Here is a 56,143-nt window from a genome sequence, read left to right as displayed (position 1 = left end):
GCCGTCGAGGTGCTCACCGCACTCACCGAGGTCCACGGTCAGCTGCTCGTCCACGAGGCCGGCGGCACCTGTGCCGGATCGGACCCCATGTGCCACCCCCTGCGTGAGTTCCACGTCGGGTTGCGAGACGTGGCCGTCGGCGAGATCGCACTCCCCTCCCCGCTGCCACCGACCCAGGTGTGGGTGTCGCCCGAGCGACACGAGCTGTGGCACGAGGCCGAGATCGTGCTGGGCGTGGCCGCCGGACGCGGATCGGGGTTCAGCCTGGAGGCGCCCGACGGGATCCGGTTCGTCGCGCAGCCGTTCGCCGAGCCCGCGCCCGCCCGCTAGGTTGGAACCGCCCGTGACGCGAAGACGTCGGGTCGGGGTAGGAGAAGTCGATGTCGTCTGTACGGGGCAAGGTCGTGCTCATCACCGGTGGCGCTCGCGGTATCGGGTGTGAGACCGCTCGAGCGCTGGTCGGAAAGGGCGCGAAGGTCGTCATCACCGACCTCGACGAGGGACCCCTCGGCCTGATCGGTGACGAGCTGGGTTCGTCGGCTGTCACCGTCGTCGCCGATGTCACCGACCTCGCGGCCATGGAACGCGCCGTCGCAACGGGCATCGAGGCCTTCGGCGGGATCGACATGGTGCTCGCCAACGCCGGCATCGCCAGCTACGGGTCGGTGCTGAACACCGATCCGATCGCGTTCCGCAGGGTCGTCGACATCAACATCACCGGCGTCTTCCACACCGTGCGCGCCGCGCTGCCCTCGGTCATCGACCGCAAGGGCTACATCCTCGTGGTGTCGTCGCTCGCCGCGTTCACCCCCGCGCCCGGCCTCGCCGCCTACAACGCGAGCAAGGCCGGCGCCGAGAACTTCGCCAGTGCACTGCGCCTCGAGGTGAAGCATCTCGGTGTCGACGTGGGTTCGGCGCACATGTCGTGGATCGACACCCCGCTGGTGCAGGACGCCAAGAAGGACCTCTCCGCGTTCGCCGAGATGCTCGATGCGCTGCCCGGTCCGCTGAGCAAGACCACCACCGTCGACAAGTGCGTCGACGCCTTCGTCGCCGGACTCGAGAAGCGCAAGCGCCGCGTGTTCGTGCCCGGCTGGGTGGGTGCCATCGGGTGGCTGCGCAACGTGATCACCTCGCCGATCGGCGAGAAGTCCTCGCTCGCACAGGCTCCCACCGTCATCCCCAAGATGGATGCCGAGGTCGCCGCCCTCGGGCGCTCCACCAGCGCGCGCAACATCGACAGCGGCGCGGTGGTCGAGAGCGATCACTGATCGCCGCAGGAGGTCAGTCTCGGGTCGTCGCGGAGCGGCGTGACAGCACGACTGCGGCAGCTGCACAGACGGCGGTCGTGACCACGGCGCTGATGATCCCGGTGTTCGTCGCCGCGGAGTAGCTCAAGCCACCGAAGCCGTCGAGCCCGTCGGAGTCGGTCAGCGGTGTGTACGCGGTCCACCCGACGCTGGCGCCGGTGGTGCGCGTCAGCAGTGGCAGCGCCACCAGGGCGCCGATCACGACGGCGCCGTCGGGTGGGGTGGCCCCGCGAACCGACGCCGTGAGCACCCACCCGGCCACCGCGGGGACCACGAATCCGCCGGCGATTACCGGTATCGCGGCGGACAGATCGCCGTCGAGGAACTGCGTCGCGGTGAGGAAGGTCAGCAAGACCACTCCCACCACCACGAGTCGCGATGACCCGGTCGACGCGGACTCCCGTGACAACGCGAACGCCACGGCCGCGCCGAATGCGACGAGCGCGGCGAGGACGACGGCCATCGTCATACCGTTCGCGGTCGTGCCGTCGGCGCCGTGGGCGGCCACGACCGCGACGGCCGCGAGCCAGATCAGGCCACGCCGACCCGGTGTGAGCACCGCGATCGCCACGGCGCCGGCGGCGAGGACGTAGCCGCCGAGGAACGTGTGCAGGCCTGTCGAATCACTCACCGCGGAACTGATCCAGCGCAGGAACCACCAGAAGACCAGGGCCCCGCCCACGGTGGCCGCAGCCGCGATGCCCACCGACGGCACCGGCGGACGTTCCACGGGCTCGGCGAATCGTCGTCGGAGCGTGACGGCGAGAACCACCGAGGCGACGACGACGAGGCCCGCGCCGATCACGAGCACCGCGTCGCCGGCGAACCGTGTGTACGACCCGTCGGACGGGAGGTAGTCCGCGTATCGGCGGGGCGTGGACGGTTCGCGAAGGCGGATGCGGGCGAGTGCGGGCACCGCGTAGCCGCCGACGACGAAGCCCGCGACGATGGCGGCGAGAGCGGCCCTGACACCGATCGTCGACGCGAGTGCGACCGCGCCGCCGAGCGCCGCGCCCGCTCCCGCGGTCACGATCGCGGGTGGGGTGTCGAGCAGTGCGGCGACGACGAGAACCGTTGCGCCCGCGCCCATACCGGCGAGGGCGATGCCGACGCGCCCCGGCACGACGGCGACCACCAACGCCAGGAGCCCGCCGAGCGCGATGGCGGTCGGACTCGAGTCGTACGGGAACCCCGGCAGAGATGCCGAGAAGCCGAACACGTCACCTCTCGCGGTCGGCGCCGTGAGGACCGCGCCCGCGACGACGCCGATGACGGCGACGCACGCGATCCCGAGCCGGTTCATCCGGTGATCAGCTCGCGACCATCTCGGCGCTGATGTCCCAGAGGCGTTCGGCGAGAGCCATGTCGGTGCTCTGTCGGCTGGAGGTCGCCGGCTTACGCTTGGCGAAATAGCCGCCGGGTTCCCAGTCCGAGCCCGGTGTCGAGGTGGCCAGCCACACGAGGGTGTCGGCGCCCTTGCTCGGCGAGATCGTGACGAGGTTCTTGATGACGGGCGTGTGGTAGGCGAATCGCATCAGGTGGGTGGTGTCACGGGCGAAGTTCGTGCCGACGATCCCGGGATGGAACGAGGCCGCTGCGATCCCGCGGGCGCCGTACCGCTTCTGCAGTTCACGGGTGAACAGGATGTTCGCCAATTTGGCGTCACCGTAGGCCTTCTCGGGCGAGTAGTTCTTCTCGTTCTGGAGGTCATCGAGATCCAGCCGACCCCACTGTTTGGCCGCGACGCTGGCCGACTGGATCACGCGGGCGTCGCTCTCGGCCAGACGGTCGGCGAGGAGTTCGGTCAGCAGGAACTGCGCGAGATGGTTCACCTGGAAGGTCTTCTCGAACCCATCGACGGTGACTTCGCGGTCGCCCATGATGCCGCCGGCGTTGTTAACGAGCACGTCGATCCGCGGATGGTTCTCCAGCAGGGTCGTCGCGAGCGCGCGGACCTGGGCCAGTTCGGCGAAGTCAGCGACGTGGTGGGGTACGCCCAGCTCCCGAGCCACCGCGGCGGTCTTCTCGGGGGATCGGCCGACCAGTACGACATCGTGGTCGGGAGCGAGCGCACGCGCTGCTGCGGCCCCGATCCCGTCGCTGGCGCCGGTGATGACGATCGTCTCGCGTGGTGTCATGGCGCCCATCGTGTCAGGCGCCCTCGGCGGTTCAGACCCCGGACAACGGCGTCGAGAACACGCAGGGCGCTATCGGAGCGCTCGGGTCGAGTGCCCGCATGACGTAACTCAGTGCGCGGCGGTCGTAGACGATCGCGAGGTGGTCGGTGTAGTTCTGCGAGCACGAGTCCTGCAGCAGGATGTTGGTGACGTTCGGTCCGCGGAGGAATGCGGTGGTGTACGGGGTCACCACCTCGTCGTATCGCGTCTCGATCACGGTGTAGCGGATGCCGGGCACGGTGTCGCCGCCGGCGTTGAGGCGCCGCAGGAAATCCGATCCGGCGATCTGCTGGCGGATCGCCGCGCCGAGTCCGAGTCGGAGCGCCTCGGGCACACCGGGAATCGAGGCGAGGCCGAGAACCGTGGTGCCGTGGCTGGACGGCGCGAGCCCCACGAGGTTGTCGATGGTGGAGCGGCCGCCGAGGTACTTGGCGTAGTACCGCGCCATCATGCCGCCTTGGGAATGCCCGACGATGTCGACCTTCGGTGCGCCGGTGGAGGCCCGCACGCGATCGACAAATCGCGCGAGCTGCGCAGCGGACTCCTCGATGGGGCCGGTCCCGCCGACCTTCGCAGCACCGGGGAACCCGAGGTAGTTCGATGCGGGCTGCTGGCCGAAGGTGAACGCATAGACGCAGTAGCCGGCGTTCTTCAGCAGTGGTGAGAGCGCCTGCCAGTCGATGGTCATGTTGAACAGCGTCCCGTGGGCCAGCACCACCGGACGGGGGTGCGCACGGCTCGGACGGCAGGTGAAGTCATTCGAGCCCGGGGGAGCGGAGTCCGGCCGCGCGAGGGCGGTCGCGGTGGCGGCGTTCAGTGAATACTGCACGGGCAGTGGGGCTGCGGCCGCCGGTGAGCCCAAGGAAACGGTGATCGCCGCGGCGGCGACCATCGTGATCAGTACCCTCATGGCCCGCGTGTCGATCATTCGCTCAACGTACGACCGGCTGAGGTCGGATGTCCTCGTTTTGCGACGAATGCTCGGCGAGAACGCGGTGCCGACTCCGATCACCACTCCGCCTGATCAGGCCGGGGGTCGCCCGCGCGCCGCGCGATCAGCGTCAGTGCTGCGCCGCACGCGACGACGGCGATGATCATGGGAACCGCGGTCTCCGTGGCCGCCGACAACGTGCTCGGGCCGAAGTACCCGCTGGCGTCGAAGCTCTCGGGGCCTTCGCTGCCGACATAACCGAACGCGATGAAGTGGCTGCGCGGTGAGAGGATCCAGAGAGCCGGACCGGCCAGCGCGATGGCAAGGGTGCCTGCCGCGGGTGTTCGCCCCGAGCGCAGGAGTGCACCGACGGTGAAGGCAACTGCTCCGGGTGCGATGAACAGGGTGGTGAACGAGTACACCGCGTCCATCGCCGAGCCGTAGACGAGGTACGTCGCCGCGCACACCGCGAGCACGACGATGCCGACGATGGGCCGCCCGACGCGGCGTCCGACCAGTGCACCGGCGATCGCCACGGCCACGGCGACGATGAGCCACGCGCGGTGGTCGGGAACCCAACTGGTGTCCCCCGCGCGCGACGCCGTCCAGGCGGCGAACGCGGCGAGCGCCGACCCACCCGGTCCGCCCAGGATCACCGCGACCGCGAGAATGATCGCCACCTGGATGAACCCGAGGTACCACTCGTGAGTCGACTCGTCGTCGCTGACGGTCGCGGTGTTCCACCCGATGACCGCGACCGCCATCGCGGCCACCGCCACTCCCAGAACCGCTGCGCGGCCGTCGATCCGGGGCGCCGGCGACGACATACGCGACGGTGAGAGCACCGCTCGCACGTGCGGATTCAGGCCGGCCGCGAGGGTCATCGTGATCAGGAGGAGAGCAACGGTCACCGACTGCACCGAGATGACCTGGGTCGCTTCACCACGGGGGTAGAAGACGAAAGGATTCGTCAGCGGTTGGTGCACAGCGACTCCCACGATCGCACCGAGGGCGGCCGCGGTCGGCAGCCCTCGGATGTGGCTCGCGACATCGGTCGACCACCGCACCGTGCCGCCGAGAACGAGGCCGGCGAGTGCCGAGACGACATACGCCAGGATCAGCGAGTCATCGGGGTCGACGGTCAGAGTGGACCCCAGGACGATCGCTGCCGCGAGCACCACAAGGAGACGGGCCGACGAGGGCATCGGCACCGACGCGACGAGTACCGCGAGCACTGCGCCGAGGGCCTGAGCGGCGGTGGGGCTGTCATAGAGCGACCGCCATCCGTCAGCGAACGAGCCGGTGGTCACCGAGGTGAGGGCGAGGGTGGCACCTGCCGAACCGGCGCCGACTCCCACAGTGAGGGCGACGCCGGTCGATCGTGTCAGCTCCGGCACGGGAAGAGTCCGAGAAAGCGGTCCATCTCGACACTGTGTCATCGGGGATTCGGCGCCGGCGCGGATTGGTAGCTCTGCGTACTACATCGTGGTCAGAACAAACCGGTCAGGCCGACGGCGTTGATTCTCGTGCCGTACGCATGATGACGGCGGCTGCCAGGACGACACCGACGACCATGAGCACACCGACGTAGCCGACGACACCGACCCAGCCGGCCGCGGTGAAGGCCAGGCCACCGAGCGCGCCGGCCACCGAGCTGCCCAGGTAGTAGCCGAAGAGGTACAGCGACGAGGCCTCGGCGCGGTGGTCGCTCGCCCGGGCGCCGACCCAGCTGCTGGCGACCGAATGCGCGCCGAAGAAGCCGGCGGTGAAGAAGAAGATGCCGACCAGGGTGCTCGGCAACGCGTCGGGGACGGTGACGATCAGGCCGGCCACCATCACCGCGATCGAGACCCCGAGGACGCGACCGCGTCCGTGGCGATCCGACATCCGGCCGGCGTAGGTCGAGGAGAACGTGCCCGCGAGGTACATGAGGAAGACCAGGCTGACGATGCTCTGCGGCAACGAGAACGGCGAGTCGAGAAGTCGGTAGGCGAGGAAGTTGTAAACGGTGACGAACCCGCCCATGAGGACGAACGCGAGACCGAACAGACACAGCATGGGGACATCACGCAGGTGACCGGCGAGGTTGCCCACCACGATCCGCGCGGTCACGCGCTGCGGCACGAAGTTCCTCGACGGCGGCACCAGCCGGATGAAGACGATCGCGAAGCCGAGCGACACCAGGCAGGCGATCTCGAGTGCCCATCGCCAATCGACGACATCGGCGGCCAGCCCCGGTACGAGACGGCCGGTGAGACCTCCGATGGTGGTGCCGGAGACGTAGTAGCCCATGGCCTTTCCGAGGGACGGTCCGTCGATCTCCTCGGCGAGATAGGCCATCGCGACCGCCGGGACGCCGGCGCACAACACCCCGACGAGGGCGCGTCCGACGAGAAGGACCTCGATGCTCGGCGACCACGGCAACACCAGACCCAGGATCGATGCCGCGACGGCGGAGATCACCATCACGCGCACGCGGCCGTACCGCTCGGACAGCACGCTGGCCGGGATGATCGTCAGTGCCAGCAACCCGGTGGTGAGCGACACCGTCAGCGCGGAGGTGGTGGGCGAGACCCCGAAGTGGTCGGAGAAGACCGGCAGCATCGCCTGCACGTGGTACATCGCCATGAAGGCGGCCATACCCGCGGCGAACAGCGCCAGCGTTGCCTTGCGGAACTCTCTCGATCCGGCGGGATGGCCGGCGAGGTCCGTCGCGGCCGAGCCGGATACACGCACTGCTGAACTCATGTCGTCTCACATTTCCATCCGGTGCTTCGGAAAGGAAATGAATCATTTCGGGGTTCGTCATGCGTAAAACGCATATACGCTGATCAGCGTGCAGTCGGATTTCGAGTGGTTCGTCGATCTCGCCGAGACCGAGAACGTCAGCGTGGCCGCACAGCGGCTCCACGTGTCGCAGCCGACGTTGTCGCGCGCGCTGGCGCGGCTCGAACGGGAGATCGGCGCCACCCTGTTCGACCGTCGCGGGAAGCGACTCGCCCTGAACGACCGGGGGCGTGTCTACCTCACGCACTGCCGTCGGGCCCGGGCCGAGATGGAGGCCGCACGGCACCAGATCGCCGACATGATCGATCCCGTCGAGGGAACGATCCACCTGTCGTTCCTGCACTCCTTCGGGGTGCGGTTGGTGCCCGAGTGGATCGGAGCGTTCCGGCGCGACGCGCACGTCTCGTTCACGCTGAGCCAGGACGCCGCCGAGACCGTCGTCGGCCGTGTGCTCTCGGGTGAGGCCGATCTGGCCGTCGTCTCACCTCGGCCACGCAGCACCGAGGTCGCGTGGGCGCCGCTGATGCGTCAGCGCCTCGGACTCGCCGTGCCGCTCGATCATCGCTTCGCGACCCGCTCGGAGGTCGCGTTCGACGAGGTCGCCTCGGAGTCGTTCATCGCGATGGCCCCCGGATTCGGTATGCGCCGCATCCTCGACGAACTGTGCGCCGCCAACGACTTCCGCCCCGACATCACCTTCGAATCCAGCGAGCTGGGCACGATGGCCGGTCTCGTCGGCGCCGGCCTCGGCGTGGCGGTGCTCCCCATCGAAGACGGTGCGCAGACACCGGCGACCGTGTCGCTCATCGCGCTGTCGGGATCGCAGACCACCCGCGAGATCGGGCTCATCTGGCAGCGAGATCGTGCGCTGCCGCTACCGGCCGCGCGGTTTCGCGACTTCGTCGTCGAACGGTGCGCCACGGGGTCATGATCGTCGGATGGACGTCTTCCGCACCCCCGACGATCGCTTCGAGAACCTTCCCGGTTGGGATCACGAGCCCCGCTATCTCGAGTGGGAGGGCATGCGGATCCACTACGTGGACGAGGGTGTCGGCGATCCCATCGTGCTTTTCCACGGTGAACCGACGTGGGGTTACCTCTACCGGAAGATGATCGAACCGCTCGTCGACGCCGGGTATCGCGTGATCGCCTACGACCACATCGGTTTCGGACGGTCGGACAAACCCACCGACCGGCACTGGTACACCTACGACCGTCATTCGGCGGTCGCCGACCACGTGCTCGACGAGTTGGGTGTCGAGAACGCGACCGTCGTCGTGCAGGACTGGGGCGGCCCCATCGGTCTGCGCTGGGCGACCGAACACCCCGACCGCGTCGCCCGGCTGGTCATCATGAACACCGGGTTGTTCACCGGGAAGGTCAGCAAGGGGTTCCTCGCCTGGCGTGACTTCGCCGAGCGCACCCCCGACCTCCCGGTCGGCGGCATCATCGCCGGTGCTACCGCCACCGACGTGCCGCCCGAGGTCATTGCCGCCTACGACGCGCCGTTCCCGACGGTCGAGTCGAAAGCCGGTGCCGCGCAGTTCCCGCTGATCGTCCCCGTCGATGCCGCATCTGTCGGCGCGGACGTCCTCACACGGGTCTCGGATGACCTGCGCCGGTGGACGACGCCGGTCCTGCTGGCCTTCTCCGACAGCGACCCGGTGTTTCCCCACCCCCGGTCGGGCCAGGTGTTCACCGACCTCATCCCCACCGCCGGCGAGCAGGTCACCATCACCGGCGCCGCCCACTTCCTCCAGGAGGACCGCGGCGAGAAGATCGCCGAGGAGATCATCGCGTGGATGGGCGGGTCCTGACCTGACCCCGGGTGTCCGCGCTCCGCGGAGCGCGGCCGATACGCTGGGAACGAGCGCGGCGAACGTGCGCTCACCGGTCGGAGGAGGCAACAGATGTCGGTGTCGCTGGCGAAGGGCGGGAATGTCTCGCTGTCGAAGCAGGCCCCAGACCTTCGCGCGGTGAGCGTCGGGCTGGGTTGGGACGTGCGTGCCACCACCGGAGCGGACTTCGACCTCGACGCCAGCGTGCTGGCCGTCGGATCCGACCGGAAGGTGTTGTCGGACAGCTACTTCGTCTTCTACAACAACCTCACGTCACCCGACGGGGCGATCGTGCACACCGGGGACAATCTCACCGGCGAAGGTGACGGCGACGACGAATCGGTCAATGTCGACCTCAAGGCCCTCGATCCGCGGGTGGAGTCGATGATCTTCGCGGTCACCATCCACGACGCGGACAACCGCAGACAGACTTTCGGTCAGGTGGTCAACGCGTTCATCCGCGTCGTCAACATCGACGACGGCGTCGAGCTCGCGCGCTACGACCTCAGTGAGGATGCATCCACCGAGACGGCGATGGTGTTCGGCGAACTGTATCGGCGCAACTCCGAATGGAAGTTCCGAGCCGTGGGGCAGGGCTATGCGAGCGGACTCGCCGGCATCGCGCGTGACTTCGGCGTCGACGTCGATTGACGCGTTCCGCGGAGCGCGGTCATGCGGCGATCGGTGTCGACCTACCGGCGCGCCATTCCCACGCGGCGTACAGGACTTCGAGGGTGTAACCGAGATCGAGACGGCCGCCTTGGTGCGGCTTATAGACGCCTCGTGGCTGGTGAGCGATACCCCAGACGAAATTGCCCAGCTTGCTCAAAACCGAACTCCTTTAACGCGTCTCAAGGTGGCGGCTCAGCTGTCTCACTGGTTTAGCCGGCTCGCGCAGGGCTGATGTATTCGACGCTACCGATACCGGGTCGCACGCGCTCCACCTCTGGAGAACAGGCCGTGTGCGGGACTTATCCCTCTTTCACCCGCGCATAGACGGCCTTCAGGCGTTCGATCGTTGCGGGGTCGAACAAGTGCGCTGTCTCCGACAGGATTTTAGATACGCGGCGTAAGCGATCGTTGTAGGCGCGGGCACAGGCCTTCTGGATGTGTTCGGCCAACTCCACCGCGGGTAGCTCGAGAACGTGATCGGAAAGCACCACGCTGTTCACCCGACCATTACGATCAACAGTCACTTGCACCCCGCCACGCAGCTCGTCCGCTTGCCCGACAGCCGCGTCGATCGCTCTTGCTGCGTCTATTCGGGTCTTCGGCGTCATTTCGGTTCAGGCCTGCCCTGCTCAACCCATTCCAGATAATTCTTACGATTGTTCCTGAAAGTGAAATCCCACAAGTTGCCTTCGTGACGAATTGCCGCGACTCGGGGGGACGCGATCACGCTAAGCAGCATTCGATTGTTCCAAGGTTGTTCGATTGCCGGGCCAACTTCGGTAATCGAATACTCTGCGTCTTTCACCTGGTTGACCCATTTACATTCTAGGTGATGGACATACATGTGGCCAATGAGTCCCACGAACAGAAGGTACGTGTGGGTATTTTCCTTTGCTTTGACAGTGGCGCGATCCGGAAACAAACGAAGGAAATGTTTTTCGGCGACCAGTAGTGCGTCGTCCCGGTAGTAGTCTCCTTCGAGTTCAGGCACGAGATCATCGAATTCGCAAAGGTCGAACCCCAACTCGATCATGGTCACCCATGCCTGAAAGCTCTCATCTTTCTGCGCGGCAACAAAATTTGGCCTACTCCACCACCAGCCTGCCATTTCCATCAACCTCCTATGACGACCGAGAACTTGCCCTGAGAATCAACTTCCAGCTGCCTGAGCTGAGCCATTTGATCCGGATTCAGGGGTTCCTTCAGATAGTAGCGCATAGGCCATTCTTGATTGAGAACCATTTCTTTGTCGACTCCAAACTGTCGGTCAAACGTCGCCTTGTCGACTTGGCCACTTTTGCACTCGACTGCTTGCCTTCCCTCCTCGTTCATGAAATCCCATCGCCGAGCGCCTTCCTCAGTATTCTTCAGCCCGTTCGGCGCTTATCTTTGTGGGTCCCAACCGTTTTCTTTAGTGAGTCCCGCCTCATCCTGGACATAATCCTCGTAGTCTTTGCCCTGCTTTTGGGCATTGCGGAAGGCTTCACGTGTATTCCACCAGCTCTCTTCGTCGCGAGCGGGCAACCCCAGCTTGGCTTTGCCGGCACGGTACGCGTCGTAGTCGGCCTTGCGGAGTGACTGCAGGTCTTCGGCCGTCAGCCTCGCCGCATTTCCGCCCGCTGCCATCGCGGATATGCGGGCGACCGGCAGACCGGCGAGACCTTCCATGGTGGCGGCGATCCGGGCCCCGACCGCGGCAGGCGCGGCGGCGCCCCCGGCCACCGCGAGTGTGGTGCCCTCGAAACCCCGCACGGTGTTGGCGATCGCGGCGCCCACACGACTCAGATTCGCCTCGGCCGCCGCACCGCCGCCCATCGCAGCAAGTCCTCCAGTGACGAGCATGGTGATCCCGCCGATCAACGCGGTTTCGATCACCATCTCCGCGGCTTGGCTGATGATCTCGCTGTGTGCGGCATCGATGTTCGCGGCGTGGGCTTCGCATGTGTCGACCAATGCGCGCGAGGCAGAGGAAATGTCGGCCATGGAGCCGTAGAGCTGGTTGAAGAGGTCGGTCGCGGCGTCGAGGTCGGGTGAATCCTGGGCGTTGATGACCTTCATCTGGTCATAGATCTGCCAGGCGTTGGCGTCGACGTCGGAGGCGAGATCGTGCCAGGCGGTGCGGCTCGACCGCAGCCGGTCCTGGTGGCCGTTCGGCCACAGTTTGCCTTGCACATAGCGCTCGATCAGAGTCCACCATGCGGGCGCACTGGACGGATCGCCCAGCGAGGACGGCAGACCCGTGGCCGGATCCGGGCCCGGTGTGGAATCGGCCGGCACTGAGCCGATGTCAGGGGGTGGCTTCTGAGCGGCGGCGGCGTTGGCGTCGTTGTGGTTCAGCGCGGTCGCACCGAGCATCAGGCCGAGGTTCCGGCAAGCGTCCGCCCAGGTGGCGACCGAGTCGTAGACGCTCTTCGCGGCCGGGTCGTACTGGCTGGAAAACGTGCCGGCGGCTGGATCTGTCCCCGCCATCCCGTGCTGAGCAGCGAGAGCGCCGTGCACTGAATCGAGTTTCTGCTGCGCACTCGTGCCGGTCAGATAGAGCGACTGCGCCGCCGTCATCAACGCCAGAGGGTCAACCGCAACCATGCGTCATCCCTGCCACATGGACAGGTTCGTCGAGATCGCCCGCGAGTAATGGGTGTGCGAGTCATCTACCCCGCGGCGGAACTGTGCGAGCCCCTCATCGACTGTTCGCATTCCCTCGGCCAGCTTCCGGAAGAAGGCCACTTGTGCATCCCGAGCCTCGCCACTCCAGTCAGAACCCAGCGCCATCACCTTGTGCTCGCACTCGGTGATCATGTCGGTGAACGAATCGCGAAAGCGCCCCAGCGTGTCCACGGCCTCTGGCAGCGCGGGTAACTGAACCTCGAAGTCGGCCCCGCCCGCGTTCGCTGTCACGACAAGTCCATGTTGAGCGTGCCGGCGCCCGGTTCAACGAGGCAGCGCTCTCGTCGTCAGTCGAAGTGAACTGCGCCGCAGCGTCGGAGATCTTGCGTGCCATATCCCGCAATGCCTCCACCACCTGGACATAGCCGTCGTCCCACGTCTGCCACAGCTCCTGGTGGGTGGCGGGAGCGATACCTCGCCATTTCGACCCGACCAGCGTCTCCACATCGTCTCGCGCCACGCGATGACGATCGTCGATCTGGTCGGCCACGGACGACAAGTGATTCGCGGTCGCCACCAGCTGTTCTGTGTTCGCATGCATTGCACAGCCCCGTCTGATGTTTCCGTTCGTGTGTACGAGCTCGATTATGAGGCAAACGAAGCGCCGGACGCTACGTGGCCAACCGTCAGCCACCCACCAGCCCGTGACGGTGCGCGAAGGCGATGGCCTGGCCGCGGTCGCGGAGCGAGAGTTTGGCGAAGACGTTGTTGATGTGGGTCTTCACGGTGGACTCGCTGACGTAGAGCGTGGAGGCGATCTCGCGGTTGCTGGACCCGTCGGCCATGTGCACCAGCACTTCTCGCTCCCGCGCGGTGAGGGTGTCGAGTTCGGTGCTCGCGACCGGGGCGGGCTGCGACGCGGCCGAGCGTACCGCGCCGGCGAGAAGTCGCTGTTGCACAGTGCGATCGAGGACGGACTGTCCGGCGGCGGCCGCGCGGATGGCGGCGGCGATCTCGTGGCGGTTCGCGTCCTTGGTGAGGTAGCCACGTGCGCCGGCGTCGAGCGCGCGGAAGATCGATTCGTCGTCGTCGAAGGTGGTGAGCACCACCACAGGCAGATCGGGTGACGATTCGGCGATGATGCGGGTGGCCTCGGCGCCGTCCATCCCGGGCATGCGCAGGTCGGTCAGCACGACGTCGGGCCGGTGCTCGACCACCAGGTCGACCAGCGCGGAACCGTCGGCCGCGGTGCCCACGATCGAGAGGTCGGCCACGAGGTCGAGCATCGCGGCGAGCGCATCCCGGATCGTCGCCTGATCGTCGGCGATCACGACGCGGATGGGCTGCGCGGACTCGGCGGCGGTCATCGGGGCACCTCGATCGTGACGGTCCAGCCCGCATCCGGGTCGGCGGCGGTGCCCGGCCCGGTGGTGAGCGACGCGCCGATCTCCGCGGCACGTTCCCGCATACCGATCAGTCCCATTCCCGATCCTCCGGTGAATTCCTCAGCGTGCGTGGCGCGGTCGTTGACCACACTCACGCGCAGTCTGTCAGGTGCGAACTCGAGCGCCACCGAGATCGGTGCCCCGGAAGCATGGCGACGCGCGTTGGTGAGCGCCTCACCGACGATCCGGGTGAGGTGCGCGACGACGTCGGGTGCGGGCTCCCACGGGTCGCCGTCGGTCGACAAGGTCTCGTCATCCCCGGTCACCAGCGACACCATCGACGCGACGAGACCACGCGACTCCTCGCGCAGGGCGTACACCGCACGTCGTGCCTCGACGAGTCCGTCGGCGACCATGCCCTGCGCGGTTCTCACGGCCTGCCGTCCGTCCTCGGCCCGGCCATCCTCGAGCAGCGCGTCGGCGAGGTTGAGCTGCATGTTCACCCCGGACAGCGAGTGGGCGAGCACGTCGTGGATCTCCCGCGCCACCCGTGCGCGTTCGGCGAGGACCTGCGCCCGACTCTCCGAGGCGATGGCGCGGTCGGTCTGCTCCACCTTCTCCCGCGCCAGCCGCATGGCCTCGCTGCGATCGCGGCGCGTCATGCCGATCAGCACGGCGAGGCCGACCAGCAACGGGTAGTACGAGGTGCCGTCGAACTTCACGGCCATGGCGACGAACGCCGTGGCCGAGGTGACCCCGGCGATCACGATCGCGGGGATCGCGGAGAACCGGAACCCGGCGGTCCCGGCGACGATCGGGGCGAATGCGGTGGCCGCGCTGGTGGGATCGAACGCGAACAACAATCCGGCGACGATGCCGGCTCCCAGGGTGGCGACGAAGCGAACCCGGTCGGTCAATGTCGCGGGGTCGAGGAGTCGCAGCGACATCCCGAACGTCCCCAGGACCATGAGGATCAGTCCGTAGAGCCCGGCGCCGGAGAACCCGAGCGGTGCCACGGTGAACCACGCCCACACCACCACGGCCAGATTGATCAGCGGCATCAGCCGGATCATCGTGGTGTCTGCCAGTCCGGTCCCGACGTACCCCTCGGTCCCCACGAACCCGCTCGAGGGCACCGGCGGCGACAGGCGGGAGAGCTTCGGGGCGCGCATGAGTCCTCACGATGCCACCGACGTGGCGTCGGCGCGTCCACCCGCGGGTGGAGAGATTTGTCCACCCGTCACTCCACTCGCAGGTCGATCCGCTTCACGGCCGTCCGCAGCAGAGTTGTTCTCGAGCGACACACCGGTCGCACCCAGACCAGGGAAACGAAGGAGAACACCATGTCGGACCTCAGCCAGGCAGTCGAGATCAGCGGCGGAATCTTCGCACTCATGATGGCGACCCAGTACGGCACAAGCCATTTCGGGCTCCACAAGATCGCCATGCCCGTCCTGGCCGTCGGCGGCTTCGGCTACGCCTACCTCAAGGACGCACCGACCGACCACAACTCGATCGTCCTGTACCTCATCGGCGCGGCGATCGGCGCGCTGTTCGCCCTGCCGGCCTACGCCTCGACCGCGATGTGGGCCGATCGCTCGACCGGAAAGGTCATGACCCGCTGCGGGATCGCCTTCCTCGGGGTGTGGCTCGTCGCGATGGCCGCACGCATCGGATTCGTCTGGGCCGTCTCCGACGTCGCGTCCTTCCGCACCTGGGTCGGCGAACACATGATGACGCTGCACCTCACCGGTGACGCCATCGCCCCGTTCTTCGTCATCTGGGCACTGGTGATGGTCGTCGGCCGCGTCGTCGCCCTCTCGGCCCGCGCCGCCCGGCTGCGCAGCGAGTTCCGCACCTCCACGACCGCAGATCTCGCCCTTGCCCGCTGATCCACCCCCGACCACCGTCCAGCGAACCCGAAAGGCACCCCCATGCTCACCGACATCGTCATCGCCGTCGCCGTGATCTGCTTCATCCTCTACCGCCAGATGCGCCCGACACCGGTCGGCACGTCGCCCAGGACCGCGATCATCCTCACCGCGGTCGGCGCGTTCGTGGCCGCGAAGTCCCTCGACGGCAGTGCGTTCGACGCACTCGACGTCGTGGTCCTGGGCGTCTCGACCGTCGTGGGACTCGCCATCGCCGTGGTCCGGGCCCACTCGGTGCGCATCTACCGCGATCCCGCCATGGGAACCGCCTACGGACGAGGAACCGTTCTCACCGCGGGACTGTGGCTGATCGGCATCGCCGCGCACGTCGGGATCGATCTGGCGGCCTCGAGCAGCGTGGCCGGATCGACGCTGCTGTTCTACCTCGGATCGGTTCTGCTGGTGCAGAACCTGGTGGTCAGCGCTCGCGCTCGACGAGCGGGCCTCCCCCTCGCCACGACCGACGGGCGGGCGGTCACCGTGGCCCGGTGACCCGGGTCCGATCGAACTGATCGGAGACGAAGGAGGCCGCCGCGCGCACCGCGCGAGCGGCCTCCGGTCCGAACAGGGGGAACATCTGGAACACGTGGGTCTGATCGGGCCAGATCTGCAGTTCGCTCGTCCCGCCGGCGTCGGTGATCCGTCGATGGATGTCGCGGGCGTCGTCGGCCATCACCTCCAGCGAGCCGGCCTGGATGAGGGTGGCGGGCAGATCCATGTCGGGCGTGAGGTCGATGTGCAACCGCGGGTCGTCGGCGGCGACATCCCCGAGGTACATCCGGATCACGTTGGCGCCCAGTCGCGCATCGATCAACGGGTCGCGGTGCCCACCCCGCTGGCGCGCCAGCGAGATCTCGAAGGTCGGGTCCGACAACGGCGAGAACAGCACCATCGCCCGCGGCTGACCGAGCCCGTGGGAGTGATTGTGGGCCAGCAGGTCCAGCGCCATGTGTCCTCCGGCCGAGTCGCCGGCGACCACGATCTGGTTCGGGGAGTACCCGCGGTCGAGCAGCCACCGGTATCCGGCGATCGCGTCGTCACCGGCGGTGGGGAAGCGGTACTCGGGCCCGAGGCGGTAGTCCAGACTGAACGCCGGCATCCCGGTGAGCGTCGACAGCCGCGACACCAGACCCCGGTGCGTGCGCGGTGAACACACCACGAATCCGCTGCCGTGCAGGTAGTAGATGATCGTGCCGCTCGGGCCGACCCCGCGTCCGTGCACCCACTCGCCGCGCACACCGCGGCGCTCGTGCACCGGGCTGATCGTGGTGCCACGGGGGACCGGACTCAACGCCACGATCGTGCGGTTCACGACCGGCCGTGCCCGCCGGATCATCGTCGGGGTCGGGGAGTTCACCGCGTCTGCCGACCGCAGGCCGAAACCCGACACCAACGCGGGCAACGTGCGCTGCATCGACGAGTTCAGGGAGCGGGACCGCCGCGAGCCGCGGGGCGTGTGCCAGGGCTCTGCGGGATCACCGATGTCGTGGGACGCGACCATCAACCGACGATAACCGGAGATGACATCTGTCATTCGAGATCCGTGACATCCGATCCGGGTGCACGACACCCGACGGCGGCATCGTCATCGGCATGAACATCCCACTCGCTCTCCACACCGAGGGACTCACGAAGTCCTTCGGCGGGTCACGGTCGCAGACCGTGCGCGCCGTCAACGGTGTCGATCTGTCCATCCGCCAGGGCGAGGTCGTCGCCTTCCTGGGCCCCAACGGCGCAGGCAAGACCACGACCCTCGACATGATCCTCGGCCTCACGCGGCCCGACTCGGGCACGGTCGAGCTCTTCGGCACCTCGCCCGACGCCGCAACGGCGTCGGGGCGGATCGCCGCGGTGACCCAGACCGGTGGCCTGCTGCCCGATTTCACCGTCGCCGAGACCGTCCGCATCGTCGCCTCGACCTTCGGCGTGAGCGATGTCGACGAGGTGATGGACCGGGCGTCGATCACCGACATCGCCGGCCGCAAGGTGTCGAAATGCTCCGGCGGCGAGCAGCAACGTCTGAAATTCGCCCTCGCGCTGCTCCCCGACCCCGACCTCATCGTGCTCGACGAGCCGACCGCGGGGATGGACGTCGAGTCCCGGCGGGCGTTCTGGGCGACGATGCGCGCCGACGCCGGCCAGGGCCGCACGGTCCTGTTCGCCACGCACTACCTCGAGGAGGCCGACGACTTCGCCGACCGCATCGTGATGATCGCGGGCGGCAGGGTCGTCGCCGACGGCTCCACCGCGGCCATCCGTGCGCAGTCCTCGGGCCGGGTGGTCTCGGCCGTCGTCGACCCGGCGCGGATCGGCTGGATCACCGACAACGCCCCCGCCGTGACATCCAGCGAGGTCCGAGGTGGCCGAATCCACCTGTCCACCAGCGACTCCGACGCTGTCGCGCGCTTCCTCTTCACCGCCACCGACGCCCACGACCTGGAGATCGTCGCCCACGACCTCGAAGACGCCTTCGTCGCCCTCACCGCCCAGAACACCCCGGAGAAGATCAGATGAGCACCTTCACCCCGACCGCCCCCACCACCGCCGGCGGCCCGCTGCGCGGATTCTCACCCACCTATGTCCGACTCGATGTCCGCCGCGTGCTGCGGAACCGGCGGGCGATGATCTTCACCCTCGCCATGCCGACGCTGCTCTACATCGTCTTCGGCGCGACACAGAAGTACGGCGGCGACGACCGCATCGGCCACGCCAACACCGCGGCCTACGTGATGGTGCACATGGCTGTCTACGGCGCGATCCTCGCCACCACGACCAACGCCGCGTCGGTGGCGCTGGAACAGCAGGCCGGGTGGACGCGGACGCTCCGCCTCACTCCGCTGACGTCGTTGGGGTATGTCGTCACCAAGGCGCTCGTCGCCCTCACGATGGCGGCCCTGCCGCTCATCCTGCTGTCGATCGTCGGTGTGTTCACCGGAGCGCGTGCGCCCGTCGCCATCTGGGTCGGCTCGGTGCTGCTGGGGTGGATCGGTGCGTCGGTGTTCGCCGCGTTCGGGATGGCGATGGGCAGTGCCCTCAAATCGGAGGCCGCCATGCAGGTCAGCGGTGGCGTCCTCACCCTGCTGGCCTTCGCGGGCAATCTGTTCGTACCGCTCCAGGGGGCGATGTTGACCTTCTCGATGTTCACCCCGATGTTCGGGATCAACACATTGGCGAACTACCCGATGACCGGGGGCGACACCGTCTACGGCGACCACATCGCGCTGTGGATCAGCCTGCTCAACATCGTGGTGTGGGCGTCGATCTTCACCGCTGCAGCCGTCTGGTTCCACAACCGCAGCACCGATCGCCCATGACATCGGTCGAGCCTAGAGTCGACGCCGTGAGCACCGCCTCCCCACAGACCGACCCCACCGCGCCCCGGCGCGGTGGGGTCGTGCGGCGGATCCGCGGACTCGGGCGCGACGATCTGCGGTGGGCGTTCCCGGCGATCTGGCTGATCTTCCTCGGCTATCCGATCGGCTCGCTGCTCGCCGCCGACGAGACCGCGACCCGTACCGCGATCGGGATGGCCCTCATCGCCGCCTTCGCCGTGACCTACGTCCTGGCCTGCGTCCACGTCATCCCGATGCGCCACGACAGCCCCGACCCCGGGCTCGCGCTGCGGTACTTCGTCGCACTCGCCGCGATCGCGGTGGCGACGGAGCCCATCCTCGCCAACGGCAGTCTGGCCTTCGGCCCCTTCCTCATCGCCATCACCGTGTTCGGGTTGTCGCAACGGTTCGGGTTCGTGGCCACCGGTATCGTGATCGGCCTCGCCGTCGTCGGACCGGAGTTCATCCCCGGCTGGGACTTCGACCCGGGAACCGTCATCGCGCTCGTCGTCTCGGGCGGCGCGATGATCGCGGCCCGCAATCTGCAACTGCGCGAACGGGAACGAGACGCCGCCGAAACCGCGCGTCGCGAGCTCGACGAGCAACTCGCCGTGGTCGCCGAACGTGAACGTGTCGCGCGCGACGTGCACGACATCCTCGGGCACTCGCTGACCGTGATGACCCTGAAATCGGAGTTGGCCGGTCGCCTCGTCGACATCGACCCCGAGCGGGCGAAAGCGGAACTGGCCGAGCTGCACTCGATGTCGCGGCAGGCGTTGGCCGAGGTGCGGGCCACCGTCGGCGGACTGCGCACACCCGACCTGCGCACCGAACTGGCCGCCGCGCGCACCGCGTTGACCGCCGCCGACATCGTCGCCGATCTACCCCAGGCGCCCGCCGACCTCGCCCCCTCGCGCTCGGCGCTGTTCGCCTGGGTGCTGCGGGAGTCGGTCACCAACGTGGTGCGCCACAGCGGCGCGGCCCGGTGCAGTGTCTCGGTCGCCGACGACCGCCTCGAGGTGACCGACGACGGCTGCGGGATCCCCGACCACGCCTTCGGCAACGGTCTGCGGGGACTCACCGAACGGGTCGAGGCCGCCGGCGGCGACCTGCATGTGCGCGCGACCCCCCAGGGGACCGCCGTCGAGGTGGTCCTCGCGTGAGCGCACCGATCCGGCTCCTCCTCGCCGACGATCAGGCGCTGGTGCGCGGTGCCCTCGCGGCGCTGCTCGACCTGGAGCAGGACATCTCCGTGGTGGCGCAGGTGGGCCGGGGTGACGAGGTGGTCGACGCCGCGCGCGCGGCCGATGTCGACGTGTGCCTGCTCGACATCGAGATGCCCGGCGCCGACGGAATCGAGGCCGCCGCGCGCATCAAGGCCGAACTGCCACAGACCCGTTCGTTGATCGTCACGACGTTCGGTCGTCCCGGGTACCTCCGTCGCGCGGTCGAGGCCGGTGCGTCGGGTTTCGTCGTGAAGGACACGCCTGCAGGCGAACTCGCCGATGCGGTACGACGCGTTCATGCAGGCCTGCGGGTGATCGACCCGACGCTGGCCACCGAGAGTCTCACCGACGGTGACAGTCCGCTCACCGCCCGTGAACGTGATGTGTTGCGGGCCGCGCTCGACGGCGCCACGGTGGCGATGATCGCCGGTCAGGTGCACCTCACGCAGGGCACGGTGCGCAACTACCTGTCGAGTGCCATCGGCAAGACCGGCGCATCGACCCGCGGAGAGGCCGCCGCCACCGCCCGGCGCCGCGGCTGGCTGTAGCCCCGCGTTCTCCCACATCACGGTTCATCGGCCCGCGCGGGGACTGTCGGGCTACCCTTTCCGGAGCCGAGCGGGGTAAAAGAGCTGCCTCGACTGGGGGGAGACGATGTCGATCGATGCCGCGCGATCTCTCGACGACCTGCTCGGTCCGTCGGGTCGGGTGCGGTCGGTGTACCAACCGATCCTCGATCTGCAGACCCGTGTCGTGGTGGGATACGAGGCGCTCGCGCGGTTCCCGCGGTCCCCGGAGCTCGGACCCACCGAGATGTTCGCCGCCGCGCGCGACATCGGTGTCCTGGGCGATCTCGACTGGGAGTGCCGTCGCGCCGCCATGGTCGGTGCCCTGCGTGGGGGAGTGCGCGGCCCGCTGCATTTGTTCCTCAACCTCGAACCCAGTGTGCTCGGTACGCCCCCGCCGTGGCGTGTCGACCCGCGGCAGGTCTCCGAGGCCGTGGGCATCGTCCCCACCGTGATCGAGCTGACCGAGCGGGCCCTGCTCACCGATCCGCGATCGGTGTTGTGGGCGGCCGACTGGGCGCGGGAACGGTCGTGCCTCGTCGCGCTCGACGATGTGGGCGTCAACCCCGACTCGGTGGCGATGCTCTCGGTCATCCGCCCCGACATCATCAAGCTGGACCGGGTGATGCTGGGCTCCGATCTCGGCTCCGAACAACGTCGCACCCTACGCGCGGTCTGGGATCACGTGAGCGACAGTGACTGCCGGATCCTGTGCGAGGGAATCGAATCCGAGGCCGACGTCGATCGTGCCCGCGCACTCGGTGCGACCCTGGTGCAGGGCTATCACCTCGGCACGCCCGGTCCGCTGGAGATCACCGCCGACATCCTCGACGCCGCCGGCGGATCGAGCGTCCTGGCCATCGAGCCCGAGGCGCCGTCGGTGATCCCCTCGGTCCCGGCCGACCTGTTGCGACGGCTGCCGACCAGGACGTCGCCGCTGCGTCAGATCGCCGCCCTCGGTTCGGGTTTCGAGGAGGCCGCCGCCCGTGACGGCACCATCGGGCTGATCCTGCTCTCGATCCACCTCCCGGAGCTGTTCACCGCTGCGGCGGCCGGTCGTTTCGCCGAGCTGGCGGGATCGAACACGCTCGTCGGGGTGGTCGGCGCCGGCACCGCCCTCCCCGAGGGCGTCCGCGGCGCCCACATCCAACCGCTGCGTGAACACGTCGCGCTGGCGGTCGTCGACCCCGACGGATCCACCGCGGTGGTCGCCCGCAACCTCGGCGACACCGGACCTGTCGGCGATCGCCGCTACGAGTGGGCCATCACCCACGACGACCGCGAGGTGGCCGGGATCGCCCGCGCCCTGCTGCGTCGTCTCGCGCCGCTCCCGACGACCGACGTCGCGCAGGGCCACCGCATCGCCGCCCACTCCACCTCGCGCGACCACCGCAGTCTGCTGTCGGAGCTCGCGCACACCGCGGCTCGGGCCGTCGCCGGAGCCGACAGCGTGGGGCTGTCGCTGGTGTCGCGGGACCAGGGCCTCACCACCATCGCGGCCAACGACCAGTACCCGGTGCTGCTCGATCAGCTGCAGCAGCTCTACGGGGTGGGGCCCAGCCTCGAACCGAGCGACGACGACACGGTGATCCACATCTCCGACCTGGCCTCCGACCGACGCTGGCCAAAGTACAGCCGCGTGATCAACTCCGCGGCCCCCATCGGGACGGTGCTGTCGTTCCGTCTGTTCACCGGCCTCGACACCTCGGGCTTCATCACGTTCTACGCCCAGGACCCCAACGCCCTCGACACCGATGCGATCGAGGTGGCCCACGAGCTGGCGCGGCACGCCCAGCAGTACTGGATCATGCTGCGCGCGTTGACATCGAGAGACGCACCGACGCCCATCCCGCGGGGTCTGCTGGCGGCGGCGATCGACGACGCGGTCGGCGGACCGGAGTCGTCGCCGAGCGGTCTCGCCGAACCCGACGCCGGTCGCATGGGTCGTGTGCGCGAGGTCTTCGACCGAGCCGTCCGCGAGGGGCGCTCGGTCGCGTCGGTCGCGGCGAGCGGATCGCCGGGGACCCCGGCGACATGACCTCCGAGGTCAGGAGGTGGGTGCGATTTCTGTGGTAGCCGCCTTCCGTGAGAAAATTGTCCGATGATCACGTGCAGGGCGACCCCTTGCCGGGGTCGACGACGCCACGTCCGGTGACGGACTGGCGTGCACCGTTGAAGCAATGGGGCTGCAACGTTAGGTGCGGATACCATGGGCCGGGGTGTATGCGCTGGTCAGAGCCGTGATTAGGTTGTCCTCATAAGGGTTTGCCGAGCGGTGGTGCCGTAATCTGGGAAGCAGTGAGGCGTTCTCGCGTTACGCGATGTAAGGGCGAACAACAATGAAGCAGGCACCCGGCCCTCAGGGCCTTTACCACCCGGTCAACGAGCACGACTCGTGCGGCGTCGCCTTCGTGGTCGACATGCACGGTCGTCGTTCGCGCGACATCGTCGACAAGGCGATCACGGCGTTGGTCAACCTCGAACACCGCGGTGCAGCGGGTGCCGAGCCGAACACCGGCGACGGCGCGGGCATCATGATCCAGGTCCCCGACGCGTTCCTGCGTGCGGTCACCGATTTCGAACTCCCCGCCGAGGGTGAGTACGCGACCGGTATGGCCTTCCTCCCGCAGGGTTCGGGCGACGCCCGTACCGCGTGCGAGTCGGTCGAGAAGATCACCGAGTCCGAGGGCCTCACCGTCCTGGGATGGCGCGAGGTCCCCACCGACGACACCTCCCTGGGTGCGCTCGCCCGCGACGCGATGCCGACCTTCCGTCAGATCTTCGTCGGCGGCGCCTCGGGCGATGAGCTCGAGCGGCGCGCCTTCGTGGTGCGCAAGCGCGTCGAGACCGAACTCGGCAGCAAGGGCGCCGGCCAGGACGGACCCGGTCGCGAGACCGTCTACTTCCCGAGCCTGTCGGGTCGCACCTTCGTCTACAAGGGCATGCTGACCACTCCGCAGCTGCGGGGCTTCTACCTCGACCTGCAGGACGATCGTGTGGAAAGCGCTCTGGGCCTTGTCCACTCGCGTTTCTCCACCAACACGTTCCCGTCGTGGCCGCTGGCGCACCCGTTCCGCCGCATCGCCCACAACGGTGAGATCAACACCGTCACCGGTAACGAGAACTGGATGCGCGCCCGCGAGGCGCTGATCGACACCAGCGTCTTCGGCGACTCGGTGGCCGAGAAGATCTTCCCCGTGTGCACCGAGGGCGCCTCGGACACAGCGCGTTTCGACGAGGTGCTCGAGCTCCTGCACCTCGGTGGCCGTTCGCTGCCGCACTCGGTGCTGATGATGATCCCCGAGGCCTGGGAGCGTCACGAGAGCATGAAGCCCGAGCACCGGGCGTTCTACGAGTACCACTCCACCCTGATGGAGGCCTGGGACGGTCCGGCCTCGGTCTGCTTCACCGACGGCACGGTCATCGGTGCGGTGCTCGACCGTAACGGTCTGCGCCCCAGCCGGATCTGGGTCACCAAGGACGGACTGGTCGTGATGGCGTCGGAGGTCGGCGTCCTCGACATCGATCCCGCCGACGTGGTGCAGAAGCTGCGTCTGCAGCCCGGTCGCATGTTCCTGGTCGACACCGATCAGGGTCGCATCGTCGACGACGCCGAGATCAAGGACGAGCTCGCGTCGCTGCATCCGTACCAGGAGTGGCTCGACAAGGGCTTCCTGCGGCTCGGTGACCTCCCGAACCGTCCGCACACCCACATGCCGCACGATCGGGTGCGCCTGCGCCAGCAGGTGTTCGGCTACACCAGTGAGGAACTCAGCCTCCTGGTCACACCGATGGCGGCCAGCGGTGCCGAGGCGATCGGCTCGATGGGTACCGACACCCCCATCGCCGTGTTGTCACTGCGCCCGCGGACGCTGTTCGACTACTTCCAGCAGCGCTTCGCCCAGGTCACCAACCCGCCGCTCGACGCCATCCGCGAGGAGGTCGTCACCAGCATCGGTGTGACCATCGGCAAGGAGGGTGACCTGCTCAACCCGACGGCCGATTCGTGCCGTCAGATCGCGCTGCCCCAGCCCATCCTCGACAACGACGCGCTGGCCAAGCTCGTCCGCATCAACGACGACGGCAACTACCCCGACTTCCGCAGCGTGCAGATCCGCGGTCTGTACCCCGTCGCCGAGGGCGGCGAGGGACTGCGGCAGGCGCTCGAGGACGTGCGCCGGCAGGTGTCCGAGGCGATCGCCGACGGTGTGCGTCTGATCGTGTTGTCCGACAGGGAGTCCGACGAGAAGCTCGCCCCGATCCCGTCGTTGCTGCTGACCTCGGCGGTGCACCACCATCTCGTGCGTGAGAAGACCCGCACCCAGGTCGGTCTGCTCGTGGAGGCCGGTGACGCCCGCGAGGTGCACCACATGGCGTGCCTCGTCGGATTCGGTGCCGCGGCGATCAACCCGTACATGGCGCTCGAGTCGATCGAGGACATGGTCGAGCGGGGTGTGCTGAAGGACGCCAAGGGCGAACCCCTCGACTTCGCCACCGCGCAGGCCAATTACGTCAAGGCCGCCGGCAAGGGTGTGCTCAAGGTGATGAGCAAGATGGGTATCTCCACCCTCGCCTCGTACACCGGTGCGCAGCTGTTCCAGGTGATCGGTATCGGCCAGGACACGGTCGACGAGTACTTCACCGGACTGCTCAGCCATCTCGACGGTGTCGGTCTCGACCAGATCGCCGCCGACGTGGCGGCACGGCACGCACTGGCGTTCGAGGCCCGCCCCGAGGAGCGCGCCCACCGCGAGCTCGAGGTCGGTGGCGAGTACCAGTGGCGTCGTGAGGGCGAGTATCACCTGTTCAACCCGGACACGGTGTTCAAGCTGCAGCACTCCACCCGCACCGGCCAGTACTCGGTGTTCAAGGAGTACACGAAGCTCGTCGACGACCAGTCGCGCAAGATCGCTTCTCTGCGTGGCCTGTTCGACTTCAACTTCGGTGACCGCGACCCCATCCCGATCGACAAGGTGGAGCCGGCGAGCGAGATCGTCAAGCGCTTCTCGACCGGCGCGATGAGCTACGGCTCCATCTCCGGGGAAGCCCACGAGACGCTGGCCATCGCCATGAACCGCCTCGGTGGTCGTTCGAACTCGGGTGAGGGCGGCGAGAGCGTCGACCGCTTCGATCGCGACGAGAACGGCGACTGGCGACGCAGTGCGATCAAGCAGGTCGCGTCGGGACGTTTCGGTGTCACGTCGCACTACCTGACGAACTGCACCGACATCCAGATCAAGATGGCGCAGGGTGCCAAGCCCGGTGAGGGCGGCCAGCTGCCCCCGCACAAGGTGTACCCGTGGGTCGCCGAGGTCCGTGGCTCCACTCCCGGTGTGGGTCTCATCTCGCCGCCGCCCCACCACGACATCTACTCGATCGAGGATCTCGCCCAGCTGATCCACGACCTGAAGAACGCGAACCCGGCCGCACGTATCCACGTGAAGCTGGTGTCGGAGGTCGGTGTCGGTACCGTCGCCGCGGGTGTCTCGAAGGCACACGCCGACGTGGTCCTCATCTCCGGTCACGACGGCGGCACCGGTGCCACCCCGTTGACGTCGGAGAAGCACGCCGGCGCACCCTGGGAGCTCGGCCTCGCCGAGACCCAGCAGACGTTGCTGCTCAACGGACTCCGCGATCGCATCGTGGTCCAGGTGGACGGTCAGCTCAAGACCGGTCGTGACGTGGTCGTGGCCGCATTGCTCGGCGGCGAGGAGTTCGGTTTCGCCACCGCGCCGCTGGTGGTGTCGGGCTGCATCATGATGCGTGTCTGCCACCTCGACACCTGCCCCGTGGGTGTCGCGACGCAGAACCCGCTGCTGCGTCAGCGGTTCACCGGCAAGCCCGAGTTCGTCGAGAACTTCTTCATGTTCATCGCCGAGGAGGTGCGGGAACTGTTGGCACGCCTGGGCTTCCGCACCCTGCAGGAGGCGGTCGGGCAGGTCAAGGCCCTCGACACCACCAAGGCGCTCGCGCACTGGAAGGGCGCGAAGGCCGGCAAGCTCGACCTCTCGCCGATCCTGGCCGAGGCCGACTCGCCGTTCATGAACCAGGATCTGTACTGCTCGGGGAGCCAGGATCACGCGCTCGACAAGGCGCTCGATCAGCAGCTCATCGCGCAGAGCCGTCCGGCGATCGACAAGGGTGAGCGTGTCTCGTTCACCTCGGAGATCTCGAACGTCAACCGCACGGTCGGCACCATGCTCGGCCACGAGGTGACGAAGGTCTACGGTGCCACCGGACTCCCCGAGGGCACGGTGATCATCGACTTCACCGGGTCGGCGGGCAACAGTTTCGGTGCGTTCCTGCCTAAGGGAATCACGCTGCGGCTCGAGGGCGACGCGAACGACTTCGTCGGCAAGGGCCTCTCGGGTGGACGCATCGTGGTGCATCCCTCGAAGGTCGCGCCGGAGAGCTTTGTCGCCGAGGAGAACATCATCGCGGGCAACGTGATCGGATTCGGCGCCACCGGCGGCGAGATCCTGCTGCGCGGTGTGGTGGGCGAGCGGTTCTGCGTCCGAAACTCCGGTGCCGTCGCGGTGGTCGAGGGCGTCGGTGACCACGGTTGCGAGTACATGACCGGTGGACGGGTCGTCGTGCTCGGCGACACCGGACGCAACTTCGCGGCCGGCATGTCCGGTGGTGTCGCGTACGTCTACGACCCGTTCGGCAAGCTCCCCGACAACCTCAACACCGAGCTCGTGGAGCCCGAGGCACTCGAGGACGAGGACGTGGAGTTCCTCCACGGGATCATCGAGAAGCACCGCAGCGAGACCGATTCCCCGGTGGCCGCAGCCATTCTGGCCGACTGGGACAACACGCAGGGCAAGTTCACGAAGGTGATGCCGCGGGACTACAAGCGAGTTCTCGCGGCCATCGCCGATGCCGAGAAGGCAGGGCGTGACGTGGACGAGGCGATCATGGAGGCAGCTCGTGGGTGATCAAAAGGGTTTCATCAAGTACACCGAGCGGGAGCTCCCGGCACGTCGGCCCGTGGATCTGCGGCTGATGGACTGGAAAGAGGTCTACGCCGAACACGACCACGAGACGCTGCAGCGCCAGGCCAGCCGGTGCATGGACTGCGGTATCCCGTTCTGCCACAACGGCTGCCCGCTGGGCAACCTGATCCCGGAGTGGAACGACCTGGTCTACAAGGGGCAGTGGGAGGACGGCATCGACCGTCTGCACGCCACCAACAACTTCCCGGAGTTCACCGGTCGGTTGTGCCCCGCCCCGTGTGAGGCCTCGTGCGTGCTGGGTATCAACCAGCCCGCCGTCACGATCAAGCAGGTCGAAGTGGAGTTGATCAACAACGCCTTCGACAACGGGTGGGTCAAGCCCGTCATGCCGACCAAGGAGACCGGCAAGACGGTCGCCGTCGTCGGTTCGGGTCCCGCGGGACTCGCTGCGGCGCAGCAGCTCACGCGTGCCGGCCACACCGTCACGGTGCTCGAGCGTGCCGATCGCATCGGCGGACTGCTCCGCTACGGCATCCCCGAGTTCAAGATGGAGAAGCGGCACATCGACCGCCGCGTCGAGCAGATGGAGGCCGAGGGCACCACGTTCCGCACCGGTGTCAACGTGGGTGTCGACCTGTCGGTCGAGGACCTGCGGTCGTCGTACGACGCGGTCGTGCTCGCCAACGGCGCCACCAGCTGGCGTGACCTGCCGATCCCCGGTCGCGAGCTCGAGGGCATCTACCAGGCCATGGAGTTCCTGCCGTGGGCCAACAAGGTGCAGCTCGGCGACGACGTCGTCGGTGAGGACGGTCAGCCGCCCATCACCGCGAAGGGCAAGAAGGTCGTCATCATCGGTGGCGGCGACACCGGCGCCGACTGCCTCGGTACCTCGCTGCGCCAGGGTGCCGAGATCGTGCACCAGTTCGAGATCATGCCGCGCCCGCCCGAGGAGCGCGCCGAGAGCACCCCGTGGCCGACGTACCCGCTGATGTACCGCGTGTCCTCGGCCCACGAGGAGGGCGGCGAGCGCGTGTTCTCGGTCAACACCGAGCAGTTCACCGGCGAGAACGGCAAGGTCACCTCCCTCTCGGCCCACGAGGTCGTGATGAAGGACGGCAAGTTCGAGAAGGTCGAGGGCTCGGATTTCGAGCTCGAATGTGACCTCGTGCTGCTGGCGATGGGCTTCGTCGGACCCGAGCGCGAGGACTTCCTCGACAAGCTCGGCGTCGAGTACAACGGCCGCGGAAATGTGGTGCGCGACGACGACTTCCAGTCGACCGTGCCCGGTGTCTTCGTCGCCGGTGACGCCGGCCGCGGCCAGTCGCTCATCGTGTGGGCCATCGCCGAGGGTCGTTCCGCGGCCGCCGGCGCCGATCGCTACCTCACGCAGGAGACCTTCCTGCCGGCACCGATCGTCCCCACGCAGGCACCGCAACGCTGAGTTCTCTGTTCCACCACAACGCCCCTCGTCCCGCTCGGGACGGGGGGCGTTCGTGTGTCGCGGTGATGTCGCACCGATGAGTTCCCGGGACCGACCGGGTCTGTACAGGCAGACAGCAAGCGATTCACGTCGAGGGCAGCCCGGTGGGGCGGAGAGGACAACCATGCGCGATCTCGTGATCACCCAGAACATCACCGTCGACGGGGTGGTGGAGGCGACCGATGACTGGTTCACCAACGCCGGGTCCGATCCGGAGGCCGATGAGGTGCTGGCGCAGCAGCGTGACGAGTCCGACGGCTTCCTCGTCGGACGCGACACCTTCGTCGGGATGCGCGACTATTGGGGTCCGAAGACCGACGACACCACCGGTGTCACCGCGCACCTCAACCGGGTCGCGAAATACGTGGTGTCGTCCACCATCACCGATCCGCGGTGGACGAACAGCGAGGTGCTGGCGGGGGATCTGCGCCATGGCGTCGAGGACATCAAGGCCCGGTCCGGCGGCGACATCGTCTGTACCGGCAGCATCAGCCTCTGCCACTCGCTCATCGCGCTCGGCCTCGTCGACGAGTTTCGCCTGTTCGTCTACCCGTTCGTGCACGGACGCGGACGTCGGCTGTTCGACCAGGCGCCCCCGACACCGCTCGCGCTCGAGGAAGCGGTGACGTTCCCGTCAGGGATTGTGATGACGCGCTACCGTCCGCAGACGATCAGACCTTCCGCACCATCCACCGGCGCAACAACAGGTTGACGATCAGCATCACCACAGCGATGAACGTGCCCTGCACCCACCAGGTCCACCAGGGAGCCACCCCGCTCGCGCCGACGACCGCCGACACCACGATCAGCAGGCCGAACAGCACGGGCAGGATCTGACCACGCCACCCACGCGAGGTGAAGACGAACCGGCTCTCGGGCAGGGGCGCCTCGACGTGATCGACCGGCCGCATCGGTTCGAGGTCCAGGGGCTCCATTCGTGCAACTGTACTAAGCGGACAGTTGCACGGCGAGGAGCTTGCCGTCGGTGGCGACCTTGCGGGCGTGCTCGTCGAAGTCCGGTGCGGCACAGACGAACAGCGTTCGTCTGTCGGCACCGCCGAGACCGCAGGCGAAGACACCACTGTCGAAGTCGTACTGATCGATCACGCCGCGCCCCTCGGCCACCCGCGCGATGCGCCCACCGAGGGCATCCGCGACGAGCAGGGTACCGTCGGTGTCGAGACAGCAGCCGTCCGGCGCGACGGTGATGCCGCCCATGGCCGATTCGATACTCGTCATGTCGGGGAGATCGCCGAACACCGCCCAATCGCGGCGTTCGCCGAGCGAGCCGTCGTCGGCGATGTCGAACGCGCTGACGCGGTTGCCGAGCGTCTCGTCGACCAGCAGCCGCCCGTCGCCGGTGAGTGCCATCCCGTTGGGGAAGAACAGATCCTCGGCGACCACCCTCGCCGAGCCATCGGTCTCCACCGCGATGAGCTGTGCGCTCGACGGGGTGCCACCGTTCATCAGGTCGAACCCGAAGTTCCCGACGTAGGCGCGCCCGCTCGCGTCGACGAGCATGTCGTTGAGGTGCTCGGTCACGAGGTGTGACAGGTCCGCGTGCACCACGAGTTCCCCGTCGTGCCCGCGTCGGAGGATGGTGTGGTCGCGCATCGAGACGATGAGGAGTTGCCCGTCGGGCAGCCATCCCAGGCCTGAGGGCTGGTGCGGCACCTCGGCTTCCACGCGCACATCAGAGCCGTCGGCGCGGGCCGAGATCACCCGGTGGGTGTAGAAATCCGACACCCACACGCGGTCGTCGTGCCAGCGCGGACATTCGAAATACGTGTAGTTCTCGAGGACGACGGTTGCATCGGTGGCCATACCCGATCCGATCACGACGACGGGTTGCCGCGTGGGGGAATGGCGCCGACGATCGGGGCGACGGTGCGCCGGGCGAAGGCACGGACGGCTGTCGGGTCGGTGAGGTCGACCGCCAGCCCCGGTGCCATCAGGTACGACAGCCCGAGGTGGACCAGTGCGTCGGCCTGCTCGTCGGGGTCACCCGCGGTGATGGTGCCCGCGCGATGGGCGCGCCGCAGGTTGGCGGCGACCGCGGCCCATGCGAGTCGCAGTGGTGACGGATCGCCTCCGGACAAGGCCGCGAGCAACTCGCCGCGACGAGCACGGTCGGCCAACAGAGGGTCGTCGTCGAGAGCGAGGCAGATCGCGAATCCCTCCACCACCTGATCGACCGGGTCGGTCACCACGGCGAACCGGTCGACCATGGAGCCGACCACCTGCCCCACGAAACGCACGAGCGCTGCCTCGAAGACGTGATCGCGACTGTCGAACCGGCGAAAGACGGTGGCGCGACCGACGCCCGCCTCGCGGGCGATCTCCTCGACCGTCGCCTCCCGGGTGCTGCGGCGGCCGAGGACGGCCAGGGCGGCATCGAGGATGCGGTCGTCGGTGGTGTCGGTGTCGGCGGCCGTGGGGGAGGCAGGGCCGAACGCCTGCGCGACGGCGCGGGCGAAGAGGTCTCCCAACGGTGCACCCGGTCGCGTCATGCCAGCGATGATCGCACGACCTCACGCCATATGAGACGATTAGCCCATGGATAGTCTCACCGATCTCGATCCATCCACACCGGTCATCGTGGGGGTGGGTCAGGTGTCCGAGCGGCTCGGGGAACCTGGTTACCTCGCACGGTCCGAGGCCGACCTCGCCGCCGACTCGGTGCGCGCCGCTCTCGACGACACCGGTTGCGCCCGAGACGATGTGGCGAACGCGGTCGACACTCTCGGTGCCATCCGGTCGTTCGAGGTGTCGAGCCCGCTGTCGTCGTCGCAGTTGGGCAGGCCGTCGAACATGGCGGGCGCGATCGCACGTCGGGTCGGTGTCGACGCGCGGCGGCTGATCGCCGAGGTGGTGGGCGGGCAGAGTCCGCAGCACCTGCTCACCGAGCTCGCCGGCGCGATCGCGGAAGGGGACGCCGGCGCCGCCGTGATCGTGGGGGCCGAGGTCATCTCGACGGTGCGGTCGATCACCTCCGATCCCGAGGCGACCCGGCCCGACTGGAACGAACCCGACGACCCGACAGCGGACGGCCGGCTCGAGGACCGCGGTTTCGGTTTGCGTGGCATCACCACCGTCGCCGAGGTCCGGCACGGACTGATGGTGCCCGTGCTGCAGTACTCGGTGATCGAGAACGCTCGCCGGGCGCGGATCGGCCTCGATCGGGCGGAGTACACGCGGTCTATGGCCGAGCTGTTCGCGCCGATGACCACCGTGGCGGCGAAGAATCCCCATTCGGCGTCGCCGGTGGAACGCACTGCCGAGGAGATCGCGTCGGTCGACGAGGCGAACCGACAGGTGACCGACCCGTTCCCCCGACTGATGATCGCGCGCGACCAGGTGAACCAGGCCGCCGCGGTGGTCGTGATGTCGGTCCGCCGCGCCCGCGAACTCGGTATCGCCACCGACCGGTGGGTCTTCCTCCACGGACATGCCGACCTGCGTGAGAAGCGACTGCTCGACCGCCCCGACATCGGGGCCGCCCCGGCGGCCGCCGCCTCGATCTCCTCGGCGCTCGAGGTCGCGGGTATCGGACTCGATGAGGTGTCGTCCATCGACCTCTACAGCTGCTTCCCCGTTGCGGTGTCGGCGGTGTGCGACAAACTCGGCCTCGCTCCGGACGATCCGCGCGGCCTCACCGTCACCGGCGGGCTGCCGTACTTCGGTGGACCCGGCAACAACTACTCCATGCATGCGATCGCCGAGGTCGTCGACCGCTTGCGCGTCGAGCCCGGCTCGTATGGTCTCGTGGGCGCGAACGGCGGTGTGCTGAGCAAGTATTCGACGGGCATCTACTCGACCGATCCGGCTCCGTGGAGATCATCGCAGAGCGCGAGGGTTCAGGCCCGACTCGATGCCGTGCCCGATGTCGCGATCGTCGACCGCGCTGACGGGGTCGCGATCATCGAGACGTTCACCGTGCAGTACGGCAAGCGCGGACCGAAGTCGGCGATCGTGATCGGTCGACTGCTCGATGCCGACGGCGGGAGGGGTCCGCGTTTCATCTCCACGGTCCACCGATCGGACCAGGCGATGATGGCGCACCTGACCGACACCGACCAGCCGATCGGGACGCCGGTGGTGGCGCGGTCGTTCGCCGACGGCAATCGCGTGAGCCTCGACGTCGCGACCATGGATGCGTTGAACCCCGTTCGCGCCCCGGGCTTCCGGGACGACTACACCGGGGTGCTGGTGCGACGTGACGGGCACCTGCTCGAGGTCACGATCAACCGGCCGCAGGCGCGCAACGCCCTCGATGCCGCGACCAACGCCGAACTCGACGAGGTCTTCGACGCCTACCTGGCCGACCCCGACCTCTGGGTCGCGATCCTGACCGGCGCCGGCGACAAGGCGTTCTCGTCGGGCAACGATCTCGCGGCGACGGCGTCGGGCGCGATGTTCTCGGTACCGAAGAACGGTTTCGCCGGCCTCACCAGCCGCCCCGATCTCACCAAGCCCGTGATCGCTGCGGTCAACGGCCACGCGCTCGGCGGCGGGTTCGAGATCGCGCTCGCCTGCCACATGATCGTCGCCGATGAGCGCGCGACGTTCTCGCTGCCCGAGGTGAAGGTGGGGCTCGCGGCCCTGGCCGGGGGACTGGTGCGCTTGCCCCGACTGCTCGGGCGGTCGATCGCGGTGGAGATGATCCTCACCGGTCGCCGTATGCCGGCCGCCGAGGCCCTCGAGCGCGGCGTGGTCTGCCGCGTCGCACCCGAGGGCACCGTGATGGACGCCGCCCGCGAACTCGCGTCGGAGGTGTTGGCGTCGTCACCGACGTCGGTGCGCGCCTCCCTCATCGGCATCGCCGAGACCCAGGGCATCAGCGATCCCGTTGTCGCAGCGTCACATCCGACGACCGCCATGGACGAGCTCATCATCAGCCAGGACACCATCGAAGGCGTGACGGCCTTCGTCGAGAAGCGTTCCCCGGTCTGGCGGGGGCGCTAGGACCCTACGGCGCGATGAAGTAGAAGCTGGCCCCGTAGCCCTGGAGGACCCTGACCGGGTTGTTCGCCGCGTACGGCGCCACCCCGAGCTGGACGAGGCCTGACCCGGTCGCGAAGTCGCGGGTGACCTTCTCCCCGGGCCTGGTGCCGAACACGACGGGGAAGAAGCTCTGTCGGTCGAAGGCCTTGGCACTCGTGAAAGTGGTCCCGATCAGCAACTTGCACTTCGGGTTCTTCGCCCACCCTCGGCCGTTGCCCGTGAACCCGAACGACGTCAGCGTGACGCGGGTGACACCGCGCTTCGGCGAACTGAGCCGAACGTTGAACGCGCCGCGGCAGAAGTCGTGATCACCGAACGCGCCGATGTTGTCGCTGTACTGCGAAATCTTCGGGATGTCCTTCGGCGGCGCGGCGGATGCAGGTACGGCAGCTATGACGCCGCCGGTGAGGGTTGCAGCGGTGACCGCGACGGCGGCGATGAGTGAACGAAAGCGCGTACGCATGGTGATTGGATCTCCCCGAGGATGTGGTCGACGCCCCATCGGCGTCGAGAACGTCGTCAACCTACCGTACGAATGTTTCGCGACAACGCGCCCTGGCCCGGTTGTCCACAGGTCCAGACACACCGATCGCGTGTCTTGGGTCACATTCAGTAGTCACATGAGTAACATGCGTCACACCGGTGCTCGGGACGACGGGTGTCGGATCTATCGGAATCAGGGATGTGATCCTTCGTGAAGCTCACCACGAACATTCATCACGGACGTACTGCCCGACCCACCCACGTCTTCGCGGGACGCCCCGGCGGCCTGTTCTCCCGGCACCGTCTCGCTCGCCGGTGGCCCGAGGACGGCGAGCGCATGGTCACCGCGGCCGACATGCGCGCATTCGGTCTCTGATCGCCTTCGGCCGCAACGACGGCCCAACCGGCGCGAACGACGGCCCAACCGGCGCAAACGACGGCCCAATCGGCGCGAACTAGGGCCCAACTGGCGGGGTGTGCCCGGCCCGGCGGGCAAGGCGCTCGACGTAGAACGCCGTGTCGGCCGGATGCTGGGCGACGACGAGATGATTCGCCGGACTGATCTCCTCGTAGACACCACCGAGGATCTGCGCGTAGCGACGGTGTCGCCATCGCCACCACCGCAACCACAGCCCGGCGGCCGGTAGCGCCGCGAGGACGGTCACCGCCGCGCGCACCGTGCGATCGTCACGCTCCCGCAGGGCGATGAGATCGAGGGAGATGGTGGGGAACGCCGCGTTCTCCACCAGGGTGGCGCGCAACATGTCGGCTCGGCCGAACACCTGACAGATCCAGAACCGCTGCGCCGCGGTGTAACCGGTGGGTGGGGTCGGATAGACCGAGTCATGAGCCGCGGCGCCGAGCAGCTGCGGCAGTCGCAACAGTTCGGCCACCGCCACCGCGCGATGACAGTTGCGCACGCGCAGAGCGGTCGGCAACACCCGCCACGGGAACATCACGAAGGTGCCGTCGATCATGAGGACCCCGGCGGTGCGGTCGGGATGCTCGCGGGCGAAGGCCTCGGCGTACATCGACGACATCGAGTGGGCGGCGATCACGACCGGCTCGTCGATCGCGAGTGCGTCGAGCACACCGGAGATCCTACGGACCTCCCCGTCGAGCGTCGGCCACGTGTCCCGCGAAAGGGCCTCGCTCGCACCGTAACCGGGCCGGTCGAAGCGGATGACCGTGAACGACGACGACAACGCGTCGGCGAGCTGATCGAGGTCGAACCAGTTGCTGCCCAACGCCGCCAACAGCATCACGGGCGGACCGGACCCCTCGGTGACGACGTGCGTGGAGAGACCGTCGATCTCGATCAGGCGCCCGGGCAGATCCTCGCTCACCGGGGTTTGGCCAACGGGAAGGCGAGGGTCTCGCGGATCGTCTTACCGGTCAACAGCATGACCACGCGGTCGATACCGATACCGAGTCCACCGGTGGGCGGCATCGCGTACTCGAGGGCGTCGAGGAAGTCCTCGTCGACCTCCATCGCCTCCCGATCACCGCCGGCCGCCAGAGCGGACTGTGCGGTGAGCCGGGCCCGCTGCTCCACCGGATCGGTGAGTTCGCTGTAGGCCGTGCCCAGTTCGACACCCCAGGCGACGAGATCCCACCGCTGCGCCAGATCAGGGCGATCCGGATGTGCACGGGTCAGGGGCGACACCGACGTGGGGAAATCGACGTAGAACGTCGGCATGGTGGTCCGATCCTCGACGAGGTGCTCGTAGAGCTCCAGCACCAGCTGACCCGCATCCCACTCGGGTCGGTGGAGTATCGCCAGACTGTCACAGATGTCGCGCAGCCGAGCGGCATCGGTGTCGGGGTTGACGGACGCGCCCACGGCGTCGGACACCGCACCGTGCACCGTCCGGATCGACCAGTCGCCGGAGATGTCGATCGCTGTCATCTCGCCGTCGGGACCGGGGCGCAGGGCGACGGCTGCGCCGTGTGCCGCGACGGCGGCGGCCTGGATGAGCGACCGCGTGAGGTGCAGCATCGTCATGTGATCGCCGTGGGCGAGATACGCCTCGAGACTCGTGAACTCGGGGTTGTGGGTGCTGTCGACACCCTCGTTGCGGAAGTTGCGACCGATCTCGAACACCTTCTCGATACCGCCGACGCACAGGCGCTTCAGGTAGAGCTCGGGGGCGATGCGCAGGTAGAGGTCGAGATCGTAGGCGTTGATGTGGGTGCGGAACGGCTCGGCGTTCGCGCCGCCGTGCACCCGCTGCAGGATCGGTGTCTCCACCTCGAGGAAACCCTGCTCGACAAGGTGATCACGTATCGCACGCACGGCGAGACCCCGCGTGCGCAACGCGTCGGCCGCCGACGGGTCGACGGCGAGCTCGACATGCCGGAGCCGCACCCGCGCCTCGGGGTCGGTCAGGCCACTCCACTTGTCGGGCAGCGGGTGCAGACATTTGCCCAGCATCGTCCAGTCGTCGGCGAGCACCGACTCCTCGCCGGACCGACTGCGCCCCCGACGCCCACCCACCGACACCAGGTCGCCGAGATCGACGAACTCGGCGAAGCGGTGCGCGAGGTCGGGGTGCTCGCCGGCGTCGAACAGCACCTGCATCGAGCCCGACGCGTCGCGGACATCGGCGAAGATCACGCCACCGAGGTTGCGGGCCCGCAGGATTCGCCCTGCGATCTCGACCGGCACACCCGGGTCCGCGGCCAGCGCGGCGGCGACGGTGTGGCTCGGCGGCCGAGCAGCGGGGTAGGCGTCGACACCGGTCGCGGTGAGGGCGGCGAGCTTGGCCATCCTCACCCGCACCTGTTCGGGCCTCCGCGGCCCGGTCGCCGACGCCTCTGCTGCCGAACGGATCTCGTCGATGACGGTGTCGATGTCGAGCCCGGCCGGGATGGCCGGGGCGGTGCCGACGTGACGTCGCGACCCGATCCGGTTGCGCCGGATGTGGGGCATCGTGACGAAACCCTCGGTGACGATCGCGGCGATGCCGGCGCGCAGGATGAACCGGGCGTCCTCGCTGCACAGAAACCGCGGGGCCCACTGTGGCAGGTACTTGGCGTTGGAGCGGTACAGCGACTCCATCTGGACGAACCGCGACGCGAAGGTGAGCACGCCGTGCGCCCCCTTCATCACCGGTCCGGCACCGATCTCGCCGCCGCGCTCGAACACCGACCGGAACGCCGCGAAGTTCAGCGAGATGCGGGTGACGCCGAACTCGCCTGCGCGAAGGGCGAACTCGGTCACCATCGCCTCCACCACACCGTTCACGGCGTCGCGGTCGCGCCGCATCAGGTCGAGCGACGCCCCCGTGCGGCCCCACGGCACGAAGGACAGCATCCCGACGACACGATCGGCCGAATCCGGCTCGTCGCCGGCGATCACGGCCTCGACGAGCAGACACCGGTCGTCGTGTCGGTCTCCGAGTCGGCTCAGCGCCATCGCGAAGCCGCGCTCGTCCTCGGTGTCGCGCCACCGGTCGGCACGGTCGATGACCGCTGCCATCTCGTCGTCGGTGAGATCGCCGTGGTGACGGATCCGCACGGTGACACCGGCGCGGCGTGTGCGGGTGACGGCCTGGCGCACTCCCCGCATGTCGGGTCCGTTGATGCGATAGGTGCGGGCATCGACGACCGCCTCGTCGCCGATGTTGAGCGCGGTCATACCCGCTGCGGCATAGGCGGTCGCGCCGCGCTCGCTGGCGCCCATCGCGGCGGGGTGCCAACCGTATCGGTCGCAGAGGGTGAAGAACTCGGCGATCGCGTCGGGCCAGAACCGCGGATCGCCGATGGGGTCGCCGGAGGAGAGGCCGACACCGACCTCGACGCGGTAGGTGATGGCGGCGTGCCCGTTGGGCGCGAAGACCACTGCCTTGTCACGTCGGGTCGAGAAGTAGGCCAACGAGTCGTCGTCGTTGTAGGCGGCGATCAGCGCGCGGATCAGGCGCTCGTCGGGCGGGGTCATCAGTCCCGCGAGTCGCTGCGACCGGAACAGCACGACGGCCGCAGCGATCAGCGCCAGGGCGCCGAGCAGGCCGAGCAGCGAGTTGATGACGGTGTAGGTGTGGTTGCCGTCGAAGGTGCGGGTGTCGACCGACGCGAACGTCACCACGCGGTTGAACGCGTACGGCAGTCGTTGCTCGGAGCTGAGATCGCGCGGGAACGCCTCGACGAGCCCCCACCCGACGAGGGTCGCGGCGACCAGCCCGCCCGCCAGCACGGCGAGCGCGGTGAGCAGCGCACCCCGGCGTACGCGTGTGTAGAACTGCCGGTACCGCAGGATCAGGTAGCCGAGGACCACGATGTCGATGGCGATGCCGATCGCGACACCCACCCGCCCGGCCGTCGACACCTCGTACTCGCGGGCGACCGACGGGACGAGATAGATGCTGTTGGTGCCGGCGAACAACACGATGTAGCCGACCGTGAGCCACCACGCGACCCGTTTGCGCGCGGAGAGCGCGACGGCGAGCAGCACGAGCACGAAGGCCCACGCGAAGCTGGTGTCGGGTGCGGAGATGACGTAGGTGTCGATCCAGTCGCGGGGCACCGCGACGATGTGGCGGACCGTCACCGAGATGCTGCTGACGAGGGCGAAGGCCGCGAGGACACCGACGACACGGCCCGCGAACCGGGGCGCCCGGCCACCGTTGCCCGACGGGGTGCGGATGCGCTCGAGGATCCGTGCGGAACGCTCGACCGGATCGCGTCGCTCGGCCACGGGAGTGGTCGCGGTCATCGCACCCGACCCCCTCTCCTCGCCTCGCGTGTCCCCGCCGTCTCCTGTCACAGTGGGTGCGGTGACATGGTGTCACCTGCACACCTGCGACGTCAGCGGGTGTGGGTGGACCCGGGACGAGGAGCGTGGCATGACAGATGTGTCCGGCGAGGTCGAGATCACCGACGACTCGATCCGGCTCGGTCAGTTCCTCAAACTGGCCAACCTCATCGAGAGTGGCGCGGAGGCGAAGACGGTGATCGCCGACGGTGAGGTCACCGTCAACGGCGAGGTCGAGACGCGGCGGGGTCGGCAGCTCGTGGTCGGCGACATCGTCGCCGCCGGCGGCATCGCGCTGCGTGTGGCCGGCCCTGTCAGCTGAGTGGCTCCACACCTAAGCTGATCCATCGTGAGCGAATCGACTTCTCAGGCCACCGCAGACCTCGTCGACGAGATCGGCGCCGACGTCCGCAGCTGCGACACCCAGTTCCGCCAGTTCGGTGGACGCCGCGAATTCTCCGGACCGGTCCGCACGGTGCGCTGCCATGAGGACAACGCCCTCCTCAAATCGGTGTTGGGGACGCCTGGTGACGGTGCGGTCCTCGTCGTCGACGGCGGTGGGTCGCTGCACACCGCGCTGGTCGGGGACCTGATCGCCGAACTGGGGCGCTCGAACGGGTGGGCCGGTGTCATCGTGCACGGCGCCATCCGCGACTCAGCCCTGATCGGCGGCATGGACTTCGGGTGCAAGGCGCTGGGGACCAATCCGCGGAAGTCCACCAAGACCGGCGCCGGCGAGGCCGATGTCGATGTCGCGTTCGGCGGTGTCACGTTCCGCGTCGGCGACGTCGTGCACAGCGACGACGACGGCATCGTGGTCGTCTAGTCACATCAGCTCTGGGCGAGGCGTCGGCCACCGCCTACACTGACAACATCGTGTGTCAGATCGGCACACCGCTTGCGAGGAGAAGAGCCCCGATGGCGAGACCGGACACCGCGACCTTCGACCGTCTTCGTCGACTGGTCGCCATCGACCAGTACGACACCCGCCCGACCCGTTCGGTGCTCGAGGCCTACAGCGGCAGCGAGATGACGACGATCCCGATCGGCACCGCCGAGGATCTCGAGGTGGCCGTCCGTCGTGCCCGCGCCGCGCAGGCCCGCTGGGCCGCGACGTCGCCGAAGGAGCGCGCCGACCTGCTGCTGCGCTTCGCCGCGCTCGTCTTCGACCGCCGCGTCGAGCTCATGGACATGGCCCAGGCCGAGACCGGCAAGGCCCGGTCGTACGCCCAGGAAGAGGTCATGGACGTCGCGCTCACCGCGCGTCACTACGCCAAGACCGGCCCGAAGACGTTGGCCGTCAAGAAGGTCAAGGGCATGATCCCCGGCGCCACCGATGTGCGGGTGCGCTACCAGCCCAAGGGCGTCATCGGCGTGATCTCGCCGTGGAACTACCCGGTCACCCTCGCCGCGTCCGATGCCGTCGCCGCGCTCATGGCGGGCAACGCCGTGGTGATCAAGCCCGACAGCCAGACCCCGTACTGCGCGCTCGCGGTGGCCGAACTGCTCTACGAGGCCGGGCTCGAACCCGAACTGTTCGCCGTGGTCCCCGGTCCCGGCGGTGTCGTGGGTCAGGCGCTCGTCAAGACCGCCGACTACCTCATGTTCACCGGGTCATCGGCCACCGGCGCCACGCTGGCCGAGCAGGCCGGTAGCCGCCTCATCGGGTTCTCCGCCGAGCTCGGTGGCAAGAACCCGATGATCGTGACCTCCGGCGCGAACGTCGACAAGGCCGTCGAGGGTGCCGCGCGCGCCTGCTACTCGAACTCCGGCCAGCTCTGCATCTCCATCGAGCGTCTCTACGTCGAGAAGCCGGTGGCCGACGAGTTCACCCGCAAGTTCGCCGCGAAGGTCGCCTCGATGAAGGTGGCCCCGGCCTACGACTTCGACGCCGACATGGGCTCGCTCGCCTCGCAGGCCCAGATCGACGTCATCGACGCCCACGTCAAGGACGCGACCGCCAAGGGTGCGACCGTGCTCGCCGGCGGCACGAAGCTCGACGAGCTGGGGCCGTTCTTCTACGCCCCGACCGTGCTGAAGGGCGTCAACGAGCACATGGAGTGCTTCGCGACCGAGACCTTCGGCCCGTTGGTGTCGGTGTACGAGGTCGACTCGGTCGACGAGGCGATCAAGCTCGCGAACGACACCGACTACGGCCTCAACGCCAGCGTCTTCGCCGGCAGCACCGGCCAGGCGCGGGACATCGGTGCGCAGCTGCGCGTCGGCACCGTCAACGTCAACGAGGGCTACGCCGCCGCGTGGGGCTCGACCGCCGCGCCGATGGGCGGCATGGGCGTCTCCGGTGTCGGGCGTCGCCACGGCACCGAGGGTCTGCTCAAGTACACCGAGCCGCAGACCATCGCCACACAGCGCGTTATCGGCATCGATGGCATCCGCGGGGTCCCGCGCAAGCTGTTCCTCAAGCTGGTGCCGACGTCGATGAAGCTGATGCGGTTCCTGCCCGGTCGCTGATCCGACCCGTACACCATTGACACCGCTGGGCTTCGGTGTGTGGAACATCCACACACCGGCGCCCAGCGGTGTCGTCTGTGTACCCCCTCTGGCGAACGCTCAGCCGCGACGTCGGCGACGACGCCTGCGCCGCAGCGCCACGGCGACACCGACGACACCCACGGCGACGACATACGGCACGGGATTGATCGGGTCCTGGGTCGAGAGGGCGGTCGGCGCGGTACGCCGCAGCTGGGTGAACCGGGCCGTCTCGTCTCCCGCCGCAGGGGTCGGCAACGCCGGTGGCGGGGTGGGCTCGGGTGCGGCGACCGGTGGGCTCGGCGGGGTGTCGTGCGGGGACGAGCGTGGCGGTGCCTTCTTCGCCGGGGTCCGGCTGCCGGGCGAGGTCGACGCGCGCTTCGCGGGCGCCTTCTTGGCGGGAGCTTTCTTCGCGGGCGCCTTCTTCGCTGCGACCTTCTTCGCCGCAGCCTTCTTGGCAGGTGCCTTTTTCGCGGGGGTTTTCTTGGCCGGCGCTTTCTCGGCCGGTGTGGCCTTGGCGGCAGGCTTCTTCGCCTGTGCCTTCTCGGCGGGTGACGTCGTCGGCGGTGTCGCGGGTTCGTCGGGGGTGCCGGCGGCCGGTTCGGTCATCGTCGAGTGCTCCCTGCTGCGAGATGGTGGCGTCGTGATGGGTGTCCACGTCGCTGCTCATCATGCCGGTGCCGACCGGTGTCGCGCGCGTCCTTGGTGACCCTCACAACCGACGATGCGGTGCGCCGGGTCCCGGCGCACCGCATCTGTGGAGAACTGCGTATCGGTCAGGTACGCGCGCGGCGTCGCACCACGAAGACTCCTGCGACACCGACGACCACCACCACGACGACCGCGTAGACCCACACCGGGATCCCCGAGCCGTCGGAGGAGTCCGAGTCGTCGGCCGACGGGCCCGGCGTGCCGGTACCCGCGGTGGTCAGCGTGAACGGCACCTGCCCCGAGACGGGGTGGCCGTCTGCGGAGGTGACGCGATAGTTGATCCGGTACTCGCCCGCAGGACCCAGCGGCCGCAGCGCGATGCTGATCCGCTGCCCCACGACCTGGGCGTCACCCTGCTGCCAGAAGTTCTGGTCGGGTCCGACCACGGTCAGGGTGTCGTAGCTGTCCTGCAACGCCTCGTTGAAGGTGAGCGTGACCCGCTGCGGCCCCGCCGACACCGACGCGCCGCGCGCCGGGTCCGACAACACGAGTGACGAGTGCGCCGAGGCGGGCCCGGCGAACGCGATCGACGCCAGCACGGTGAGGAACGCGGCCAGCGCGCCCCCGACGAGCCGACGAGCGATCGACGAGGTCATGCCCGCCTCCGGAACGCGAGACCGGCTGCGGCGAGACCGATCACGCCGACGGCGAGACCCGCGCCACCGAGCCAGCGCGCGGTTGTGTCGCTGCCCGAGGAATCCTCGGCGCCCGCCGCGGTGCCCGACCCGTGGTGGTCGTCGGACTTCGCGGCCAACTCGATCTCCGGTGACGGGTGCTCGGGCTCGGAGCCGTCGGCATTGGGCGCCTGGTTCCAGTCGACCCGCTCACCGTCGGAGTAGGTCTGCACCGCGGGGAACGTCACCGACTCCTTCTCCGGCAGCGGCCCCGCGCTGAGCACGAAACGCTGGAACTGCCCGGGCGCGATGCCGGCCGCGCCGGGTGTGGTGGTCCAGGTGACCGAGGTGGCCTCGTCGGTGGTGGGGTCCTTGGTCACCGCGGCCTGCCACCCCGGGATCGCCTCGGGTCGAGCCGATTTCAGGTTCGGGAGGGTGATGGTCAGACTGGTCGTGGTGGTGTTCGTGTCGGTCTCGTTCGGCACGTTGAACGTGATGACGCCGTAGCCGCCCTGCGCGAGGCCGGGGGAGGTGGCGGTCACGTGGGCCGACGCCGACGCCGGTGCGAGCACCGCGCCGAGGCCGAGGGTGGCGACGGCAGCGGCCAGAGCGATGGGGATGCGACCCCGGAGCGGTGATCGGGGCCGACGAGACGGCGTGCGGAGCGTCGATCGATGGATGTTCATGGCAGAGATGGGTCCTCACTGAGAAGAGATGTCGTCATACCGCCTGCGTCGGCTCGGATGCCGGCAGGCGGTGTGTGCCCTGTGGGCGGTGTCAGGCGAAGGCGCTGACGACCGGCGGTCCGCGCGTCCCGGCACCCGCGGCCCGGTCGATGCGACGGGCGACCACGAGCGGCGTGACCGTGACGACGGTCGAGACGCCCTGCGCGAGAGTGGTGATGGGTCGGGTGAGGGCGGCGACGACGACCGTCGCCATCCCGGACACGGCGCCGGCGAGGGCGATGAGGACGACGCACAGGGGGATGGCCACCAGGTGCGTCAGGAGCATCAGCAGGCCGTCGGCGGACCCCGGATGGGCGAACACGGCGAGATGGTCGACCAGCATCGACGATCCGCTGCCGGTGGTGACGGCGTGGCCGGCGCCGCTCATCGTCTCGCCGGACGGCATCACGTGGTGATGGCCCGCGGAGCCGGCCGGGTCCGCCATGGCCGCGGTCATCGCGGCGGAATGCGGCATGCCCACCGAGAGCGCGAGGTGGGCCACCGCCTGGCCGGCGGAGAGGATCAGGAGCAGACCGAGGCGCCCACAGCGCGGCCCGGCGAGGATGCCGGCCACCACACCGACGACCAGTGCAGCCGCGACACCCTGCGGGCCGGGAGCGGAACCGGACGCGATCGCGTGCGCGGCGACGGCGAGTGTGGGGATCAGCGCCGCGACCGCGGCCCCCCGGACCGACACGACGCCGGCGACACGAGCGCTCACGGCGCGACGATCACCGGTCAGGGACGCACCCCGAGGCGGGCCAGCAGATCGCCGTTGATGGCGGTGAGCTCGGTCGAGATCGCCTTGTGCGCCGCACGACGGCGTGGGGCGGGCATGTGCTCGGCCGCCTCGGTCGCCGCGGTGAGGTCGGTGAGCCGCGACTGCATCGTCGTGACGAAGGTCTTGGTCTCGGCGTCGTTGTCGCGGGTGCCCTGGAGCGTCGCGAGCGACCGGTTGGCCCCGGCGATCTGCGCCGACAACGCGGCACCGTGGCCGCTGTACTGGTTGATCTCGTCGACGGGCACGCCGACCCGCTCGGCCTGGTACCGGGTGAGCTGCTCGCGGGCCAGCACGGATCCGCGATAGGCCAACGGCACCACGATGGGCGAGGCGACCTTCGCGATCGACAAGTAGCGCTTGACCTTTCGCGGGGTGAGCGACGTGCCCGCGGCGGCCGCGTCGGCCTTGGCCTTGGCCACCTTCACGCTCGCCTTGTTGGTGTCGGTGACGGCCTTCACCACGGCCTTGTCGGACTTGCGCTGGGCGCGCAGCGTCTTCTTGGTGAGCTTCGCCTCCTGGCGCCTACGCGCCTTGCGATCTCGTTCCACACCGCGCGAATCGAGGCGGGCCTCCAACTTCGCCTTGGCCTTGAGGGCCTTGGCCTGGGCTTTCCTCTGCGCGCGCGTGCTGCGTCTCGAGGTGAACAGACCCATGAATCGGATCCTCCCGGTCGAAGAATTGTCTCGGCATTACGGTAGAAGAACAGCCATACCAGCATGGCACAGCTGACCGGCGGTGCCCTCGCGCGGGCGAGGATGCCGCCGGTGACGGCGAAGGTATGCGAAAGGGATGGGTGGAGATGGACGAGACGGTGGCGCCGCGACGACCCCGTCGGCTCCTCTCCGCGCGCGATCTGAGCGGATGTGACCATCGCCTCGCGCTGGACTCGGGAGTGGTTCCCGACACCCTCGCCGGTGTCGAGTCCGCGCCTGCCGACGACGCCGTCGTGCTCACCGACTCCCCGGCCGCCGAGGACCCGTCGGTCACCCGTCGCAAGGAGGCCGCCACCGCCCATCGCGAGACGGTCGCCGAGATGCTCGAGGGACTGCACAGCGATGAACCCGACGCGGTGGTGCGCATCGACGGCGACAACGCCGGCGACCGGGTGGCCGCGACGATGGCGGCGTGTGCCGCGGGCGTCGCATGGATCTGGAACGCCGCGCTGCCCGCCGACACCGACGCGGGGATCCGGGGCGGCTCGGAACTGCTCGTGCGCGTCGCCGACGGCTACGTGCCGGTGATCGTGGTCAACCACCGCGTCACCGTTCCCGGCGCGCCCGCGGGGAAGACCACCCCCGGATCCGGGGACACCCCTGCGGCGCCACCGTCGACCAGCCCGCTCTGGACGTGGGCGCCCGTGCCCGACCCCACCCGGGCGATCCGTCGTCACCGACGCGACCTGCTGCGCCTGGCGCACCTCACCCGATTACTCGCCCACGCCGGCGTCGCGTCGACGAGTGCGGTCGGCGGGTCGATCGGACTCGACGCGGACTGCATCGTCGTCCACGACCTCACCGAGACCCTCGCCGGGTACGACGACCTGCTCGCCCGGCGCTCGGCGATCGCCGCGGGGGAGCTGACCACCGGTCCGAGTCGGGTCGGTGAATGCCGTACCTGCCCCTGGTGGGTGCGGTGCGAACCCGAGCTGGCCGCCACCCGCGACGTCAGCCTCGTGGTGAACGGCGCGCAGGTCGGCGCATTGCGGACCGCCGGGGTGCTGACCATCGACGATCTCGCCGCGTTCGACGGTCCGGTGCCGACGGACTGGCCCGGCCGTGCCGATCTCGCCGACGCCGTGACCTCCGCCCGCGCCTGGCTCGCCGGGGTACCGCTGATCCGGCGGACCGAGCAGCCCGTCGTCGCGCGTGCCGACGTCGAGGTCGACGTCGACATGGAGTCCTACGGCGAGGACGGCGCCTACCTCTGGGGCACCCTGCTCACCGACCGCACCGACGCCGCACGTGAGGTGCTCTACCGGCCGTTCGTCACGTGGGACCCGCTGCCCACCGACGACGAGGCCCGGTCGTTCGCGGAGTTCTGGGCCTGGCTGATGGGCGAGCGCGCCGCCGCGCACGAGGCCGGTCACACGTTCGCCGCCTACTGCTACTCACAGGCCGCCGAGAACCGGTGGCTGCTGGGTTCGGCACGACGGTTCGCGGGTCGACCCGGTGTCCCCGCGATCGGCGAGATCGAACAGTTCATCGGGTCCCCGGAGTGGGTCGACGTGTACGAGGCCGTCGGCGCGAACTTCGTCTGTCCACACGGCAAGGGCCTCAAGAAGATCGCCCCGGTCGCCGGGTTCTCGTGGCGTGACCCCGAGGCCGGCGGCGAGGCGTCGATGGACTGGTACCGCGTCGCGGTCGGGCGCGACGAGCCCGCGAGTCCCGATCCGGACGGCACCGCGGAGGGTCAGCGGGCCCGACTCCTGCGTTATAACGAGGACGACGTCTGGGCCACCAAGGTGCTCCGTGAGTGGATCGACACCGCCGCGAAGGACGTGATCCCGCACCGATCGGATCTGTGACCCCGACCCACTCCGACCGACCGGGGTGCAGGGCCGGGGGCCGCGACGTCCACGATTGACCATCTTGTCGTATATCCTGTGCGGGACCATGTCGGTGACCGGGGGAACGGTCGCCACCGGCAGGGTTGTGCGGGGGCGGATCCTTCTCATCCACATCTGGTGACGTCCCGCACCGATTTCACTGAACTCAGTGGGGGTGGGGAAAGATGTCTGGATCTGTCTCGGGCAAGCCGCGTCCGGACGATGCCGTGTCAGACGACACGGGGACGTCCGCGGCGACGAGCGACGACTCGATGAACGACGGGGCCGAATCGGCGGATGCGGGTCTGTTCGCCCGGCGGCTCGAGGAACTGTTCCGGACGGTGCCGGGTCCGAACGGACGCGCCTACAGCGCGAAGGCGATCGCTGCGCGGTCGACCGAGCGCGGCTTCCGTCTCGGCGAGTCCTACCTGAGCCAGCTGCGGTCGGGCAAGGCGAAGTCGCCGTCGTTCCGCACCGTGGAGGGCATCGCGGCGGCGTTCGGCGTCGACGTGCACTACTTCCTCGAAGATCGTGCCGCGCAACGTACTCGGGACCAGATCGAGCTGATGCGCCTGCAGGCCGATTCGAGTGTTCAGGTCGCCGCGTTCCGCCTCGCCGGCCTGTCGAGCGACTCGGTGTTCATCGTCGGGGAACTGATCAAGGTGCTGCGCGCCCAGCAGGGCCTGCCGGTCGACCCCCCGGATCTCGCCTCGGCACTCAACGGCTCCGACACCCGACCGTCGAATGAGCCGGTGCACAGCGGATTACGCGTGGTCCCCGTCCGGTCCTGATCTCGCGCTCGCGGCAACGGGTTTCGGCTCCGCGGCGCGCGCGGCCCGTGATCGGCGGGTGGCGATGATGATGCCCACCCCGACGACGGTGATGACGACGGCGGCGCTGATGGCACTGACGGCGATCGTGGTGCTCGCGGCGGCGAGGATGCCCTCGGTGAGCAACCAGATCGCGAATCCGAAGAACAGGACCGCCGCACCGAGGGAGATCGCGCGCTCGGGCAGCTTCCGTCCGAGTGCCGCGCCCACGATGATCGCCAGTGCATCGGCGGCCACCATGCCGACGGTCGAACCGATCCACACGCCCACCCAGTTGTGGTCGGTCGACAGCGTGATCGTCGCCAACATCGTCTTGTCGCCGAGTTCGGCGAGGAAGAACGACGACATGACCGCGAACATCACCGAGGCCCCGGTCCGGGCGGCACGGCTCGATTCGTCGTCGTCGAGTTCGTCGCCGCGCACCGTCCACAGCCCGAAGACGAGCATGGCCAGACCGCCGACGATCGTGATCAGGTCCGACGGGATCGACAGCCCCAGGTAGTGGCCGACCACGACCGACACGAGGTGGACGGCGGTGGTGGCGACGGTGATGCCGAGCAGGACGACCCACCAGCGGTAGCGGATCGCGTAGGTCATCGCCATCAGCTGCGACTTGTCGCCGAGTTCGGCGACGAAGATGACGCCGAAACTGATCATGAGGGCGGAGAGCATGTCAGTGACGGTAGAGGGATCCGACGGTGGCGGCAACAGTTACCCCACCCTCATAAACGCAGTTCGGAGGCCCTTTCCGCCGAGTTTCGGTGACCCGTGTGAGACGGTTCAGGCCGCCAGCAACATCGCCAGCACGGCGGTGTCGGGGTCGGAGTTGGGGTCGACGCCGATCTGGTTGCGCAGCGTGACCACGGTCCCGTCGGCCTCTGCCTCGGCCCACCCCGCGCGGTGTTCGAGGCCCAGTTCGGGGACTCCTGGCAGCAGGACGCACCCCGAGGCGACCTCGGAGCACTCCGGCAACGACGGCCGCGTCTGTGACGGCGGGTGCAGCATCACCAGTGCCGGCGGATGTCCGCGCAGACCGGTGCGGTCGGGTCCGCCGTGGCCGAGCACCGCGATGAAGTCGTCGCTGAAGACACTGCCCATCGCGAGCATCATCCCCACCGTGCCCGGCTCGCATTCGTCGGGGCGGTCCTCCACCACGCCGAAGATGGTGGTGGTCTGCAGCAGGCCGGGGCGGCACGCGATGCGCACCGAGGCGACGAGGGTCTGCGTCCATTCGAGGGTCGTGTCGGGCCAGCGGCCGGAGATCAGCATGCCGCCCAGACGACCGTCGCGGTGGAACGGTGTGAGACCGATGGGGACGGCCGCAGCGGACCGCCTCGCCGGACCGATGTCCTCGCTCATGAGGCCTCCTACCGCAATTCCGGACGCCACCACCGAGCGTCCCTTCAGCGAGCATCACCGACCGCGATCGGTGCCACAACCGCTGGGACGGACTGCGCAGTACAGCGTTACAGGATGTTTGCAGGACCGAGACGCGACGAAGGGCCACCGACTCACGTCGATGGCCCTCCCGGTGGTGCATGGAGGTGATCACCCCCGAGGCGTCACGCCCCGACGATGAGTCCCTTGCCCTGGCTCTGCGCCTTGGCGAAGCGCTCGCCGGCGTCGGCCCAGTTGACGACGTTCCACCACGCCTTGACGTAGTCGGGCTTCACGTTCTGGTAGTCGAGGTAGAAGGCGTGCTCCCACATGTCGAGCATCACGATCGGGACGAGACCGACCGAGGTGTTGCCGTGCTGGTCGGTGAGCTGCTGGATGACGAGCTTGCCCTCGATCGTGTCGTATCCGAGGATCGCCCAGCCGCTGCCCTGCAGCGTGGTGGCCGCTGCGGTGAAGTGCGCCTGGAACTTGTCGAACCCACCGAACTGGTCGTCGATCGCGGCGGCCAGGTCACCTTCGGGCTTGTCGCCACCGTTGGGGGACAGGTTCTTCCAGAAGATGGAGTGGTTGGTGTGGCCACCGAGGTGGAAGGCCAGGTTGGCCGAGAGCTGGAAGACCTTGTCGGCGATGGTGCCGTCCTCGCGTGCGGCGGCGGCCTTCTCGAGCGCGGTGTTCGCGCCCTTCACGTAGGTGGCGTGGTGCTTGCTGTGGTGCAGCTCCATGATCCTGCCGGAGATGTGCGGCTCCAGTGCCGCGTAGTCGTAGTCCAGATCCGGCAAGGTGTATTCAGACACGTTGTTCCTCTCCTCGGGTTTCATACCCGTGCGATGTTCTTCTACCGTATCCAGCCTTACGCAGTGCTGGGGTGAATGCAACAGTCGCCGACGATTCCACCTCAACCCTTGTTCAGGTTTTGGCGATGGGGGAAACACGGTGTGAACTGCACGGATATCGAGGCCGACGGTGCGGCGGCGGAGTCCGATCAGAGCAGGAAGAGAGCCACCAGCACGACCACGAGCGCGGCGATGCTGATGCTGATCGCGACACAGCGGCCGCGGATGTCGACGTTGTCGTCGTGCACGGCGGAGGCGGCGCGCCGACCGAGATTCCGATGGGGATCGGAATGGGTGTGCGTGGCCACCGCGTGCTCCTGTCGTCGTCGAGGGGAGTGAGAACGGTCACAAGTTCGGCCGTTGGCGCCACTATAGGCACGGCGATGAGACATCTCAAATCGACGTCGACGCACCTACCCGATCAGGTCGGCCAGCGCGCTGTCGAGATCGCCGAAGGCGAACCGGAAGTCCCGGTCGGCGAGCACCTGCGACCGCGCGCGGCGACCGGTCAGACCGAGCAGCGGATCGCTGCGCAGCACCACTGCGCCGAGACGCAGCAGTGGTGTCGGGGTCGGCGGTGCGGCCGGTCGGTGCAGGTGTCGGCGCAGCGCCGCCATCAGCTCGGCGTTGCGGACGGGCGCATCGGTCGCGGCGACCAGCACGCCGTCGGGCAGCTCGAGTCCGGGGGTGAGTCCGAGTGCGGCCCGCGCGATCGCCAACCAGTCGTCGATGTGGATCCAGCTGAACCACTGCTGTCCCGAGCCGACGCGACCGCCCAACCCGACGCGGGTCAGACGGGACAGCGTGCGCAGCGCCGGGGCCCCGGTGTCGAGGACGATCGAGGTCCGCAGGATCGTCTGATGCCCGCACCGAGCGCCCTGGGCGGCTTCCTCCCACGGGGCCGCGACTCCGGTCATCTGCGGCAGTCCCGGGTCGGGCAGCGGGGTCTCCTCGGTGCACCAGGTGTCGCCGGCGTCGCTCCAGATGGCGGTGGTACTGGCCTGCACCCAGTGCGTGAGGGGTTCGGCGAGGCCTTCGGCCACGTCGGCGAGCAGACGGGTCGGGATCACGCGACTGCGGCGCAGCTCGGCGATGTTCGCCGCGGTGGGGCGGACGTCGACGAGCTTGCCCGCCAGGTTGATCAGCGCGGTGCCCGGCGCATCGAGTTCGCGCACCCAGTCGCCGCGGGTCTCGCCGTCCCAGCGGACCTGGCGGATCGACCACACCGGATCGACCGACCGCGTCAGCACCACGACCTCGATGCCACGTGCGACGAGGTCGGCGCAGATCCGACGCCCGAGTGCACCCGAACCGCCGGCGATCACGACCCGCCGCGGCGATCCGGTAGGGGTCGCGGGTGACGTGTCGCGGGGCGATTCGGACATGCGTCACGGTAACCCCGGCAGCTGGGGTCCGAGCCGTGGGAAACCTCACGAATCTCGTCTGTCACACGCTGTCCACAAGGCGGCCGCGGGGTGCGCTCGGGCGGGCGCGAGGCCACTATCCTCGCCGAAGGCATCGGGCGATCTCGACCGAGCACATTCCTCTCCACGGGCTAAGGCGGTGACATGGCGGTCGGCACCACTCCGGAGGGTTCCGCGGCCGCCCTGCACGCGGCATTCACCGAGAGCGCCGACGCCGACGTCACCCTGCGCCTGTTGCGGTCGCGCAGTGCGATGGTGCACCTGGCGCTGATGGCCGCGCGCCTCGGTGACGGCCAGGTCGACGGCGATCACCTCGCCGCGGGTCTCGCCCACGACATCGCCGCGCTGGCGTCGCACTGGACCGACCGTGACGTCGCCGTCCCGACCGCCGAAGAACTCCTCGACCTGTGGACGCGGCGCGGCTTCGTCGCCCGCACCCTCGACGCCGATCGACACATCGAGCGCTACCAGCTGACCCGAGGCGCGACGACGGCTCTGGCGCAGGTGCAGTCGGTGCGACACGATCGGTCGGTCGCCACGCAGACGGCGATGGAGATGGTGATCGGGCGTCTGTCCAACATCGCGGTGGCCATCAACCCCGATCCCGGTGAGCACATCCGCGACATCGACGCGAAGATCGCCGAATTGACTGCTCGCCGGGCAGAACTGGCTGCCGGGGCCGTACCCGCGGTCGACGCCCGGCGGGTGTTCGACGACATCCGCATGGTGACCTCGCTCGCCGAACGGATGCCGGCCGACATCATCGGCTACGGCGAGAAACTGCGGGAGAACTCCCGGGAACTGCTCACCGGAGGCCTCGACGAGCGCGCAGGCGCCTACGCCGACGCCCTCAACCGGATGTTCGACGGACACGACGAACTGCACCGGTCCGCCGAGGGCAGCGCCTTCGACGCCTTCTACACCCTCATCTCCGACCACCGGCTCCGCGACGATCTCGAACGGCACATCGACGCGATCCTCGCCGCCCTCCCCGATCTGCCCCGCGACCAGGCCGACATCCTGGGCCGCTTCATCGACCGCATGTGGGACGAGGTGCAGCACGTCGACGAGATCCGCGGGCAGGTGTACCGGCGGATCAACACCTTCGTCAAAGGTGGTGACTTCCTGCACTATCGGGCCCTGCGCGAGCAGATCGGCGAGGCGCAGCGCGCGGCCGCAGCGGCGTTCGAGCACGTGAGCGCGGGCCGCGACATGGGTATCGAGGTCCCGATGGGGGTGGCCGACACGAACTCGATTGGCGCGGTGTCGTTGCACGACGGCGTCGTCGAGATCCCGGACGGTGTCGAGGCGTCGGCCGGTGAGATCGACATCGACCCCGCGGCGCTCGTCGGCACCGAGACCATCGACTGGCAGGCACTGACCGATGCGGTGAACGCCTCGGTCGGTACCGGGGCCGCCGATCTCGCACAGGTGCTCTCGCGCATCGACTCGCCGCGCGTGGGCGACGTGGTGGGCGTGTGGTCGCTCGCGCAACGACACGGCGCGGTCGACACCTCGCGTCCGCCGATGACGGTCGGCGCGCACACCGCGCGCGGGGTGCGGGAGATCTCGGTGCCGGCGATCGTGTTCACCGAACCCATGCCCGAACCCGTGGTGACCGCCGTCGACCCCGCGGTGCACCTGCTCGACGACCTGACGGGGGAGACCCATCGTGACCACTGACCACGAGATGAGCGACCACGTCGCGACCGGGGCTCCCGACGCCGGTGACGACCTGTTCGTCGACAGTCCCGAGGCCGAGGCCTCGACGTCGGTCGACCTGTCGCACTTCAGCTTCGACGGCACCGAACCGCTCGGTGACATCGGACAGCGCCGCACCGAACCCCGTTTCGACGGCGACACCTCCGAGCTGCCCGCGCCGGTCTGTTACGCCCTGCAGGAGCTCGTCGCCGCGGCCCACGTGAGCGGCAAATCGCGCAACTGGCGCGCGATCGAGGCCAACGAGCAGATCATCCGGTCTCGGCTCTCCGAGCTCAACCTGGTGCTCGAGATCGACACCGAACACCGCTACGCGTTCACCCGGCAGGTCACCGAATCCGATCCGCGGCAACGCAACATCCTGCGCGCGTCCACCCTCACGCTCGCCGCGTCGGTGCTCGCGCTGTTCCTCCGCCAGAAGTACCTGACCAGTGTCGACGAGTCGGCCACGGTGGAACGGACCGAGATGGTCGACCACATGCTCACCTACAAGCCCGTTCGCGACACCGACGAGGCCGGTTTCGTCCGTCGCGTCGACGCCGCGATCAACGTGCTGGAGAACCGCAAGATCATCCGCGCACTGCCCGGTACCGACCGCTACGCCATCCACGGCGTGATCGCGGCGCTGCTGACGCCCGAGCAGGTCGAGTCGTACACCCGCGCCTACCGCGTCCTCGCCGGCGACGACCCCAGCCCCGACCTCGCGGAACTCGACGAGACGGTTCTCGATGATTCGGTGACCGATGAGGAAGAAGAGCAGTGACCGACACCCTCGAGCAGACCACCACCACCGCGCGTCGCACCCTGGCGATCGGGCAGTTCCGGCTCACGCGTATCCAGCTCGTCAACTGGGGAACGTTCCACGGCTACAAGGACTTCCCGATCGACGAGCGCGGCGTGCTGCTGACCGGGCCGTCCGGGTCGGGCAAGTCGTCGCTGATGGACGGCCACTCGGTGGTGTTGCTGCCCACCTACGACCAGGGTTTCAACGCCTCAGCCGATCTGACCGCCAAGGGTGCCAAGCGCGCGGCACGGTCGATGGCCGACTACGTGCGCGGCGCGTGGGCGGAGAACGACGACGAGTACAACCAGTCGCAGGTGCAGTACCTGCGCGGCTCCGGCGCGACGTGGTCGGCGATCGCGGCGACGTACGACAACGGCGCCGGGTCGGTGACGACGGCTGTCGCCATCAAGTGGTTCCCGGGCTCCGGCAACGACGGCGCCGCGCTGCGCTCCTGGTACCAGCTGCACCCCGGTGACGCCGACCTGCTGTCGCTCAACGACTGGGCCGCAGGCGGATTCGACATCCGCTCCTACCGCGCCACGCATCCCGACGTCGCCTGTTTCGACGTGCAGAGCGCCTACCAGGAGGCGTTGCGCCGTCGTGTCGGCATCGGCAGCTCCTCGGCGGCCCTGGCGCTGATGGGCAAGGCCAAGGCGATGAAGAACGTCGGCGACCTCAACCTCTTCATCCGCACCTACATGCTCGACCGGCCCGACACCTACACGAAGGCGCAGCGGCTGGTCGAGAACTTCACCCAGCTCGACGAGGCGTATCAGGCCGCGGCCAGGGCACACGCGCAGGAGAAGGTGCTGCGTCCCATTCCCGATGCGTGGCAGGCGTATTGCGGTGCCGAGGAGTCCACGACCCGCGCCGCCGAGCTGCTCGGACCGCCGATGCGTGCGTTCATGCGCGAACACCGGGTGGCGTTGCTGCAGGCCAAACTCGACTCGATCGAGGACCAGCGCACGGCGCTCGACAACGAGGTCGCCTCCTGGGAGAACATCGCCGACGAGCGCGAGGACCGTCACACGTCGCTGCGTGATCAGCTCACCGTCGACAAGGGTGAGCTGACCTCGCTGGAGGCCGAACTCAAATCGTTCGAGGCCGAGGTGACCGCCCGCAACCGTGCCTACGAACGGTATTCGGCGGTGGTGGCGCGGATCGGCGAGAACACCCCGGAATCGCACGAGGAGTTCGCGGCGTTGCGTGACCGCGCCCCGCAGATCGGGCGGGCCGCCCGGGAGGCCGCGGCGTCACTGTCGGCGCGGGCGCACCCGGTGTTCAGCGCCGAGACCGACGCCCGTCGCGAGCACGAGGCGGTGCTCGAGGAGTTGACCACGCTGACCGCGCGACGATCCCTGCTGCCGCGCGATGCTCTCGCCCAGCGCGACGCCATCGCGACCGGTACCGGTATCGGCGCCCACGATCTCCCGTTCGCCGCCGAACTGGTCGAGGTTGCGGCCGAGCACCGCGACACCTGGGCCGGCGCCGCCGAACGTGTGCTGCGCAGCCTCGGCATGACGCTGCTGGTGCCCCAGGAACACCGCAGGCGGGTCTCGGATTTCGTTAACGCCACCAACCTCGGCGGCGTGCTGGAGTTCCGCGCGTTCGACACCGATGCCGCCGTCACCGAACCGACTCCGGGAACTCTCGCCGCGGTCATGAGCGTGGATACCGCCCATCCCGCCGGGCCATGGCTCACCGGTGTCGTCGCCCGCTCGGCCGCGCACGTCTGCGTCGGCACCCCGGTCGAACTCGACCGGCATGAGCTCGCGGTGACCCCGCAGGGCCTGGTGAAGGCCGGGCGTGACCGTTACCGCAAGGACGACCGCCGTCGCGTCGACGACCGCA

Annotated in this window: 53 protein-coding genes and 1 pseudogene (2 of these 54 cut by a window edge); 25 read left to right on the top strand and 29 right to left on the bottom strand. The window is 68.5% G+C overall.

What is annotated here, in order from left to right:
* Together ACQ7HM_RS05165 and ACQ7HM_RS05160 are read left to right on the top strand one after the other, a co-directional pair.
* Positions 1–330 carry the 3' portion of a DUF779 domain-containing protein gene (locus tag ACQ7HM_RS05165; protein ID WP_434215145.1) on the top strand. It extends 57 nt beyond the left edge of the window, so only the last 330 of its 387 coding nucleotides appear in the window; the start codon falls outside the window, past its left edge; its stop codon occupies positions 328–330.
* Positions 331–380: 50 nt separating this feature from the next.
* The gene (locus ACQ7HM_RS05160) at positions 381–1,271 is read left to right on the top strand and encodes an SDR family oxidoreductase (protein ID WP_434215144.1); all 891 of its coding nucleotides are present in this window, start codon (positions 381–383) and stop codon (positions 1,269–1,271) included.
* A 13-nt stretch (positions 1,272–1,284) separates the two neighbouring features.
* On the opposite strand, the gene ACQ7HM_RS05155 is transcribed toward ACQ7HM_RS05160, so the two are convergent.
* The 5 genes from ACQ7HM_RS05155 to ACQ7HM_RS05135 all read right to left on the bottom strand — a co-directional run bounded on the left by ACQ7HM_RS05155 (position 1,285) and on the right by ACQ7HM_RS05135 (position 7,166).
* Entirely contained in the window at positions 1,285–2,613 is a 1,329-nt protein-coding gene (locus ACQ7HM_RS05155) for a hypothetical protein (RefSeq protein WP_434215143.1), read from the bottom strand.
* A 7-nt stretch (positions 2,614–2,620) separates the two neighbouring features.
* Complete coding sequence (locus ACQ7HM_RS05150) at positions 2,621–3,448, bottom strand: SDR family NAD(P)-dependent oxidoreductase (RefSeq protein WP_434215142.1); 828 nt, start codon at positions 3,446–3,448, stop codon at positions 2,621–2,623.
* A gap of 31 nt (positions 3,449–3,479) precedes the next feature.
* Positions 3,480–4,397 carry an esterase/lipase family protein gene (locus tag ACQ7HM_RS05145; RefSeq protein ID WP_434215141.1) on the bottom strand — a complete coding sequence of 306 codons (918 nt, stop codon included), beginning with the start codon at positions 4,395–4,397 and terminating at the stop codon, positions 3,480–3,482.
* A gap of 98 nt (positions 4,398–4,495) precedes the next feature.
* Positions 4,496–5,815, bottom strand: coding sequence for a hypothetical protein (locus ACQ7HM_RS05140; protein WP_434215140.1), 1,320 nt, complete (start codon positions 5,813–5,815; stop codon positions 4,496–4,498).
* A 106-nt stretch (positions 5,816–5,921) separates the two neighbouring features.
* Positions 5,922–7,166: an MFS transporter gene (locus ACQ7HM_RS05135; protein WP_434215139.1), complete on the bottom strand. Its 1,245-nt coding sequence runs from the start codon at positions 7,164–7,166 to the stop codon at positions 5,922–5,924.
* A gap of 88 nt (positions 7,167–7,254) precedes the next feature.
* Between ACQ7HM_RS05135 and ACQ7HM_RS05130 the strand changes: the two genes are divergently transcribed.
* The 3 genes from ACQ7HM_RS05130 (at position 7,255) to ACQ7HM_RS05120 (ending at position 9,694) form a co-directional block, all read left to right on the top strand.
* Entirely contained in the window at positions 7,255–8,136 is an 882-nt protein-coding gene (locus ACQ7HM_RS05130) for a LysR family transcriptional regulator (RefSeq protein WP_434215138.1), read from the top strand.
* Between the two features lie 7 nt (positions 8,137–8,143).
* Positions 8,144–9,022 carry a haloalkane dehalogenase gene (locus tag ACQ7HM_RS05125; protein WP_434215137.1) on the top strand — a complete coding sequence of 293 codons (879 nt, stop codon included), beginning with the start codon at positions 8,144–8,146 and terminating at the stop codon, positions 9,020–9,022.
* Positions 9,023–9,115: 93 nt separating this feature from the next.
* On the top strand, positions 9,116–9,694 hold the full coding sequence (locus ACQ7HM_RS05120; protein ID WP_055784298.1) for a TerD family protein: 579 nt from the start codon (positions 9,116–9,118) through the stop codon (positions 9,692–9,694).
* A gap of 320 nt (positions 9,695–10,014) precedes the next feature.
* Here the strand turns inward: ACQ7HM_RS05120 and ACQ7HM_RS05115 are convergent, their stop codons facing one another.
* The 7 genes and pseudogenes from ACQ7HM_RS05115 to ACQ7HM_RS05085 all read right to left on the bottom strand — a co-directional run bounded on the left by ACQ7HM_RS05115 (position 10,015) and on the right by ACQ7HM_RS05085 (position 14,879).
* On the bottom strand, positions 10,015–10,323 hold the full coding sequence (locus tag ACQ7HM_RS05115; RefSeq protein WP_434215136.1) for a hypothetical protein: 309 nt from the start codon (positions 10,321–10,323) through the stop codon (positions 10,015–10,017).
* The gene (locus tag ACQ7HM_RS05110) at positions 10,320–10,829 is read right to left on the bottom strand and encodes a hypothetical protein (protein ID WP_434215135.1); all 510 of its coding nucleotides are present in this window, start codon (positions 10,827–10,829) and stop codon (positions 10,320–10,322) included. Before ACQ7HM_RS05110 ends, ACQ7HM_RS05115 begins: the two co-directional genes overlap by 4 nt.
* Positions 10,830–11,098: 269 nt before the next feature.
* The gene (locus tag ACQ7HM_RS05105; RefSeq protein ID WP_434215134.1) at positions 11,099–12,301 is read right to left on the bottom strand and encodes a hypothetical protein; all 1,203 of its coding nucleotides are present in this window, start codon (positions 12,299–12,301) and stop codon (positions 11,099–11,101) included.
* Between the two features lie 3 nt (positions 12,302–12,304).
* Positions 12,305–12,613, bottom strand: coding sequence for a WXG100 family type VII secretion target (locus ACQ7HM_RS05100; RefSeq protein WP_434215133.1), 309 nt, complete (start codon positions 12,611–12,613; stop codon positions 12,305–12,307).
* A 55-nt stretch (positions 12,614–12,668) separates the two neighbouring features.
* Positions 12,669–12,923: pseudogene (locus ACQ7HM_RS05095) on the bottom strand (WXG100 family type VII secretion target); the annotation flags it as partial.
* 85 nt (positions 12,924–13,008) lie between these two features.
* The gene (locus ACQ7HM_RS05090; RefSeq protein WP_434215132.1) at positions 13,009–13,689 is read right to left on the bottom strand and encodes a response regulator; all 681 of its coding nucleotides are present in this window, start codon (positions 13,687–13,689) and stop codon (positions 13,009–13,011) included.
* A complete protein-coding gene (locus ACQ7HM_RS05085) occupies positions 13,686–14,879 on the bottom strand; it encodes a sensor histidine kinase (RefSeq protein WP_434215131.1) in 1,194 nt (397 codons plus the stop codon). Before ACQ7HM_RS05085 ends, ACQ7HM_RS05090 begins: the two co-directional genes overlap by 4 nt.
* Positions 14,880–15,050: 171 nt before the next feature.
* Here ACQ7HM_RS05085 and ACQ7HM_RS05080 point away from each other — a divergent pair, with 171 nt between their 5' ends.
* Together ACQ7HM_RS05080 and ACQ7HM_RS05075 are read left to right on the top strand one after the other, a co-directional pair.
* The gene (locus ACQ7HM_RS05080) at positions 15,051–15,599 is read left to right on the top strand and encodes a hypothetical protein (RefSeq protein WP_434215130.1); all 549 of its coding nucleotides are present in this window, start codon (positions 15,051–15,053) and stop codon (positions 15,597–15,599) included.
* 42 nt (positions 15,600–15,641) lie between these two features.
* Complete coding sequence (locus tag ACQ7HM_RS05075; RefSeq protein WP_434215129.1) at positions 15,642–16,130, top strand: hypothetical protein; 489 nt, start codon at positions 15,642–15,644, stop codon at positions 16,128–16,130.
* Here ACQ7HM_RS05075 and ACQ7HM_RS05070 read toward each other — a convergent pair.
* Positions 16,114–17,139, bottom strand: a complete 1,026-nt coding sequence (locus ACQ7HM_RS05070) for an alpha/beta hydrolase (RefSeq protein ID WP_434215128.1) — start codon at positions 17,137–17,139, stop codon at positions 16,114–16,116. The genes ACQ7HM_RS05075 and ACQ7HM_RS05070 overlap by 17 nt on opposite strands.
* Before the next feature lie 92 nt (positions 17,140–17,231).
* Here ACQ7HM_RS05070 and ACQ7HM_RS05065 point away from each other — a divergent pair, with 92 nt between their 5' ends.
* From ACQ7HM_RS05065 to ACQ7HM_RS05030, 8 genes are all read left to right on the top strand, one after another.
* Positions 17,232–18,152 (top strand): ABC transporter ATP-binding protein, encoded by a 921-nt coding sequence (locus tag ACQ7HM_RS05065; RefSeq protein WP_434215127.1) that lies wholly within the window; start codon positions 17,232–17,234, stop codon positions 18,150–18,152.
* Complete coding sequence (locus ACQ7HM_RS05060) at positions 18,149–18,952, top strand: ABC transporter permease (RefSeq protein WP_434215126.1); 804 nt, start codon at positions 18,149–18,151, stop codon at positions 18,950–18,952. Before ACQ7HM_RS05065 ends, ACQ7HM_RS05060 begins: the two co-directional genes overlap by 4 nt.
* A 26-nt stretch (positions 18,953–18,978) precedes the next feature.
* Complete coding sequence (locus tag ACQ7HM_RS05055; RefSeq protein ID WP_434215125.1) at positions 18,979–20,133, top strand: sensor histidine kinase; 1,155 nt, start codon at positions 18,979–18,981, stop codon at positions 20,131–20,133.
* Entirely contained in the window at positions 20,130–20,744 is a 615-nt protein-coding gene (locus ACQ7HM_RS05050) for a response regulator (protein ID WP_434215124.1), read from the top strand. Before ACQ7HM_RS05055 ends, ACQ7HM_RS05050 begins: the two co-directional genes overlap by 4 nt.
* A gap of 106 nt (positions 20,745–20,850) precedes the next feature.
* Complete coding sequence (locus ACQ7HM_RS05045) at positions 20,851–22,800, top strand: EAL domain-containing protein (protein ID WP_434215123.1); 1,950 nt, start codon at positions 20,851–20,853, stop codon at positions 22,798–22,800.
* A 301-nt stretch (positions 22,801–23,101) separates the two neighbouring features.
* The gene (gene gltB, locus ACQ7HM_RS05040; protein WP_434215122.1) at positions 23,102–27,700 is read left to right on the top strand and encodes a glutamate synthase large subunit; all 4,599 of its coding nucleotides are present in this window, start codon (positions 23,102–23,104) and stop codon (positions 27,698–27,700) included.
* Entirely contained in the window at positions 27,693–29,159 is a 1,467-nt protein-coding gene (locus ACQ7HM_RS05035) for a glutamate synthase subunit beta (protein ID WP_434215121.1), read from the top strand. Before gltB ends, ACQ7HM_RS05035 begins: the two co-directional genes overlap by 8 nt.
* A 163-nt stretch (positions 29,160–29,322) precedes the next feature.
* Positions 29,323–29,910, top strand: a complete 588-nt coding sequence (locus tag ACQ7HM_RS05030) for a dihydrofolate reductase family protein (protein WP_434215120.1) — start codon at positions 29,323–29,325, stop codon at positions 29,908–29,910.
* Here ACQ7HM_RS05030 and ACQ7HM_RS05025 read toward each other — a convergent pair.
* Genes ACQ7HM_RS05025 through ACQ7HM_RS05015 form a run of 3 tightly spaced genes read right to left on the bottom strand, consistent with a single transcriptional unit; the run spans position 29,870 to position 31,708 of the window.
* Positions 29,870–30,133: a hypothetical protein gene (locus tag ACQ7HM_RS05025; RefSeq protein ID WP_434215119.1), complete on the bottom strand. Its 264-nt coding sequence runs from the start codon at positions 30,131–30,133 to the stop codon at positions 29,870–29,872. The two genes, ACQ7HM_RS05030 and ACQ7HM_RS05025, sit on opposite strands and share 41 nt — an antisense overlap.
* Positions 30,134–30,146: 13 nt before the next feature.
* A complete protein-coding gene (locus ACQ7HM_RS05020) occupies positions 30,147–31,022 on the bottom strand; it encodes an SMP-30/gluconolactonase/LRE family protein (RefSeq protein WP_434215118.1) in 876 nt (291 codons plus the stop codon).
* Between the two features lie 11 nt (positions 31,023–31,033).
* Positions 31,034–31,708 (bottom strand): helix-turn-helix domain-containing protein, encoded by a 675-nt coding sequence (locus ACQ7HM_RS05015; protein ID WP_434215117.1) that lies wholly within the window; start codon positions 31,706–31,708, stop codon positions 31,034–31,036.
* Between the two features lie 46 nt (positions 31,709–31,754).
* Here ACQ7HM_RS05015 and ACQ7HM_RS05010 point away from each other — a divergent pair, with 46 nt between their 5' ends.
* Positions 31,755–34,163, top strand: a complete 2,409-nt coding sequence (locus tag ACQ7HM_RS05010; protein ID WP_434215116.1) for an acetyl-CoA acetyltransferase — start codon at positions 31,755–31,757, stop codon at positions 34,161–34,163.
* A 4-nt stretch (positions 34,164–34,167) separates the two neighbouring features.
* Here ACQ7HM_RS05010 and ACQ7HM_RS05005 read toward each other — a convergent pair whose 3' ends face one another.
* On the bottom strand, positions 34,168–34,665 hold the full coding sequence (locus ACQ7HM_RS05005) for an enoyl-CoA hydratase (protein WP_434215115.1): 498 nt from the start codon (positions 34,663–34,665) through the stop codon (positions 34,168–34,170).
* A gap of 231 nt (positions 34,666–34,896) precedes the next feature.
* Between ACQ7HM_RS05005 and ACQ7HM_RS05000 the strand changes: the two genes are divergently transcribed.
* On the top strand, positions 34,897–35,061 hold the full coding sequence (locus ACQ7HM_RS05000) for a hypothetical protein (RefSeq protein ID WP_434215114.1): 165 nt from the start codon (positions 34,897–34,899) through the stop codon (positions 35,059–35,061).
* A gap of 79 nt (positions 35,062–35,140) precedes the next feature.
* On the opposite strand, the gene ACQ7HM_RS04995 is transcribed toward ACQ7HM_RS05000, so the two are convergent.
* Together ACQ7HM_RS04995 and lysX are read right to left on the bottom strand one after the other, a co-directional pair.
* On the bottom strand, positions 35,141–36,031 hold the full coding sequence (locus ACQ7HM_RS04995; protein ID WP_434215113.1) for an alpha/beta fold hydrolase: 891 nt from the start codon (positions 36,029–36,031) through the stop codon (positions 35,141–35,143).
* Positions 36,028–39,399 carry a bifunctional lysylphosphatidylglycerol synthetase/lysine--tRNA ligase LysX gene (lysX, locus tag ACQ7HM_RS04990; protein ID WP_434215112.1) on the bottom strand — a complete coding sequence of 1,124 codons (3,372 nt, stop codon included), beginning with the start codon at positions 39,397–39,399 and terminating at the stop codon, positions 36,028–36,030. The genes ACQ7HM_RS04995 and lysX overlap by 4 nt, the downstream gene beginning before the upstream one ends.
* Before the next feature lie 130 nt (positions 39,400–39,529).
* Between lysX and ACQ7HM_RS04985 the strand changes: the two genes are divergently transcribed.
* The 3 genes from ACQ7HM_RS04985 to ACQ7HM_RS04975 all read left to right on the top strand — a co-directional run bounded on the left by ACQ7HM_RS04985 (position 39,530) and on the right by ACQ7HM_RS04975 (position 41,910).
* The gene (locus ACQ7HM_RS04985) at positions 39,530–39,760 is read left to right on the top strand and encodes an RNA-binding S4 domain-containing protein (RefSeq protein ID WP_434215111.1); all 231 of its coding nucleotides are present in this window, start codon (positions 39,530–39,532) and stop codon (positions 39,758–39,760) included.
* 27 nt (positions 39,761–39,787) lie between these two features.
* Positions 39,788–40,264, top strand: coding sequence for a ribonuclease E activity regulator RraA (gene rraA / locus ACQ7HM_RS04980; protein ID WP_434215110.1), 477 nt, complete (start codon positions 39,788–39,790; stop codon positions 40,262–40,264).
* Between the two features lie 92 nt (positions 40,265–40,356).
* The gene (locus ACQ7HM_RS04975) at positions 40,357–41,910 is read left to right on the top strand and encodes a succinic semialdehyde dehydrogenase (RefSeq protein WP_434215109.1); all 1,554 of its coding nucleotides are present in this window, start codon (positions 40,357–40,359) and stop codon (positions 41,908–41,910) included.
* A 99-nt stretch (positions 41,911–42,009) separates the two neighbouring features.
* On the opposite strand, the gene ACQ7HM_RS04970 is transcribed toward ACQ7HM_RS04975, so the two are convergent.
* The 5 genes from ACQ7HM_RS04970 to ACQ7HM_RS04950 all read right to left on the bottom strand — a co-directional run bounded on the left by ACQ7HM_RS04970 (position 42,010) and on the right by ACQ7HM_RS04950 (position 45,412).
* Positions 42,010–42,537 carry a histone H1-like repetitive region-containing protein gene (locus ACQ7HM_RS04970; RefSeq protein WP_434215108.1) on the bottom strand — a complete coding sequence of 176 codons (528 nt, stop codon included), beginning with the start codon at positions 42,535–42,537 and terminating at the stop codon, positions 42,010–42,012.
* Between the two features lie 167 nt (positions 42,538–42,704).
* On the bottom strand, positions 42,705–43,235 hold the full coding sequence (locus ACQ7HM_RS04965) for a copper resistance CopC family protein (protein ID WP_434215107.1): 531 nt from the start codon (positions 43,233–43,235) through the stop codon (positions 42,705–42,707).
* Positions 43,232–43,939, bottom strand: a complete 708-nt coding sequence (locus ACQ7HM_RS04960) for a YcnI family copper-binding membrane protein (RefSeq protein WP_434215106.1) — start codon at positions 43,937–43,939, stop codon at positions 43,232–43,234. The genes ACQ7HM_RS04965 and ACQ7HM_RS04960 overlap by 4 nt, the downstream gene beginning before the upstream one ends.
* 91 nt (positions 43,940–44,030) lie before the next feature.
* The gene (locus tag ACQ7HM_RS04955; protein WP_434215105.1) at positions 44,031–44,699 is read right to left on the bottom strand and encodes a hypothetical protein; all 669 of its coding nucleotides are present in this window, start codon (positions 44,697–44,699) and stop codon (positions 44,031–44,033) included.
* 17 nt (positions 44,700–44,716) lie between these two features.
* On the bottom strand, positions 44,717–45,412 hold the full coding sequence (locus ACQ7HM_RS04950) for a DUF6474 family protein (RefSeq protein WP_434215104.1): 696 nt from the start codon (positions 45,410–45,412) through the stop codon (positions 44,717–44,719).
* Positions 45,413–45,558: 146 nt separating this feature from the next.
* Here ACQ7HM_RS04950 and ACQ7HM_RS04945 point away from each other — a divergent pair, with 146 nt between their 5' ends.
* Both ACQ7HM_RS04945 and ACQ7HM_RS04940 read left to right on the top strand, forming a co-directional pair.
* Positions 45,559–47,283 (top strand): TM0106 family RecB-like putative nuclease, encoded by a 1,725-nt coding sequence (locus tag ACQ7HM_RS04945; protein WP_434215103.1) that lies wholly within the window; start codon positions 45,559–45,561, stop codon positions 47,281–47,283.
* Between the two features lie 293 nt (positions 47,284–47,576).
* A complete protein-coding gene (locus tag ACQ7HM_RS04940; RefSeq protein ID WP_434215635.1) occupies positions 47,577–48,095 on the top strand; it encodes an XRE family transcriptional regulator in 519 nt (172 codons plus the stop codon).
* On the opposite strand, the gene ACQ7HM_RS04935 is transcribed toward ACQ7HM_RS04940, so the two are convergent.
* From ACQ7HM_RS04935 to ACQ7HM_RS04915, 5 genes are all read right to left on the bottom strand, one after another.
* The gene (locus tag ACQ7HM_RS04935; RefSeq protein WP_434215102.1) at positions 48,069–48,806 is read right to left on the bottom strand and encodes a TMEM165/GDT1 family protein; all 738 of its coding nucleotides are present in this window, start codon (positions 48,804–48,806) and stop codon (positions 48,069–48,071) included. The two genes, ACQ7HM_RS04940 and ACQ7HM_RS04935, sit on opposite strands and share 27 nt — an antisense overlap.
* A 108-nt stretch (positions 48,807–48,914) precedes the next feature.
* Positions 48,915–49,493, bottom strand: coding sequence for a peptidase (locus ACQ7HM_RS04930; protein ID WP_434215101.1), 579 nt, complete (start codon positions 49,491–49,493; stop codon positions 48,915–48,917).
* 203 nt (positions 49,494–49,696) lie between these two features.
* Positions 49,697–50,326 carry a superoxide dismutase gene (locus ACQ7HM_RS04925; protein WP_434215100.1) on the bottom strand — a complete coding sequence of 210 codons (630 nt, stop codon included), beginning with the start codon at positions 50,324–50,326 and terminating at the stop codon, positions 49,697–49,699.
* Between the two features lie 188 nt (positions 50,327–50,514).
* Positions 50,515–50,673: a hypothetical protein gene (locus ACQ7HM_RS04920; RefSeq protein ID WP_434215099.1), complete on the bottom strand. Its 159-nt coding sequence runs from the start codon at positions 50,671–50,673 to the stop codon at positions 50,515–50,517.
* 105 nt (positions 50,674–50,778) lie between these two features.
* Complete coding sequence (locus ACQ7HM_RS04915; RefSeq protein ID WP_434215098.1) at positions 50,779–51,750, bottom strand: DUF1731 domain-containing protein; 972 nt, start codon at positions 51,748–51,750, stop codon at positions 50,779–50,781.
* A 183-nt stretch (positions 51,751–51,933) separates the two neighbouring features.
* Between ACQ7HM_RS04915 and ACQ7HM_RS04910 the strand changes: the two genes are divergently transcribed.
* The 3 genes in view from ACQ7HM_RS04910 to ACQ7HM_RS04900 are tightly spaced (each overlapping or abutting the next) and all read left to right on the top strand, a layout consistent with a single transcriptional unit that may run on beyond the window.
* The gene (locus ACQ7HM_RS04910) at positions 51,934–53,472 is read left to right on the top strand and encodes a DUF3375 domain-containing protein (RefSeq protein WP_434215097.1); all 1,539 of its coding nucleotides are present in this window, start codon (positions 51,934–51,936) and stop codon (positions 53,470–53,472) included.
* On the top strand, positions 53,462–54,271 hold the full coding sequence (locus ACQ7HM_RS04905) for a DUF4194 domain-containing protein (RefSeq protein ID WP_434215096.1): 810 nt from the start codon (positions 53,462–53,464) through the stop codon (positions 54,269–54,271). The genes ACQ7HM_RS04910 and ACQ7HM_RS04905 overlap by 11 nt, the downstream gene beginning before the upstream one ends.
* A protein-coding gene (locus ACQ7HM_RS04900; RefSeq protein ID WP_434215095.1) for an ATP-binding protein crosses the window boundary here: on the top strand, positions 54,268–56,143 show its 5' portion. Its footprint extends 1,526 nt past the window's final position; the window shows 1,876 of its 3,402 coding nt (coding positions 1–1,876); it begins with the start codon at positions 54,268–54,270; its stop codon lies off the right edge, out of view. Before ACQ7HM_RS04905 ends, ACQ7HM_RS04900 begins: the two co-directional genes overlap by 4 nt.

The organism is Williamsia sp. MIQD14 (assembly GCF_051025635.1).
GTDB lineage: Bacteria > Actinomycetota > Actinomycetes > Mycobacteriales > Mycobacteriaceae > Williamsia_A.
Note: the sequence above shows the minus strand (reverse complement) of the source record. Positions and strands in the feature narration are given on the sequence as shown.

Coding starts and splice junctions, on each gene's coding strand:
- lysX (WP_434215112.1), bottom strand. CDS start 39,399: ATGACCGCGACCACTCCCGTGGCCGAGCGACGCGATCCGGTCGAGCGT.
- ACQ7HM_RS05010 (WP_434215116.1), top strand. CDS start 31,755: ATGGATAGTCTCACCGATCTCGATCCATCCACACCGGTCATCGTGGGG.
- ACQ7HM_RS05120 (WP_055784298.1), top strand. CDS start 9,116: ATGTCGGTGTCGCTGGCGAAGGGCGGGAATGTCTCGCTGTCGAAGCAG.
- ACQ7HM_RS04950 (WP_434215104.1), bottom strand. CDS start 45,412: ATGGGTCTGTTCACCTCGAGACGCAGCACGCGCGCGCAGAGGAAAGCC.
- gltB (WP_434215122.1), top strand. CDS start 23,102: ATGAAGCAGGCACCCGGCCCTCAGGGCCTTTACCACCCGGTCAACGAG.
- ACQ7HM_RS05110 (WP_434215135.1), bottom strand. CDS start 10,829: ATGGAAATGGCAGGCTGGTGGTGGAGTAGGCCAAATTTTGTTGCCGCG.
- ACQ7HM_RS05125 (WP_434215137.1), top strand. CDS start 8,144: ATGGACGTCTTCCGCACCCCCGACGATCGCTTCGAGAACCTTCCCGGT.
- ACQ7HM_RS05135 (WP_434215139.1), bottom strand. CDS start 7,166: ATGAGTTCAGCAGTGCGTGTATCCGGCTCGGCCGCGACGGACCTCGCC.
- ACQ7HM_RS05145 (WP_434215141.1), bottom strand. CDS start 4,397: ATGAGGGTACTGATCACGATGGTCGCCGCCGCGGCGATCACCGTTTCC.
- ACQ7HM_RS04965 (WP_434215107.1), bottom strand. CDS start 43,235: ATGACCTCGTCGATCGCTCGTCGGCTCGTCGGGGGCGCGCTGGCCGCG.
- ACQ7HM_RS05105 (WP_434215134.1), bottom strand. CDS start 12,301: ATGGTTGCGGTTGACCCTCTGGCGTTGATGACGGCGGCGCAGTCGCTC.
- ACQ7HM_RS04935 (WP_434215102.1), bottom strand. CDS start 48,806: ATGCTCTCCGCCCTCATGATCAGTTTCGGCGTCATCTTCGTCGCCGAA.
- ACQ7HM_RS05020 (WP_434215118.1), bottom strand. CDS start 31,022: ATGGCCACCGATGCAACCGTCGTCCTCGAGAACTACACGTATTTCGAA.
- ACQ7HM_RS05060 (WP_434215126.1), top strand. CDS start 18,149: ATGAGCACCTTCACCCCGACCGCCCCCACCACCGCCGGCGGCCCGCTG.
- ACQ7HM_RS04940 (WP_434215635.1), top strand. CDS start 47,577: ATGAACGACGGGGCCGAATCGGCGGATGCGGGTCTGTTCGCCCGGCGG.
- ACQ7HM_RS05075 (WP_434215129.1), top strand. CDS start 15,642: ATGCTCACCGACATCGTCATCGCCGTCGCCGTGATCTGCTTCATCCTC.
- ACQ7HM_RS05080 (WP_434215130.1), top strand. CDS start 15,051: ATGTCGGACCTCAGCCAGGCAGTCGAGATCAGCGGCGGAATCTTCGCA.
- ACQ7HM_RS04960 (WP_434215106.1), bottom strand. CDS start 43,939: ATGAACATCCATCGATCGACGCTCCGCACGCCGTCTCGTCGGCCCCGA.
- ACQ7HM_RS05090 (WP_434215132.1), bottom strand. CDS start 13,689: ATGACCGCCGCCGAGTCCGCGCAGCCCATCCGCGTCGTGATCGCCGAC.
- ACQ7HM_RS05155 (WP_434215143.1), bottom strand. CDS start 2,613: ATGAACCGGCTCGGGATCGCGTGCGTCGCCGTCATCGGCGTCGTCGCG.
- ACQ7HM_RS05160 (WP_434215144.1), top strand. CDS start 381: ATGTCGTCTGTACGGGGCAAGGTCGTGCTCATCACCGGTGGCGCTCGC.
- ACQ7HM_RS04975 (WP_434215109.1), top strand. CDS start 40,357: ATGGCGAGACCGGACACCGCGACCTTCGACCGTCTTCGTCGACTGGTC.
- ACQ7HM_RS04945 (WP_434215103.1), top strand. CDS start 45,559: ATGGACGAGACGGTGGCGCCGCGACGACCCCGTCGGCTCCTCTCCGCG.
- ACQ7HM_RS04970 (WP_434215108.1), bottom strand. CDS start 42,537: ATGACCGAACCGGCCGCCGGCACCCCCGACGAACCCGCGACACCGCCG.
- ACQ7HM_RS04930 (WP_434215101.1), bottom strand. CDS start 49,493: ATGAGCGAGGACATCGGTCCGGCGAGGCGGTCCGCTGCGGCCGTCCCC.
- ACQ7HM_RS04915 (WP_434215098.1), bottom strand. CDS start 51,750: ATGTCCGAATCGCCCCGCGACACGTCACCCGCGACCCCTACCGGATCG.
- ACQ7HM_RS05025 (WP_434215119.1), bottom strand. CDS start 30,133: ATGGAGCCCCTGGACCTCGAACCGATGCGGCCGGTCGATCACGTCGAG.
- ACQ7HM_RS05005 (WP_434215115.1), bottom strand. CDS start 34,665: ATGCGTACGCGCTTTCGTTCACTCATCGCCGCCGTCGCGGTCACCGCT.
- ACQ7HM_RS05150 (WP_434215142.1), bottom strand. CDS start 3,448: ATGACACCACGCGAGACGATCGTCATCACCGGCGCCAGCGACGGGATC.
- ACQ7HM_RS05015 (WP_434215117.1), bottom strand. CDS start 31,708: ATGACGCGACCGGGTGCACCGTTGGGAGACCTCTTCGCCCGCGCCGTC.
- ACQ7HM_RS05085 (WP_434215131.1), bottom strand. CDS start 14,879: ATGCGCGCCCCGAAGCTCTCCCGCCTGTCGCCGCCGGTGCCCTCGAGC.
- ACQ7HM_RS04985 (WP_434215111.1), top strand. CDS start 39,530: ATGACAGATGTGTCCGGCGAGGTCGAGATCACCGACGACTCGATCCGG.
- ACQ7HM_RS05045 (WP_434215123.1), top strand. CDS start 20,851: ATGTCGATCGATGCCGCGCGATCTCTCGACGACCTGCTCGGTCCGTCG.
- ACQ7HM_RS05070 (WP_434215128.1), bottom strand. CDS start 17,139: ATGGTCGCGTCCCACGACATCGGTGATCCCGCAGAGCCCTGGCACACG.
- ACQ7HM_RS05030 (WP_434215120.1), top strand. CDS start 29,323: ATGCGCGATCTCGTGATCACCCAGAACATCACCGTCGACGGGGTGGTG.
- ACQ7HM_RS05115 (WP_434215136.1), bottom strand. CDS start 10,323: ATGACGCCGAAGACCCGAATAGACGCAGCAAGAGCGATCGACGCGGCT.
- ACQ7HM_RS05065 (WP_434215127.1), top strand. CDS start 17,232: ATGAACATCCCACTCGCTCTCCACACCGAGGGACTCACGAAGTCCTTC.
- ACQ7HM_RS04910 (WP_434215097.1), top strand. CDS start 51,934: ATGGCGGTCGGCACCACTCCGGAGGGTTCCGCGGCCGCCCTGCACGCG.